Annotated in this window: 57 protein-coding genes and 1 tRNA gene (2 of these 58 running past the window's edge); 25 read left to right on the forward strand and 33 right to left on the reverse strand. The window is 65.1% G+C overall.

Translation table 11 applies throughout. The features are described from left to right. The 3 genes from KA712_09565 to KA712_09575 all read right to left on the reverse strand — a co-directional run. A protein-coding gene (locus KA712_09565) for an FHA domain-containing protein (GenBank protein ID MCG5053193.1) crosses the window boundary here: on the reverse strand, positions 1 to 24 show its start. 1581 nt of this gene lie to the left of the window's left edge; 24 of the gene's 1605 nt are visible here — the first part of the coding sequence; the start codon lies at positions 22 to 24; its stop codon lies off the left edge, out of view. A gap of 75 nt (positions 25 to 99) precedes the next feature. Next, positions 100 to 534: a hypothetical protein gene (locus KA712_09570; protein MCG5053194.1), complete on the reverse strand. Its 435-nt coding sequence runs from the start codon at positions 532 to 534 to the stop codon at positions 100 to 102. Positions 535 to 537: 3 nt separating this feature from the next. Further along, complete coding sequence (locus tag KA712_09575; GenBank protein MCG5053195.1) at positions 538 to 1497, reverse strand: flippase-like domain-containing protein; 960 nt, start codon at positions 1495 to 1497, stop codon at positions 538 to 540. A 115-nt stretch (positions 1498 to 1612) separates the two neighbouring features. Here KA712_09575 and KA712_09580 point away from each other — a divergent pair. Beyond that, positions 1613 to 1696: transfer RNA gene (locus KA712_09580), tRNA-Leu, on the forward strand. 93 nt (positions 1697 to 1789) lie between these two features. On the opposite strand, the gene KA712_09585 is transcribed toward KA712_09580, so the two are convergent. Continuing rightward, positions 1790 to 2398, reverse strand: a complete 609-nt coding sequence (locus KA712_09585) for a Uma2 family endonuclease (protein ID MCG5053196.1) — start codon at positions 2396 to 2398, stop codon at positions 1790 to 1792. Between the two features lie 137 nt (positions 2399 to 2535). Here KA712_09585 and KA712_09590 point away from each other — a divergent pair, with 137 nt between their 5' ends. After that, entirely contained in the window at positions 2536 to 4923 is a 2388-nt protein-coding gene (locus KA712_09590; protein ID MCG5053197.1) for an RHS repeat-associated core domain-containing protein, read from the forward strand. Between the two features lie 1548 nt (positions 4924 to 6471). On the opposite strand, the gene KA712_09595 is transcribed toward KA712_09590, so the two are convergent. Beyond that, positions 6472 to 6627, reverse strand: a complete 156-nt coding sequence (locus tag KA712_09595) for a transposase domain-containing protein (GenBank protein MCG5053198.1) — start codon at positions 6625 to 6627, stop codon at positions 6472 to 6474. Between the two features lie 162 nt (positions 6628 to 6789). Here KA712_09595 and KA712_09600 point away from each other — a divergent pair, with 162 nt between their 5' ends. Genes KA712_09600 through KA712_09610 form a run of 3 tightly spaced genes read left to right on the forward strand, consistent with a single transcriptional unit; the run spans position 6790 to position 8764 of the window. Then, positions 6790 to 7965: a hypothetical protein gene (locus KA712_09600; GenBank protein ID MCG5053199.1), complete on the forward strand. Its 1176-nt coding sequence runs from the start codon at positions 6790 to 6792 to the stop codon at positions 7963 to 7965. Continuing rightward, on the forward strand, positions 7962 to 8255 hold the full coding sequence (locus KA712_09605; GenBank protein ID MCG5053200.1) for a transposase: 294 nt from the start codon (positions 7962 to 7964) through the stop codon (positions 8253 to 8255). Before KA712_09600 ends, KA712_09605 begins: the two co-directional genes overlap by 4 nt. Before the next feature lie 14 nt (positions 8256 to 8269). Then, a complete protein-coding gene (locus tag KA712_09610) occupies positions 8270 to 8764 on the forward strand; it encodes an IS3 family transposase (protein MCG5053201.1) in 495 nt (164 codons plus the stop codon). Between the two features lie 121 nt (positions 8765 to 8885). Here the strand turns inward: KA712_09610 and KA712_09615 are convergent, their stop codons facing one another. The 4 genes from KA712_09615 to KA712_09630 all read right to left on the reverse strand — a co-directional run bounded on the left by KA712_09615 (position 8886) and on the right by KA712_09630 (position 11869). After that, entirely contained in the window at positions 8886 to 9191 is a 306-nt protein-coding gene (locus KA712_09615) for a hypothetical protein (protein ID MCG5053202.1), read from the reverse strand. Between the two features lie 2 nt (positions 9192 to 9193). Beyond that, the gene (locus tag KA712_09620; GenBank protein MCG5053203.1) at positions 9194 to 9994 is read right to left on the reverse strand and encodes an AAA family ATPase; all 801 of its coding nucleotides are present in this window, start codon (positions 9992 to 9994) and stop codon (positions 9194 to 9196) included. Next, positions 9991 to 11352: a DDE-type integrase/transposase/recombinase gene (locus tag KA712_09625; protein MCG5053204.1), complete on the reverse strand. Its 1362-nt coding sequence runs from the start codon at positions 11350 to 11352 to the stop codon at positions 9991 to 9993. The genes KA712_09620 and KA712_09625 overlap by 4 nt, the downstream gene beginning before the upstream one ends. Positions 11353 to 11413: 61 nt before the next feature. Then, positions 11414 to 11869: a hypothetical protein gene (locus KA712_09630; GenBank protein ID MCG5053205.1), complete on the reverse strand. Its 456-nt coding sequence runs from the start codon at positions 11867 to 11869 to the stop codon at positions 11414 to 11416. Between the two features lie 391 nt (positions 11870 to 12260). On the opposite strand from KA712_09630, the gene KA712_09635 reads away from it, so the two are divergent. The 5 genes from KA712_09635 to KA712_09655 all read left to right on the forward strand — a co-directional run bounded on the left by KA712_09635 (position 12261) and on the right by KA712_09655 (position 17152). Next, positions 12261 to 12458, forward strand: a complete 198-nt coding sequence (locus tag KA712_09635) for a DDE-type integrase/transposase/recombinase (GenBank protein ID MCG5053206.1) — start codon at positions 12261 to 12263, stop codon at positions 12456 to 12458. Further along, positions 12455 to 13384 carry a hypothetical protein gene (locus KA712_09640; GenBank protein MCG5053207.1) on the forward strand — a complete coding sequence of 310 codons (930 nt, stop codon included), beginning with the start codon at positions 12455 to 12457 and terminating at the stop codon, positions 13382 to 13384. Before KA712_09635 ends, KA712_09640 begins: the two co-directional genes overlap by 4 nt. A 777-nt stretch (positions 13385 to 14161) precedes the next feature. Further along, positions 14162 to 15121 carry a hypothetical protein gene (locus tag KA712_09645; GenBank protein ID MCG5053208.1) on the forward strand — a complete coding sequence of 320 codons (960 nt, stop codon included), beginning with the start codon at positions 14162 to 14164 and terminating at the stop codon, positions 15119 to 15121. 103 nt (positions 15122 to 15224) lie between these two features. Then, complete coding sequence (locus KA712_09650; protein ID MCG5053209.1) at positions 15225 to 15440, forward strand: hypothetical protein; 216 nt, start codon at positions 15225 to 15227, stop codon at positions 15438 to 15440. Between the two features lie 506 nt (positions 15441 to 15946). Beyond that, the gene (locus KA712_09655; protein ID MCG5053210.1) at positions 15947 to 17152 is read left to right on the forward strand and encodes a hypothetical protein; all 1206 of its coding nucleotides are present in this window, start codon (positions 15947 to 15949) and stop codon (positions 17150 to 17152) included. Between the two features lie 65 nt (positions 17153 to 17217). Here KA712_09655 and KA712_09660 read toward each other — a convergent pair whose 3' ends face one another. Further along, positions 17218 to 17547: an RNA-binding protein gene (locus KA712_09660; GenBank protein MCG5053211.1), complete on the reverse strand. Its 330-nt coding sequence runs from the start codon at positions 17545 to 17547 to the stop codon at positions 17218 to 17220. A gap of 494 nt (positions 17548 to 18041) precedes the next feature. Between KA712_09660 and nhaD the strand changes: the two genes are divergently transcribed. Then, a complete protein-coding gene (gene nhaD / locus KA712_09665) occupies positions 18042 to 19460 on the forward strand; it encodes a sodium:proton antiporter NhaD (protein MCG5053212.1) in 1419 nt (472 codons plus the stop codon). A 54-nt stretch (positions 19461 to 19514) separates the two neighbouring features. On the opposite strand, the gene KA712_09670 is transcribed toward nhaD, so the two are convergent. Next, on the reverse strand, positions 19515 to 20558 hold the full coding sequence (locus tag KA712_09670) for an OmpA family protein (protein ID MCG5053213.1): 1044 nt from the start codon (positions 20556 to 20558) through the stop codon (positions 19515 to 19517). Here KA712_09670 and KA712_09675 point away from each other — a divergent pair. From KA712_09675 to KA712_09685, 3 genes are all read left to right on the forward strand, one after another. Beyond that, positions 20557 to 20859, forward strand: coding sequence for a hypothetical protein (locus KA712_09675; protein ID MCG5053214.1), 303 nt, complete (start codon positions 20557 to 20559; stop codon positions 20857 to 20859). The two genes, KA712_09670 and KA712_09675, sit on opposite strands and share 2 nt — an antisense overlap. A 100-nt stretch (positions 20860 to 20959) precedes the next feature. Continuing rightward, positions 20960 to 22048, forward strand: a complete 1089-nt coding sequence (locus tag KA712_09680; protein ID MCG5053215.1) for a calcium/sodium antiporter — start codon at positions 20960 to 20962, stop codon at positions 22046 to 22048. Positions 22049 to 22107: 59 nt separating this feature from the next. Beyond that, positions 22108 to 23166 carry a 3-deoxy-7-phosphoheptulonate synthase gene (locus tag KA712_09685; protein MCG5053216.1) on the forward strand — a complete coding sequence of 353 codons (1059 nt, stop codon included), beginning with the start codon at positions 22108 to 22110 and terminating at the stop codon, positions 23164 to 23166. 5 nt (positions 23167 to 23171) lie between these two features. On the opposite strand, the gene KA712_09690 is transcribed toward KA712_09685, so the two are convergent. The 3 genes from KA712_09690 to KA712_09700 all read right to left on the reverse strand — a co-directional run bounded on the left by KA712_09690 (position 23172) and on the right by KA712_09700 (position 25541). Further along, complete coding sequence (locus tag KA712_09690) at positions 23172 to 23927, reverse strand: NTP transferase domain-containing protein (GenBank protein MCG5053217.1); 756 nt, start codon at positions 23925 to 23927, stop codon at positions 23172 to 23174. After that, positions 23928 to 24650, reverse strand: coding sequence for an HAD hydrolase-like protein (locus tag KA712_09695; protein ID MCG5053218.1), 723 nt, complete (start codon positions 24648 to 24650; stop codon positions 23928 to 23930). Positions 24651 to 24830: 180 nt separating this feature from the next. Further along, positions 24831 to 25541, reverse strand: coding sequence for a metal-dependent hydrolase (locus KA712_09700; protein ID MCG5053219.1), 711 nt, complete (start codon positions 25539 to 25541; stop codon positions 24831 to 24833). Between the two features lie 221 nt (positions 25542 to 25762). On the opposite strand from KA712_09700, the gene KA712_09705 reads away from it, so the two are divergent. Continuing rightward, on the forward strand, positions 25763 to 28207 hold the full coding sequence (locus tag KA712_09705; protein MCG5053220.1) for an MMPL family transporter: 2445 nt from the start codon (positions 25763 to 25765) through the stop codon (positions 28205 to 28207). A gap of 12 nt (positions 28208 to 28219) precedes the next feature. Here KA712_09705 and murQ read toward each other — a convergent pair whose 3' ends face one another. From murQ to KA712_09745, 8 genes are all read right to left on the reverse strand, one after another. Continuing rightward, positions 28220 to 29170 (reverse strand): N-acetylmuramic acid 6-phosphate etherase, encoded by a 951-nt coding sequence (gene murQ / locus KA712_09710; protein MCG5053221.1) that lies wholly within the window; start codon positions 29168 to 29170, stop codon positions 28220 to 28222. 59 nt (positions 29171 to 29229) lie between these two features. Next, a complete protein-coding gene (gene dapB / locus KA712_09715; protein MCG5053222.1) occupies positions 29230 to 30033 on the reverse strand; it encodes a 4-hydroxy-tetrahydrodipicolinate reductase in 804 nt (267 codons plus the stop codon). A 46-nt stretch (positions 30034 to 30079) separates the two neighbouring features. Then, positions 30080 to 30952 (reverse strand): 4-hydroxy-tetrahydrodipicolinate synthase, encoded by an 873-nt coding sequence (gene dapA / locus KA712_09720; protein MCG5053223.1) that lies wholly within the window; start codon positions 30950 to 30952, stop codon positions 30080 to 30082. A gap of 72 nt (positions 30953 to 31024) precedes the next feature. Next, on the reverse strand, positions 31025 to 31534 hold the full coding sequence (locus KA712_09725) for a hypothetical protein (GenBank protein MCG5053224.1): 510 nt from the start codon (positions 31532 to 31534) through the stop codon (positions 31025 to 31027). Next, positions 31531 to 32535, reverse strand: a complete 1005-nt coding sequence (locus tag KA712_09730) for a bifunctional riboflavin kinase/FAD synthetase (GenBank protein ID MCG5053225.1) — start codon at positions 32533 to 32535, stop codon at positions 31531 to 31533. The genes KA712_09725 and KA712_09730 overlap by 4 nt, the downstream gene beginning before the upstream one ends. Positions 32536 to 32586: 51 nt before the next feature. Continuing rightward, the gene (locus tag KA712_09735) at positions 32587 to 32829 is read right to left on the reverse strand and encodes a hypothetical protein (protein ID MCG5053226.1); all 243 of its coding nucleotides are present in this window, start codon (positions 32827 to 32829) and stop codon (positions 32587 to 32589) included. Position 32830: 1 nt separating this feature from the next. Next, positions 32831 to 33085, reverse strand: coding sequence for a hypothetical protein (locus KA712_09740; GenBank protein ID MCG5053227.1), 255 nt, complete (start codon positions 33083 to 33085; stop codon positions 32831 to 32833). A 50-nt stretch (positions 33086 to 33135) separates the two neighbouring features. Next, positions 33136 to 34929, reverse strand: a complete 1794-nt coding sequence (locus KA712_09745) for a serine/threonine protein kinase (GenBank protein ID MCG5053228.1) — start codon at positions 34927 to 34929, stop codon at positions 33136 to 33138. Between the two features lie 287 nt (positions 34930 to 35216). On the opposite strand from KA712_09745, the gene KA712_09750 reads away from it, so the two are divergent. From KA712_09750 to KA712_09760, 3 genes are all read left to right on the forward strand, one after another. Beyond that, the gene (locus tag KA712_09750; protein ID MCG5053229.1) at positions 35217 to 36548 is read left to right on the forward strand and encodes a hypothetical protein; all 1332 of its coding nucleotides are present in this window, start codon (positions 35217 to 35219) and stop codon (positions 36546 to 36548) included. Positions 36549 to 36624: 76 nt separating this feature from the next. Then, on the forward strand, positions 36625 to 37467 hold the full coding sequence (locus KA712_09755; GenBank protein MCG5053230.1) for an NAD-dependent protein deacetylase: 843 nt from the start codon (positions 36625 to 36627) through the stop codon (positions 37465 to 37467). 145 nt (positions 37468 to 37612) lie between these two features. After that, positions 37613 to 38914: a hypothetical protein gene (locus KA712_09760; protein MCG5053231.1), complete on the forward strand. Its 1302-nt coding sequence runs from the start codon at positions 37613 to 37615 to the stop codon at positions 38912 to 38914. A gap of 12 nt (positions 38915 to 38926) precedes the next feature. On the opposite strand, the gene KA712_09765 is transcribed toward KA712_09760, so the two are convergent. The 4 genes from KA712_09765 to KA712_09780 all read right to left on the reverse strand — a co-directional run bounded on the left by KA712_09765 (position 38927) and on the right by KA712_09780 (position 43796). Continuing rightward, positions 38927 to 40012 carry a hypothetical protein gene (locus tag KA712_09765; protein MCG5053232.1) on the reverse strand — a complete coding sequence of 362 codons (1086 nt, stop codon included), beginning with the start codon at positions 40010 to 40012 and terminating at the stop codon, positions 38927 to 38929. Between the two features lie 55 nt (positions 40013 to 40067). Continuing rightward, positions 40068 to 41645 (reverse strand): SpoIIE family protein phosphatase, encoded by a 1578-nt coding sequence (locus tag KA712_09770; GenBank protein MCG5053233.1) that lies wholly within the window; start codon positions 41643 to 41645, stop codon positions 40068 to 40070. A 115-nt stretch (positions 41646 to 41760) separates the two neighbouring features. Further along, a complete protein-coding gene (pelF, locus tag KA712_09775; protein MCG5053234.1) occupies positions 41761 to 42858 on the reverse strand; it encodes a GT4 family glycosyltransferase PelF in 1098 nt (365 codons plus the stop codon). Further along, complete coding sequence (locus KA712_09780) at positions 42858 to 43796, reverse strand: glycosyltransferase family 2 protein (protein MCG5053235.1); 939 nt, start codon at positions 43794 to 43796, stop codon at positions 42858 to 42860. Before KA712_09780 ends, pelF begins: the two co-directional genes overlap by 1 nt. Positions 43797 to 43899: 103 nt before the next feature. On the opposite strand from KA712_09780, the gene KA712_09785 reads away from it, so the two are divergent. From KA712_09785 to KA712_09795, 3 genes are read left to right on the forward strand one after another with little or no spacing between them, the layout of a single operon-like run. Beyond that, complete coding sequence (locus tag KA712_09785) at positions 43900 to 44910, forward strand: hypothetical protein (protein MCG5053236.1); 1011 nt, start codon at positions 43900 to 43902, stop codon at positions 44908 to 44910. Between the two features lie 42 nt (positions 44911 to 44952). After that, positions 44953 to 46305: a hypothetical protein gene (locus KA712_09790; GenBank protein ID MCG5053237.1), complete on the forward strand. Its 1353-nt coding sequence runs from the start codon at positions 44953 to 44955 to the stop codon at positions 46303 to 46305. Then, entirely contained in the window at positions 46298 to 47020 is a 723-nt protein-coding gene (locus KA712_09795) for a CpsD/CapB family tyrosine-protein kinase (GenBank protein ID MCG5053238.1), read from the forward strand. The genes KA712_09790 and KA712_09795 overlap by 8 nt, the downstream gene beginning before the upstream one ends. Positions 47021 to 47043: 23 nt before the next feature. Here KA712_09795 and KA712_09800 read toward each other — a convergent pair whose 3' ends face one another. Genes KA712_09800 through KA712_09810 form a run of 3 tightly spaced genes read right to left on the reverse strand, consistent with a single transcriptional unit; the run spans position 47044 to position 49035 of the window. Beyond that, positions 47044 to 48216 (reverse strand): hypothetical protein, encoded by a 1173-nt coding sequence (locus KA712_09800; GenBank protein MCG5053239.1) that lies wholly within the window; start codon positions 48214 to 48216, stop codon positions 47044 to 47046. Between the two features lie 58 nt (positions 48217 to 48274). After that, positions 48275 to 48565, reverse strand: coding sequence for an STAS domain-containing protein (locus tag KA712_09805; GenBank protein MCG5053240.1), 291 nt, complete (start codon positions 48563 to 48565; stop codon positions 48275 to 48277). A gap of 8 nt (positions 48566 to 48573) precedes the next feature. Next, a complete protein-coding gene (locus tag KA712_09810) occupies positions 48574 to 49035 on the reverse strand; it encodes an ATP-binding protein (protein ID MCG5053241.1) in 462 nt (153 codons plus the stop codon). A gap of 64 nt (positions 49036 to 49099) precedes the next feature. On the opposite strand from KA712_09810, the gene KA712_09815 reads away from it, so the two are divergent. Together KA712_09815 and KA712_09820 are read left to right on the forward strand one after the other, a co-directional pair. Then, positions 49100 to 49822, forward strand: coding sequence for a sugar transferase (locus tag KA712_09815; protein ID MCG5053242.1), 723 nt, complete (start codon positions 49100 to 49102; stop codon positions 49820 to 49822). Positions 49823 to 49882: 60 nt separating this feature from the next. After that, positions 49883 to 51010: a glycosyltransferase family 2 protein gene (locus KA712_09820; protein ID MCG5053243.1), complete on the forward strand. Its 1128-nt coding sequence runs from the start codon at positions 49883 to 49885 to the stop codon at positions 51008 to 51010. Between the two features lie 26 nt (positions 51011 to 51036). Here KA712_09820 and KA712_09825 read toward each other — a convergent pair whose 3' ends face one another. Genes KA712_09825 through KA712_09835 form a run of 3 tightly spaced genes read right to left on the reverse strand, consistent with a single transcriptional unit; the run spans position 51037 to position 55128 of the window. Further along, positions 51037 to 52032 (reverse strand): hypothetical protein, encoded by a 996-nt coding sequence (locus KA712_09825; protein MCG5053244.1) that lies wholly within the window; start codon positions 52030 to 52032, stop codon positions 51037 to 51039. Positions 52033 to 52066: 34 nt separating this feature from the next. Then, positions 52067 to 53725, reverse strand: coding sequence for an MBOAT family protein (locus KA712_09830; protein MCG5053245.1), 1659 nt, complete (start codon positions 53723 to 53725; stop codon positions 52067 to 52069). A 41-nt stretch (positions 53726 to 53766) separates the two neighbouring features. After that, positions 53767 to 55128: an O-antigen ligase family protein gene (locus tag KA712_09835; GenBank protein ID MCG5053246.1), complete on the reverse strand. Its 1362-nt coding sequence runs from the start codon at positions 55126 to 55128 to the stop codon at positions 53767 to 53769. 82 nt (positions 55129 to 55210) lie between these two features. Here KA712_09835 and KA712_09840 point away from each other — a divergent pair, with 82 nt between their 5' ends. Then, the gene (locus tag KA712_09840; GenBank protein ID MCG5053247.1) at positions 55211 to 55870 is read left to right on the forward strand and encodes a polysaccharide biosynthesis/export family protein; all 660 of its coding nucleotides are present in this window, start codon (positions 55211 to 55213) and stop codon (positions 55868 to 55870) included. 218 nt (positions 55871 to 56088) lie between these two features. Here the strand turns inward: KA712_09840 and KA712_09845 are convergent, their stop codons facing one another. Next, entirely contained in the window at positions 56089 to 56346 is a 258-nt protein-coding gene (locus KA712_09845) for a hypothetical protein (protein ID MCG5053248.1), read from the reverse strand. An 88-nt stretch (positions 56347 to 56434) separates the two neighbouring features. Here KA712_09845 and KA712_09850 point away from each other — a divergent pair, with 88 nt between their 5' ends. After that, positions 56435 to 56533, forward strand: partial view of a glycosyltransferase gene (locus KA712_09850; GenBank protein ID MCG5053249.1) — the beginning only. The gene runs 591 nt beyond the window's last position; only the first 99 of its 690 coding nucleotides appear in the window; it begins with the start codon at positions 56435 to 56437; its stop codon lies beyond the right edge, outside the window.

A 56533-nucleotide genomic window follows, 5' to 3' on the forward strand; every position in this document is an offset into this window, starting at 1 on the left:
CGCGATGACAATCAGCTTGGGCATCACACGTACGTCGGGGGCAGTGTAACACGTGAGGCGCCGGTCTCGGAGCCGACGGACGTTCGTGGGTTTGCGGGGTTACCAGTCGACCCGGGCCGCGTCCGTTTCCACGAAGATGTGGTTGTCCTGGGGGTACCGTTTGTCCAGGCCGAGCAACACGAAATCAGACGAAAAGCGCAGGTCGAGGGCGACCATCTTGGGGTTCATGTCCACCTTCAGCTGCAGGTTCGGGTCCGCCACCCCGGCCACGCCCAGGGCGCTGCGCAGGCCTTTGAGGAGGGCTTCGGTGTCCTTCGTGAGGCGCTTCTTCTCGTGATTGAGATTCAGGCGGTAGAACTGAACCAGGTACTCCTGCATCGCGCTTTTGGCACGAGACTTCAAGCTCAGCACCGGCCAGTAGCAGATGCCCAGGTAAACGAGGCCTCCGATGAGTGCAAACACGGCGACGGACACCGGGTTGACGAGGGAGGGCTTTTTGTAGTGGACCTGGGCACGGGGCGCGGGGCGTCGCATGGCTCAATCCAGGGCTTCGGACGAGGGGGGGGGCGCGGGCCGGGTGAGCACCTGGCTCAACTGGCTGCGGAGGCAAAAAAGCCCGATCGCCATTTGCACGCCCGTTGCCAGTGCCCAGCCGGTCAAGCTGGCCGCGAACACGGTGGCTTCAGCCTGCGCGCCCGTTCCCGCCGCGTAGGGCCGAAACATGGCCACCATCACCGCCTGTGCGGTGCCAAGCCCCTGCCCGGGAAGAGGAACGGCTGCCACCAGGAACGAGATCGGCAGAAACACGAGCGCCTGAAGCGGTGGCACCTTCACCCCGAAGGCGTAGAGGTAAAGGTAGGCAAAAACCAGCAACGAAAGGATGTGGGGCACCCGGGCGGCCAGCGCCTTGAGGTGCCCGGTGATGCCCGCCGCAAAGAGCACCTCGAACATCTGGCGCTTCGCCAGAAAGCGGGGTTTGGTCACCACGAGCACCACGTAAACCAGGAGGCCTGCGTACCCTGCGAAGGCCAGCCCGCGTGAGGTGGCCAGTGTGGCGGAGGCCGCTGGGGGCACGTTGGTCACGGCCAGCAGACCGGCGGACGACATGAACAACAAAAGCAGCAGGTTCGTGCCCATGATGAGGAGGACCGTGGCCGCGGTCCGGAGGAGCGGAACGGACTTCGTTTTGTGGAGGAAGTAGGCGAAGGCGCCTTGCCCCACGGCATAGTTCACCATCGCCAGAATGTAGGAGGCGCCCCGCACGGTCAGGGCTTCCCGGTAGGTCAGGGGGGCCGCGAACCACGAAAACGTCTTCCACGCCGCGAAGGCATCGGCGGCATAAACCAGGATGACGGCGAGGGCGATGACGGGGATTGTCCAGGGGGCGGCCTGCGCGAGGGCCCGCCCCACGTCAGCCACGGGGATGCGGGTGAAGAGAAAAGCCAGGATGGCGAGCGCCACGACCCAAGCGAGGAGGCGCACGAGGCGGTGTTTCATCGGGGGCGATGTTCGCACAGGGGTGCCGCCTCGTGCCGAAAAGTGTTTCGGGCTGAATCTCCCCCGCCCGCCGCTTGACCGAAGCGAAACTCTCCCCTAATGTTCCGGTCCCGTCGCGGTCGTGGCGGAATTGGTAGACGCGCTAGATTCAGGTTCTAGTGAGGGAAACCTTGTGAGAGTTCGAGTCTCTCCGACCGCACGAAACTCCTCTGAGCACCCGGGGCCAGGTGCCCAGCGGCCCGAGGTCCCCCGGACCAGGGTAGCCAGGCGTCGCGGCCGCGGGCTTACCCGGTTAGCCCGCTTGAAGGTGCGCGCGGTAGTCGCGCATCGCTTGGCTGGTTGACGGCCGATCGAGAAACGACGCCAACTGCGTCACGTCAATGCCCACGAGGTTCAAGCTGGCCTTCACTTCCTGGTACGTGTCGTCGTGCAGGACATGAATGCTGATGATCCCGCGCTGCCAGAACCAGACTTCTTGGCCCCCCAGCTTGCGGTAGATTTCGAGCTTGTTCAAACCGCCGGACGTCCACACCACTTCAATGGCAAGGTCTGGGCGGCTGGTCTGTGGCTTGTCGCCGAACACGTAGCATTCATCCGGCTCCACCCCGCGGCGCTCGTCTTTGTTCTCGAGCGTCCACGAACCCAGAGCCCGAAACTCGATGTTCTTTTCGAGGCACCACACTTCCACGAGACACCCGATGAGTGACTTGATTTCCTCGTGTGTGCGTGAAGGGCTCACGATTTCGATGGTTCCTTCCAGAAACGAGATGCGAGGTGCGGACTTTTCCCCTCGCATTTCGAGGTGCCGCTGATAATCGGCCCACGTCGCGTTGGGCAACAACAACACCGTGTCCTCGATGGAGGGCTCGGTGTGCTCCGCGATTCGCTTCGCAAGTCCCATAGCGTCAATCGTAGCATATCGCTACGAATCGAGCCGCCCGCGGACGTACGCGGTGGTCCCGGGCCCTCTCCCGGCGGCAGGCGGGCACCGCGCCGAACGGCGTCGGCCAGCTTCACTGGAGCGCCTCACCCGACGGCGTGGTGAAGGCGTTCGGGTACGATAGGCTGGGGCGCGCAGTGGTGGAATCGACGGTTCGGAACGGGGTGGAGCACGTGTTCAAACGGTCGTTCGACGACGCGGGACGTTTGGACGTGTTGACGTATCCCGAGGCGCGGCTCGCAGGGCAAAGTGCGGGTCAGGGGGCTACGACGCGCGTGCAATACGTTTACAACGAGATCAATGGGTCTCTGTCGCGGGTGCGGAACGCTGACAACCCCACCCAGGTATTTTGGGAGGCTTTGGCGCGTGACGACTCGAACCGCATCACGTCGGAGCGCTTCGGTCAGCTGGTGGAGACCACGAGGACGTGGAACCAGAGGCGTGGGTGGATCGATGGCATTACGACGAAGTTGGGCAGTTCGATACTGCAGCAGGCCAGCTACGTGCGAACACCGGGTGGCTTCGTGAAGGAGAGGCGGGAGGGTGTGGCGAGCGGTGGGGCCTTTACGGAGACGTTTGGGTACGATGCTCTGAACCGGCTCGAGACGTGGTGCGTGCGCGACGTTTCGGGTGGGAGTGCGAACTGCAGCCAAGCGGCGTTCGGTGTAAAGTACGAGTTCTCAGACAACGGCAATTTGACGGGCCGAAAGACATTCATGAATGGTGCGGCAAACAGTCCGGTTGAGGACATTCGCTACGCGTACCCTTCGGCGGGGGCTCCGCGCCCGCACGCAGTGAGGACGCGGCGATGGGAGGTGGGCAACGGGAGCGACGCGGAGTTTAAGTACGACGGGGCGGGGCGGCAGTGGGAGCGGCCAGGCCAGGTGGTGACGTACAACGCATTTGACCTTCCGGAGAAGATCGTATCGGGAGGAGCGACGACAACGTATCTGTACGATGCGGAGGGAGGTCGGTACGAAAAGAAGACTGTATTTGGTCCCACGTTGACGCGAAGGACGACGTATGTGGGTGGGCTATACGAGGTTCGGCAGGACGTGGGAACGTCCGCGGGGAACAACGAAGAGACGCATGTCTACTACGTCGGGTTGGGGAACACGGTGATCGCTCAGCTGGAGCGACGGAGTTCAGATCTGAGCCGGCTGGAGGTGGAGTATCTGCACAACGACCACCTGGGAACGGTGTCATTTTCGACGAGTGAAGCGGGTGTAATGAGCCCGAAGACGTACACGGATCCGTACGGAAACCGGTTCAACCCGCAGCAGGCGCCTCGACTTGATGGAGCGGCTGTGCCAGGGATTGCTGGGGTCACGCGCGGGTTTACCGGGCACGAGATGGAGGTGGACGACCTGGGGGTGATCAACATGCAGGGGCGAATCTTCGACCCCGTAAATGGGCGATTCAACTCGGCTGACCCGTTGGTACAGGCACCGCAGTACAGCCAAAGCTACAACCGGTACATGTACGTGATGGGGAATCCGGTAGGAGCTACGGATCCTACGGGGTATTCGTCGAGCTACGCTAATCAGCAGATCTACGTTGAACCGCAGTGGGTTTCAGAGATGAGGCTGATCGATGCAAGAGCGCGCGCCGAAGAGGCCTTTTGGATGTCGCAGGGGCCAGCAGGTGCGCATGACATCGATACCTTCAGCCTGGGCATGGAGATGACGGCCTACACCAGCTCCGGTGATAGGGGCACGATGTCTGCGAAGTTTGAACTTGCAAGAATTCACGTTGAGTCCAGCGGCGAGTTCGGGAGGAGCATGGGTGGCTCGTTGGGCAAGACGACGGCCGCAGTCATCGAAAAGGCATTGAAGGAGCAAGCCGCAAGCAACGCCGGCCAGGGGGCCTCGAAGGACAGGAACGGACTGTCAACCGCCGGCGCGATAGCCGACAACGGGGGAGGAAAGAAGAACACGGCAACGGACGCGCCGAGGTATGGAGACAGAGCAGGTGAGAACCCGCACCGAGGAAAGGAGGGGAGTGCAGGTGGCGGGGTATCCGGCAACGCTTACGGGCCCCAAACGACATTTGGTCACAACGGAGCCTACCGTACTACGAAGGACGCCATGGAAGCAGCCCACTCCCTCCTTGAAAAGCAGGGGACAACTAACGCGTTGGGCGAAACACGAGAGTATGGTGTTGCGGTCTTCATCCAGAAGGAGCATCCCGGCTGGTATTTCATTGGGTCTCTGGTTGAGGGCCATAGCGGCGCCTCCGTGGATTGGGATCGAGTAAGTCAGGCAGCACCGCACAACTCGTTCACCGTGACGCTCTCTCATACGCATCCAATCGGTACTGGTTGGAGCCAAGAGGACAGAGATACTCTGAACGACATGGCAAGACGACCCCACCAGGTTCCCCTGGCACCATGGGATGCGCCCGGAACTCTTCGGGGTAGAGCCATTACCCAGGCCGGTTTGGTCCGGTTTCCAGGTGCGTCGCTATTCGTGGATCTTCCGTTTTGACCTGGCGAGCGCACCTAACCTTACCAGCGTATTTGCGCGAATCGATGCAGTTGGAGAACCCGGAGAAACTTATGCCCGACGGACAGATGCTTCCAGCAATCCTTGTACTTGGGGTTGCATGCTCCCTCTCCGCAAGCAGGCCGATCCCAACGAGGGTAGGTGTGCCTTCAAACCTGCGCGGGGAGCGAATGTCTGCGAATTCAAGTCACGAGCTTGATGAGCTGTCCATTTCTGGAGGCGCGTTTCAGCTGCTACGTGTTGTGTATGAGCACCGCGTCAGGGGCGAGGTCGAAGCCAACTTTCCACTCTCCAACTACAGGATTCAGGTGTCTCGGGAGACGCCCGCAGCGCGCTTTGTCCACATTGCCCTTGTTCCCGCTCTGGCCTCAGGGGAGTCGGCAGGTAGTGCTCCGATCCACTCAACGTCTTTGGGAAAAGAAGAATGCTATATCGTGGACTCAGTGAGACTAGCGGTGCTTGAATCCTCCAACCACTGTGGTACCGGATGGTCGAAGAGAGATCCCAGAAGGTCTTGTTGTGAGGATTCTTCTGACGTCCGTTTCAAGAATGATCACCATCAGTTGCTTTTTGGTGGCGACAACCATTGACGGTTTCTGACAGCCTGAAGTGGTCCCGCCTTAGCGGGTTAGGGCGCAGGTCAGCTGATGGACGGGGGCCGGAAAACGCGCACGTCTGGCGATGTGAAGTGGGCATGCGAAGCCGGGGGCCCCCCGTGGCATCAATACCCGAGACGCCAGATTGACAAGAACTGAAGTACATTGTGGGCGAGAGTAGTCAAGAAGAAGTGCCAATACCAGGAAGCATCGACAACGAAGTGATCGCGCTGCCTGAAAACGACGGGCCGCAGCGGCGAAAGTTCAGCGCAGGGGAGAATCTTCGCTAATGATGGCCGACACGAGGTTCTTAAGGTGGACCGAACTGTCCCTCCTTCTCGTGTTAGTTCAGTTGTCGTGCTCAGGTTCTGGGCCAGAACCGCGGAAGGACTTGAGTGTGCCTCTGCGGGTCATCGGAAAGGACGGGAGGGAGATTGACCTTCGGATTCAAAGCTTGAAGAACGTGCCAGCTACTGTGAAGCTCAGCGGCGAACACCTAAAGTCGATGGTGGTCGTTCAAGGGTATCGCGACCGCCAAGAAGGCCTGTCTGTAAAGGAAAAGAATCCGCTAAACTTCACGTGCGAGGTGACTTGGCATCACGCGAGGAGTGCTCGCCACGTAGAAGTCGTCATGATCCCACGTTTTGAGGAAGGAAAAGGTTGGGAGACTTTAACGTTTCAAGGAACGTCTGTCGGGCCCACCGCCTGCTATCTCGTGGACATCAGACAGTGGTCGGTCGTCAAGGCCTCTCGGCCTTGTGATGCGACGACCCTGATCAAGGAGCTGAAGGAGTAGCGCTGTAAGCCCGTTACGCCCAGCCTGGTGGCGGTCAAGTGCGCGGCCAGTAAGCTCCACCGGGGTTGCTCTGTTCGCCAGGCCAGAGGCGCACAGCAGCCCGCCCACGCAAGCTACGCCCCCCGGGACCGGTGGCCCTCACCCCCCAGAGCGTGCTTGGCCTGCCCAAGCGTCTGTCGTGAGTTCGCTGAGCCTGCTGACGGGCCAGCCGCCGCGGATCCTCCCGAGCACGTCGATGAGGTAGTCGCGGGTATCGATGCCCAGATTCCGGCACGACAGGATCAGCGTGTACACCGCTGCTAGAGCACAACGACCATAACCTACGACAGTCTGGGCCGGCGGACTTCACTCAGCGATCCGGATGCGGGTGAGACGAAGACGTTCTACAATGGCCTTGGCGAGGTTCGTCGAGAGGAGGATGCTCTCGGCGGAGTCACGACGTTTGAACAGGACCTTATGGGTCGAACGACAGAGCAACGCGTGGAAGAGCTTGCGGATCCAAACACCGGCAGGCCGGCGGGGGTACACTCGACGGCATTTCGATGGGACACCGCGCCGAACGGCGTCGGCCAGCTTCACTGGAGCGCCTCACCCGACGGCGTGGTGAAGGCGTTCGGGTACGATAGGCTGGGGCGCGCAGTGGTGGAATCGACGGTTCGGAACGGGGTGGAGCACGTGTTCAAGCGGTCGTTCGACGATGCGGGACGTTTGGACGTGTTGACGTATCCCGAGGCGCGGCTTGCAGGGCGTGTGGGTCAGGGGGCTACGACGCGCGTGCAATACGTTTACAACGAGATCAATGGGTCTCTGTCGCGGGTGCGGAACGCTGACAACCCCACCCAGGTATTTTGGGAGGCTTTGGCGCGTGACGACTCGAACCGCATCACGTTGGAGCGCTTCGGTCAGCTGGTTGAGACCACGAGGACGTGGAACCAGAGGCGTGGGTGGATCGATGGCATTACGACGAAGTTGGGCAGTTCGATACTGCAGCAGGCCAGCTACGTGCGAACACCGGGTGGCTTCGTGAAGGAGAGGCGGGACGGTGTGGCGAGCGGTGGGGCCTTTACGGAGACGTTTGGGTACGATGCTCTGAACCGGCTCGAGACGTGGTGCGTGCGCGACGTTGCGGGTGGGAGTGCGAACTGCAGTCAAGCGGCGTTCGGTGTAAAGTACGAGTTCTCAGACAACGGCAATTTGACGGGCCGAAAGACATTCATGAATGGTGCGGCAAACAGTCCGGTTGAGGACATTCGCTACGCGTACCCTTCGGCGGGGGCTCCGCGCCCGCACGCAGTGAGGACGCGGCGATGGGAGGTGGGCAACGGGAGCGACGCGGAGTTTAAGTACGACGGGGCGGGGCGGCAGTGGGAGCGGCCAGGCCAGGTGGTGACGTACAACGCATTTGACCTTCCGGAGAAGATCGTATCGGGAGGAGCGACGACAACGTATCTGTACGATGCGGAGGGAGGTCGGTACGAAAAGAAGACTGTATTTGGTCCCACGTTGACGCGAAGGACGACGTATGTGGGTGGGCTATACGAGGTTCGGCAGGACGTGGGAAGTGGACCCCAAAAACTGGACCACGGGGTAAGGTGTGATTCGCCTCGAAACGAGAGGAATCTACCCCCATGAAACGGAAACGACAAAAGCATACGGCCGCGTTCAAGGCAAAAGTAGCGCTGGAAGCGATACGGGAACAAACCACAATCGCGGAAATCGCGCGGGTCTACAAGCTGAACCCGAATCTGGTGCACAAATGGAAAGCCGAGGCCATCGAGCGAATGGCAGTAGTGTTTGAGCAAGGTCGTGCGAGCGACGACGAGGCGCTGGGCGCCGAACGCGAGACCGAGCTTCTACGCAAGGTTGGTCAGCTGACGTTGGAGAACGATTTTTTAGCACGCGGGCTCGCGCGAATCCGGTGAAGGAGAAATGCGCCATGGTCGAGCCCAAAGAGAAAATCTCCATCCGAAGGCAATGCGAACTGCTCGACTTGCCCAGGTCGACGTTTTACTTCGAGGGAATGGAAGCCCCAGAAGAGGACCTGAAACTGTGCACCGAGCTTGATCGGTTGCATCTAGAATTTCCAGCGGCGGGGAGTCGGCAGTTGTCTCGGCTTTTGCGCAACCGTGGCAAGCGGGTGAACAGAAAGCGCGTACAACGGCTGATGAGGGCCATGGGCTTGGAGGCACTTGCCCCGAAGCCGTGTACGACGATGGCAAGCCCCGAGCATGAGAAATTTCCGTATCTGCTGAGAAACTTGAATATCGTGCGGCCGAACCAGGTGTGGGCTTCGGACATTACGTACATCCCCACGGCGATGGGGCATTGCTATCTGGTTGCCGTGATGGATTGGTATTCGCGGCGCGTTCTATCGTGGCGTGTTGTCTCTCACGCTATCTCACCTCGAGTTTCTCAGCGAAGATCACCCTGACAGGGGGTTGATTTCTCAGATTGGAGGGTGGGTGCGTGCCGGGTTGGATAAGGGCACAAATGGAGAAGCCCCGGCGCGGTTGAGGCGAAGCCGGGGCTGATTTGGGGATTCTTCTCGGGGTTCAGAAGGGCAGGTCGAGCTGGTCGCAGGCGTTGTCGATGGCCACGTGCCTGTATTCCCTGATCGCGGTGCGCAAGTCGACACAGCGAAAGAGAAGGAGGTACGCCGAGCGCGCTTGCGGTGAGAGCGGCTCACCAAAGGCCAGCCCGCCCAGGGTTAGGTCTGGATGCGCTGCGTGTAGCTGTTGGGCAGCAGCTGCGAGCGTGGCGTCCAGGGCGGCAAGGACGCCGATCGCGGGCGCGACACAAAGCTCGTCGAGCCCGGGCTGGATGATGGGACCAGCCTCCAATGGAATCGTAGTGCCCATGGTCACCCGACCTCCGGCAAAGCTGCCTGGACGTGCTCGACAGTCACGGATTTGGCCCGTGCGAGAGCTGCGGCCATGAGGGCGTGGTGAGCAAGGAGGTTCACTTTTCGTGGCAGACCTCCTGTGGCCTGGAAGGTTGCCTCGAGGGCTGCGGGATCAAAGAGCGGCAGCTCGGTCCCCGCGAGGCGAAGCCGGTGAGCAAAGTATCCGGACAGCTCCTCACGGGAAAGACCTGCGAAGTGATAGCGCATGACGATGCGCTGGCTGAGCGCCTCGTAGACAGCCATGCCCAGTCGACGACGCAGCTCAGATTGTCCCACCAGCAGCAGGCAAAGCCGATTCTCTGCGTCCATTTGGTAGTTGGTCAGGAGCCTGAGGTCTTCGAGCACGTCAGGCCTGAGATGATGGGCCTCATCGACGATGAGGATGGGGCGACACCGTGCCTCGGTGGTCAGGCGTGTGACCTCGGTTCGGATCTGCCGATACACGGCGGCACGGTTGCGCTCGGTGGGCAGGCCCATTTCCCAGGCGATGGCTTTGTAGACGTCCATGACGTTGCCGGTCGAGTGGGCGACGTAGACCACCTTGTGTAGCCCCGTGTGCAGTCCCGAGACTACCTTGCGACAGGCAGTGGTCTTCCCGCTGCCGCTGTCGCCCGTGACGAGGCCGATGCCCCTCATCTCGATGAGGTGATTGAGGCGGACCGACAGCTCCTGACTTGCAGATGAGACAAAGAGGTCATCAGGCTCGACCTCCTTGCCGAAGGGATGGCGGTTCAGGCCGAAGTGCTTGCGGTACATCATCGCTCTCCTTGGTCGTGGTGCTCGACGACGTCGAAGTCGCGCAGGCGAAGTCCTTCTGGCGGATTCGGTGCAACGCGGTCGGCACGCAGGACGGAGCGCACCTCGTTGTCGCGTTTGACGAAGCAGTTGGCATACGCATCGACGGGTTTGGCCAGGCCGACTTTGCGCCCCTTGACCCAGAGCTCGACGGGCTTGCCGACCCGGCTCGGGTCGAAGCGCAAAGAGACGGTTTCGCCGACGAGCGAAGCGTCCACCTCATAGACGACGCCCCGCAAGCTGACGGTCCTGTCTTTGTGTACCTTGCGCTTTTCCTCGAAGAGAAAGAGCGCACTGAAGTCTGCGCCGATGTCCGGCAGCCGCACCTCGTCGCAAGCGCGAGCCCAGCGCTCGAGCGGGGTCTCGCCATCAAGGCCTCTGTGAGGGGCCTGGTGGTACTCCCCCTCGACCCAGGTCCAGAGCTTGCGGTTGAGGGCTTCGAGGCTCGCAGTGTCTCCTTCGGCGAGGGTGCCAAGGCATTGCCGGCGCACCTCGCGGTGCCAGCGCTCCTGCTTGCCCTTGCCCTGGGGCTGGTAGGGGCGTGCATGGATGAGAGTCACGCCCAGCCTGGCACAGACGAGGGACAGATGATGCGACCGATATGCTGCCCCGTTGTCGACGTAAAGCCGCAGGGGAAGTCCACGCCGTCGCAGCGCTTGCTCGAAGACGGGCATGAAACAAGAGACGTTTTCGCCGAGCGCGAAGGCAGCGTACGGGACGACTCGGGTGGCGTCGTCCATGAATGAGATGAGATACGTCTTTTGGCGGCGCTTGCCTCCGATCAGCACGGACGGTCCGTGCATCACGTCGCTCATCCACATCTCCCCCGCCTTCGCGAAGGCGAAGCGACGGCGGTCGTTGCTCGTTGGCGTCTCGGGCTTGCGAGCCATCAAGCCTGCACGAGAGAGCACCCGATGCACCGTGGCTGGCGCCAGCTCCAGGTCCTGTGGTACCTCGCCCGAGGCTCGCACGGCATCGATGACCATGCGCACAGACAGTGCGGGCCTGTCTTCCTTGACCATGCACAGAAGGTCCACGATGGACTGTGGGATCTTGCGTGCCTGCCCCTCGTCACTGCGCGCCTTGGGCATCAGGGCATCGAAGCCGCCGTGGCGATAGGCCTTGAGCCAGTCTCTGATGGTTTCGGCAGCGATACGGCTCCTGCGTGAGCCGGGGATGTCGTAGGTGCGGTCCGCCTTCTTTGCGATTTGCTCGCCCAGGCCTCGCTTGCCTTTGGGCCAGTGCAATAGGTCGGCAATCACACCATAGCGAAAGAGCGCGACGGCCTTGCGTCGCTCGTTGTCGTCGGCTTGGGTGTCCATGTTTTCTCCTCGGCGCCCGTGGTTTTGGCGGTGAGCGCCTATGCCTCGACCACTACAGGCGTTAGGGCGGCGGGTCTGGCCCCGTTTCGTGTTCGCGAGGTGTCCACAGTCTGCTGGCGGCTCGACTGCGGGGGCCGAATCCGACTGGCGCGGGCAAGGCGCCAAGCTGCTTCTCGGATTCGGCTCGTACGTGCCGCAGTACCGGAGTGCCCAGACGCTGGCGGACCTCAGCGAGCGTGGGCTCGCAGTTGCCGAGCAGCGCGGGCGTCGAGGTCACCAGCACCAGCAGGGCCGCCCGGGTGGCGCTGTAGCGGCGGCGCACCCATCGCACCGCCCCGGGCAGTTCGATGTCTGGCCGCAGCCGATCGGCGGCTGCCTCTATCGACGGCGCGGCCTCCACCGCGGTCACCACGGCCTCGACCTCCTCCAGGGAGCCACTGAGCCGAGACGCCAAGCAGTCGGGCAACAGGCTGAAGGTCCGATGTGCCGTCGGGCAGTAGTACCGGGCCACCCGCATCCCAGCTGGCTCCACCCGGGCGTAGGTCCCGAGGCTGCGAAAGCCACATTTGCTACCAGATCCGTGCGCCGGACACCGCTCGAGCCTTGCCTGTTGCCAGCCTTCCTGCTTAACGTATTGCTCGCTGGTCAGTACTGTCGCTTGGCGCAACTGCACGACCGGCCAAGGGCTCGCACGGTTGCCTCCGTGGCGGGCCCAACCTTTTTCTGGGGTCCCAAGGGCGGGCGTTATGCCTGCCGGCCGGTAGCCTCACCCAGATCCCCGTTTCCCGCAAAAAGCCACCTCACCCTTGTCCCGCTTTCCGCCCCCTCATCACGAAAACCACCAGGGACCCAGTGCGGGAATTCCTTCCTGGGGGTTTACGGATTTACGTGAGACCTAACAGTGGCGCGTGTCCAATTCCATGGACAGCACTTTCTGCATCGAGGCGCTGCGGGAAGCGATGGGAAAGTTCGGAACACCGTCCATTTTCAACACCGACCAGGGGTCGCAGTTCACGGACAAGGCGTTCACGTCCGTGTTGCTCAACGCTGGGGTCAAGGTCAGCATGGACCTTCTCGGCGCGAGAGGTAGTATCGTTGAGCGATGACGTCTGGGCTGTTTCGACGTGGTGGTCGCGCGGGGCTATTGGCCGTACTTGTCCTCTCAGGATGCCAAGGCGGCGACCCCGCAGTCTCTCGAGATGGAGGGATCGAAGGACCGAAAGATGGAGCGAATCCCTCGCGAACAGATGCTTTCATTCAGTGCAGTGCGACTGCAGCCAATTCATCTCCTTTGGCTTTTGGGTTTTCTCAAGGAGTTGAGTTAGCGAGGCTGGCGGCTGGCTCACAGGTTGTTTCAGAAAATGGCCACGAGTTCATCTTCATTGATGGAAAATGCAGATACTGGGTAGCTTCGCGCAGCGTTCATGGCCCACTTGGCGAAACACGAACCGGCGTCCTCAGTCCACCCGAGGTCCAGTCAATTGAAATACGCCTGAAACTCAACACTTGGTCAGCGCTGGAGGGGGTGCATAAGCCCGAGGTTCAGGTGAACGACGCATCTCCATTGCGGCTTGCGGTCAACGGGTTGTCTGTCCTCTGCACTGACTCTTGCTCTTCTGGCCAACCACAGGTTGTGGCCATATTCAAGGAGGCTCGCGTATTGCTTAAAGAGCTCTTCGATAAAGGAACAGCACTGGACGGCCCCGTCAGGATTGCCGTTGTGCCGCTCGATGGAACCTTCGTCAGTTGGAATTCCGGGCCGGCACCCTGGCCTTTAAGTAAGCCTCTCGAATCTTTCGTTTCCCCTAGTGAAGCGCTGCCACGCGGAAAAGGGCATTTGGTAGAGGGAGCTGATGCGCAAGCCTTACGTCGGTTGCGCGACATGCAACGCGCGGAAACGTTCGCTCCCTTGAAAGACGTCGGAAGCTCAATACCCATCGGGAGCAATTCATCTAGTGTTTTGCATGCACTTTATTTGCGAGATGCACTACCGATAGAGGATGAAATGGGACTCGTCCCACTGATCGAGTAGCCGATTCGTTGAAGGAACAGCACGAGGGCGTTTGTCTGGGAGGTTCCCGGTAACTGTTCAGGCCACCGAAAAAGTTTGATCTTCCGATCACTTAGCAGCCCGTGGTTAAAGTACTTCTGACGAGTGCGGCTCGCGCTAGGTACCCGGGGCCGCCGGCAGCGAGGCCCAGGACGCGAGGCGGCTAACGTTAGTTGACAGAATATTCTGGGTGTAGATCCGGCACTGACGCGATTTCTCGCGAAAATTCGTCTACACGGGAATTCGAAGGAGTCGGGAGGGGTTGAGGTTGCATGACGAAACTGAGGATGGTCAACGGGGGCGGTAAGGGCACGAATCAACGGCGGGAGCCGATGTGGATGGCGAAACTGCGGGCGCTCCTGGAAGATGAGGGAATGCGTCGCCGTGGGACCAAGGAAACATTCGAGCACTTCGAGGAGCGTCTGCATCAGGAGCTACAGGAGGTGGAACGCGAGCTTCTGAAGGACGATTTGACCCGCGCCGACGTCGATGTGCCCATGATCGAAGTCCGTGGGACGACGTTCCGAAGAGTTTTGCACGCTGAGGAAACATACATGACCGCTGCGGGCCCCGTGAAGGTCATGCGGACGCTGTACAAGGACCGAACGGATGACAGAGAACGAGCCATCGTTCCCATGGAGCTCAATACGGGCATCGTGGGCGGCTTCTGGAGCCCGCTAGCAGCTCGGCAAGGGGCCTGGGTCGTGTCCCAAAGTGACCCCACAGACAGGGGAGGAGCTGTTCAAGCGAGTCGGAAACATGGCGCCATCGAAGAGCAGCCTGGACCGATTGCCGAAGGTTCTCGCCCAGCACTGGAACGACGACAAACGAGTGTTCGAGCAGACCCTTCGTGATGCTATGCAGGTCCCGCCAGCAGCCGTAACGGTTATGGCAAGCCTTGATGGAGTGATGGCTCCGATGAAAGACGGCCAGGGGGCCGACAAACGTGCCGAGACGGCGTCCCGAGGACAGCTGACGAGGGGGCCAGCTGGATATCAAGAGGTCGGTTGCGCGACGCTTTCCTTCTACGACAAGGCTGGGGGGCTCCTGGCAGCGGTGCGAACGGCACGCATGCCTGAGCCTCACAAAAGATCTCTCAAGGCGGCTCTCAAAGCGGAGTTGGATGCTGCGCTTGCGCAACGACCTGACCTGCGATTGGTCAAGGCCGCAGACGGGGCCAACGACAACTGGATATACCTTCATGATGCTCTGCCCCCTGGCGAGGAGGTCGTCGACTTCTTCCACGCGGCCGAACATCTCAACAAGGCTGTGGCCGCCGCGTATGGAGACGGCACCGTGGAAGCAAGGCGCAGGTATGCAGACCTCCGCCATGTTCTTCGAGAAGATCCAGACGGGGTGGGTAAAGTCATACGATCTCTGGCGCATCTTAAAGCCAAGCATCCGAGAAGCAGTACGATCGCAACTGAACTGGCCTACTTCAGGAAACGACGAAAGCGCATGCGCTATGCGGAGCTAGCGGAGCAAGGCTTGCCAATCGGCACTGGCATCACCGAGGCCGCATGCAAAACCCTGGTCACTCAGCGCCTGAAGCAAAGTGGCATGCGCTGGGGCCACGAGGGCGGGCAAGCAATCCTCAACCTTCGCGGGTGGGCACAGAGCGAACGGTTCGACCACGCCTGGGCATTGTTGGCTGCCACGTTCCAGGCTCAAATCACCGTCGTCAATGACGTCATTTCCATCCAATCAGCGACCCGCTGAATTCTCCCAGAAATGCCGTCAGTCTCAGACCTACACCCAAAACATTGACTTCCGCGGTACCCGTTGCGAGTTGGGCGAGGGCGCAGCGAATAAGCTGCGGACCTTGTTGGGTTCGGCCAAACGCGCGGACGATCCGAACGCGTTTACGGGTTTAGCGGTTCGCGTGAAAGCCGTTGAACAGGTGAATGGCAACGAGCGTGTGTTCGCTCTCGTAGAAAACGAGGGAGCCGCGCGACTCGGTGGCGAAGTGAAGATTCTCGATGCGGGAGCACTCCTCGAGGTCAAAGGTCTGATCGAACACAATTGCCGCCGTTTGTAAGCGGGCTATGCCTCGACGGAGGGGTGCAATTCCCATCGTTGCTAGGAAGGCCGCGGGAATAACCACCGGCCGATAACGCTGGACAAGCGGGCTCGAGACCGGGCAATGCATGGTTGTGAAGACTAACGCAAGAAGGCACCTGTCGCGCCACCTTGACAACGCAACCCGCACGTCATCCGCTGGGAGCACACGTCGCAGCTACGGTGACGGCGCGCATCCATGAAACCGTACGACAACCCTCGAGCGGCCCCAGGCCGAGCAAGCCTTGGCCGCCGTTTCCCCCCGCCGCCCGGCCGCGGCGGCTCATGGGATCTCCCAAGCGGGTGGCAAGGGCTCGGGCACGAGGTGCGCGCCGAAGAACGCCGGGACCTGGTTCACCTTGTCCAGGCGCAACGTGGGCCTGCCCGCCTCCAGCTCACGCACGAAGCGCAAGCCCGTCCCACCCGCTTGGCCAGATACTTCCTCCCCAGGGAACCCGCCTTCGTGTTGTACTGACCACCCCTCACATGAGCGCTCTCCCCAGACTGATCTGCGTCCTCTCTTCCCTGTTCGTGATGTATATGCCGGGCACCACCCGGGCCGAAGAGGTCGGCTCGCCCGACGACCGCTCGGCGCTTGACCCCAGCGCGAGGGTGCCACGCGAGCGGCTGTCCCCCGACGACTGGGAACGCGCGTACGACGCTGCCCGTTTGCTCTTGCGTGATGGGCAGTTCGCGGTGGCCAGCTACTCGTTCACGAGCCTTGCGGCTGCAGCCCCGGACGTGGCGCGCAAACGTCTGGCCCTGGAGCAGTCGTGGCTGGCCACGTATTGGTGGAAGCACGACCTCACCTTGCAGACGGGCAGGGCAGACCCAAACCCTCGCACCCGTGTTCGCGATGACCGACGCACCACCGACGAACTTGCCGTTCTCTATACGTCGTCTGTGATTTACGGACTGGGGACGGGCATCACGCTCGCTGTCCACACCGAACCCGCTTCGGCCGCTGCCGGTATCCTACCGACACTGGGCTTTGCGGGGGCCGCGGCCTTGCTGGTGCGCCAGCTCGATCGGGGCCCTGGGCTTCGTTACGGCGCCGCCCAGGCGATCTCCTCGGGCCTGTTCGTGGGGTTCGAGGAGGGACTTGCGTGGATCCTGTGGAAGCAGGCCAAAAGCGCGCCCTTCGATGACCTCGAAGGCAAGACCGTGGCCACGATTCTTTGGGGTACCAGCACCCTGGGGGCCGTGGCTGGGGGCCTCGTGGGGCAGCTCCATGGCACCACGCCCGGCCGCGCCGCGCTCATGGGCTCGGGGGCTCTGTGGTCGGGCTCGGTTGCAGGGTTCGCCACGGCGGCGATCACGGACGGAGGTGACGCGTCCCTTTTGGCCGCCGCGATCGCGCTGAACGCAGGCGCGCTTGGCGGCGTGTTGTTGGGCGATCGGCTGAATCCCAGCATCGCGCGGGTGCGCTTCATCGACCTGGGAGGCCTGTGCGGTGGCTTGTTTCTGGGAGGGCTTTACCTTGCCTTCGCAGGCGAGGGCGCTTCGGCCTCGGGCGGTTTTGGCGCCCTTGCTCTGGGCGTGGGGGGCGGCCTGCTGGGAGCCGCCTTGCTCACCAGCGACATGGAGCCCGACGAGCGCAACCGGCAGCTGGACACCACCTCGTGGGTCCCCACCGTCGCGCCCGTGCAGGATGGCCACGGTGCCGTGTTGGGGATGGCTGGGGCGCTTTAGCCCCCCGAAAACGAAAACGGCCCGAGGCGGATGCCCCGAGCCGTCCGTTCAATCCGTGGTCTAGGCTACCAGCGACTTCCGCCTTGCCCGCCGCGGTCACTGCGTTCGCGGCCGCCCCCGCCGCCGCCGCCCCGCGCTCCGCCCCCGCCGCGATCGAGCGCCTCGCTCACGCGCAGGGTCCGGCCGCGGAGGTCGCGTCCGTTCAGGTTCTGGATCGCGCTGGCGCTCTCGCCCTCGGATCCCATCTCCACGAAGGCGAAGCCGCGTGGGTTGTTGGTGTACCGGTCGAGAGGGACCGACACCGAACGCACGTCGCCACATTCTGCGAACACGTTGCGCAGCTCGTCCTCACCAACCTCGAACGACAGATTTCCAACAAACAGCTTATTTCCCATATCTCATCCTCATCTCTTGCCCCTTCGGGCCCTACCATCCCTTGCGGGAGGGCTTCCTGTTTCAAACCGGAAAAATCCGGTGTTCGCGGACCCGGTTTGTTTCTTCCCCTTCCCCCAACCCACTGCCCGCTGTCCGGTGCCTGAACGAGCCAAGGTTGAGACCAGGGCGAAATACGAGGCCAAGAAACAGAAACGAAGCAAGGCGACGAGGAGTCGCAGACCGTTCGCGCCAGGGATACTAGCGGCTCGGCATGGCAACGTCCATCACGCGGCAGGCGTGAGCTCTGCGCCGTCGAGGCGGGCGGGGACCCCAGGTCGACTCGCAGCGGCACCAGGAAGACGAACAGGTGGTTGCCCGTGGGGCGCCCCGACGTAAGGTGGGGGTGAATTCTGACCTCCGGGGGTGTTGACGCTTTCCTTACCCCCCTGATTCCCTATACTCGGGCCGCGCGTTGCGATTGTTTCCCCTTGTCTCGTGGGATTGAACACAGATCATGAGCGGCATCTTCGGAACTGTTCCTCACCTTGACCTCGGCCTCCCGGGCCTCGCCGCCAACAGCCTGGCCGGCCTGGCGTCGGCGGGCGGCGCTGATTTGACCCATCACTGGGCGGGCTACGTGGCCGTGGGCGTGTTCGTGCTTGCCTACCTGCTGGTCATGGGCGAGGAGCTCACGAAGCTCAAAAAGTCCGGGCCCGTCATCCTGGCCGCGGGCTTCATCTGGGCGCTGATGGCCTTCGTCGAGCGCGGCACGGACAACGCGCATCACGTCGAAGAAGCCGTTCGCCACGCCGTGCTGGAGTACAGCGAGATCTTGCTCTTCCTGCTCACCGCGATGGCCTACATCAACGCGATGACCGACCGAGGCCTCTTCGAAGGCCTGCGCGTTTGGCTCATTCAGCGGCGCTTCACCTACCGCAAGCTCTTCTGGCTCACGGGCGTGACCGCGTTTTTCATGTCGGCGATCTTCGACAACCTCACCACGGCCTTGGTTCTGGGTGCGGTGGTCTGCTCCGTCGGGCGCGACAACAAGCGCTTCATTCAGATCGGGTGCATCAACATCGTGGTGGCGGCCAATGCGGGGGGCGCGTTTTCGCCGTTTGGCGATATCACCACCTTGATGGTTTGGCAGAAAGGCGTGTTGGCGTTTGGCGAGTTCTTCCGCCTCTTCGTTCCCTCCGTGGTGAACGCGCTGGTTCCGGCGATCCTCATGGGGTTGGCCGTTCCCAAGGGACTGCCAAGTTCCGACGAAGTGACGACCACGCTCAAGCCCGGTGCCTGGCGGGTTCTCGGCCTCTTCTTCATCACGATCGCCACGGCGGTGTCGTTCCACAGCGTGCTCGGCATTCCCCCTTTCCTGGGAATGGTGACGGGCCTCGGCTTCCTGCAGGTCTTCGGCTACTACTTGCAACGGCAGGGCCGCAAGGCGCAGCTCAACGCGAGCCCGAGCGAATCACAGCTGGGTGACATCGTGGCGTTCGACCCCTTCCGCTTCATCGAGCGGGCCGAATGGGACACCTTGCTGTTCTTCTACGGCGTGATCCTCTGCGTGGCGGGCCTCGGATACGTGGGCTACCTGTCGATGGTGTCGCACCTCCTTTACGAAGGCTGGAGCCCCACCCTCGCCAACACCGTCTTGGGCCTGCTCTCCGCCGTCATCGACAACATTCCCATCATGGCCGCTGTGCTGCAGATGCAGCCAGCGATGAGCGACGGTCAATGGCTACTCATCACGTTGACGGCCGGTGTGGGCGGAAGTCTGCTGTCCGTGGGCTCGGCGGCTGGCGTGGGCCTCATGGGACAGTCCCAGCACAACTACACGTTTTTAAAGCACCTGGTCTGGAGCCCCGCCATCGCGCTCGGCTACTTCGCCAGCATCTGGTGCCACCTCTGGATCAACAGCGCGATGTTCTAAACGCGACCACGGGGGCCCGCCTTACCCGAGGCGGGCGCCCTTGCCACCAGCGCCCTAGCGAGCCGCTTTCCGGTCCACCTTGACGATGGGGGTGAGCAGCACCTCGATGCGCCGGTTGCGCGCCAGGTTCTTGCTGCGGGGGCGGTACTGCGAGTAGGCCGCGGCCGAGACCCGCGTGGGGTCGAGCCCAACTTCTTCCACGAGGTAACGGACCACGTTGACCGCGCGGGCTGACGAGAGCTCCCAGTTGGTGGGGAAGTCGCTGCGCTTGACGGGGCGGTTGTCGGTGTGGCCGCCAATGATGATTTGTTTGTCTTCGACGCCCTTCAGGATCTTCCCCACGCGGGCCAGCACACGGTACCCACCCAAGGAAAGCTCGGCCTTTCCGCTGGGAAACATCACATCGTCGACCAGACTCACGGACACTTCCTTGCCCGCCGACTCGATCTCGCCGTCTTTCTCGGTGAGCTGCTCTTTGAGGTCGGCAATCAGCTTCTGGTCTGCGGAGGTCGCCGTGTCCTTGGCCGCGATCTCGGCCTCGAGCGTTGCGAATTTTCGGGCCTCTTCGGCCGCACGGCTCTCTGCGGCCGCCACGCGGGCCTGTGCAGCGTCGACAGCGTCCTGCTGCTGACTCTGCAAGGCCAGCAGGCGCTCGCGCTCCTTGTTGGCCAGGGCGGCCCCGCCGATGAGAGCGGCGAATCCCAGGGTTGCCAGCAGCCAACCAAGGCGGCCCCGGCGCCGGACACGCTCGAGCCTTCCGGCCGGCAGGGTCTCCGTGGCGTAGGGGTCTTCACCCTGGCTCTTCGAGCGGGCCGCCGCACGGCCCAGAAGGCTGTCGGGGCTTGGCGCATGGCTGGGTCCCGAAGCGGGACCGGGAGCCGCCCAGTCTTGGCTCGGGCTCCCTCCGTAAGGGGGGGCATACGGTGACGGGGCGGGGAACTCCGGGGGCGCGTAGAGGGGCGCGTCGGGGCTCGTATGCACCGCGGGCGCCATGACGGGGGGGGCGCTGATGGTGGTCGGTGGGGCCTCGAAGGAGGGCGCGAACGATCCCGGCGTGCCCGGCGCGGTGGGGTGCGGCTCCGGGGTGGGGGGAAACATGTTTATCTCGTCCCAGGGCGCCGGCGCGACGGGGCCAAAGTCCGTGGGAAACGGCCCTGCCGCAGAAGTCTCCGTCACGGGGAGAGCGCGAGGCGGGGTGTATCCAGGTGCCGCCGGGGGAGGCGACCAGCGGGGGCGGGACGCTGCGGCCACCCGCCTCGTTGCCGCGGGCGGGGGCGGGGGCGGCGTTGGCCGGGAGGGGGGCAACGAAGACAAATCCGGCCCACCCGGCCGGGCTGGAGGCGCCTTGGGAAAGCCGGGCGAAGACATGGCCCACAACGTACCACAGCGCTTCGGGTGAAGGTACCCGGCGCTGGGTCGTGGGGACACCTTGACCCTTGCACCCCTTCGAAGGGTGCCGTAAAGGCTGCGTTGGCTCACAGTCTGCGGCAACAACACGCGTGACTCTCTCTTCCCCCGTTCTTTTGGTCCTTGGGTTGGTGCTACTGGCGGGCGGCGCGGATGTGCTCATCCGTGGCGCTGCGCGGCTGGGCTTGTCTTTGGGGCTATCGCCGCTGGTCGTGGGGCTCACCGTGGTGGCGGTGGGCACGAGCGCCCCTGAACTCGGTGTGTCCGTGTTCTCGGCGTGGGCGGGTCAGGGCGACTTGGCCGTGGGGAACGTGGTGGGGAGCAACATCGGCAATCTGCTTCTCATCCTCGGGCTGTCGGCGCTGCTTCGCCCGTTGGTGGTGGACCCGGCCGTGTTGCGCTGGGACTTTCCCTTTCTGGTGGGCGTATCGGCGCTCTTGTTCGCGCTGGCGTGGGACGGGGCTCTTTCTTCGGTCGACGGCCTCGTGTGTCTTCTGCTCGGCTGCGTGTACACCTGGCGCTCGATTCAGGTGGGCCGCCGCCAGGGCACCGAAACACCTGAGGGTGTGCCCCGATCGGTGGGGCGACCCCGCTTTGCCACCGTCGCGCGGGACTTGGCCTTGATCGGCGTGGGCCTCGGCATGCTGGTTCTCGGGTCACGCTGGCTCGTGGATGCCGCCGTGCACATGGCGCGGGCGCTGGGCGTCAGCGAGTTGGTGATTGGCCTCACCGTGGTGGCGATCGGGACGTCGCTCCCGGAGCTTTTCACGTCGATCGTGGCCACGATGCGAGGGCAAAGGGAGATCGTGGTGGGGAATGTGGTGGGCAGCAACATCGCCAACATCCTCCTCGTCCTGGGCGCAACGGCCGTGGTGGCACGCGGTCCCGTGCGCGTCGCGCCCGGCGCGTTGGCGTTGGATGTGCCCGTGATGCTGTTCGCAACGGTGTGTTGCTATCCCCTGCTGCTCACGGGCGGGGCGGTGAGCCGAAAAGAAGGGGCCTTGCTGATGAGCGGCTACTTCGTCTACGTGGTGCACCTGGCCCTGACGGCGGCGCGGCATGCGTGGGCCCCGGGGTTTGCCCGCGTGGCTCTCTTTGCGTTCGTGCCGGTGGCCTGCCTCGTGGCCGTGGGAGCCAGCGTGAGTGCCTGGCGGGCCGGACGGTTCCGCGCGCGGACCTGAACCCGCCGCACGCAGGCGGCGCGGGCCGCAGCTGGCTGCTATTTTCGGCCGTTCGACCCATGCGCCCCACCAAAGACCTTCACGTCAAAGAGTGCAAACCCCTGGCGACGCCGGCTCAAATCGTCGCGGAAATCCCGATGACGGATGCGGCGGCGGAGACCGTGGCCACGGCGCGGGAGGAGATGAGGCAGCTCATCCATGGTCAGGATCGCCGTCTCCTCGTGGTGGTGGGGCCCTGCAGCATCCACGACGTCGCGATGGCCGAAGCGTACGCGGCCTTCATCGCCGAGGCCCGCCGGACCTACGGCGCGTCGTTGCTGGTCCTGATGCGCGTCTATTTCGAGAAACCGCGGACCACGACGGGATGGAAGGGGCTCATCAACGATCCCCACCTCGACGGCACATACGACGTGGAGACCGGCCTACGGAGGGGGCGCAAGCTCCTGGTGCAGCTGGCGGAAGCGGGCATTCCGGCGGCGTCGGAGGTGCTCGATCCCATCTCGCCGCAGTACCTGGCGGAGGCCATCTCCTGGGCCGCGATCGGTGCGCGGACGGTGGAGAGCCAGACCCATCGCGAGATGGCTTCCGGGCTCTCGATGCCCATCGGGCTCAAAAACGGAACGGACGGTAGCCTGCAGACCGCGCTCAACGCGATGAAGTCGGCGGCGCAGCCGCATCGTTTCCTGGGCGTCGACGTCGAGGGGCGTGTGGCCGTGGTGGCCACGACGGGCAATCAGGACACGCACCTCGTGCTGCGCGGCGGTTTGGCCGGGCCCAACTACGAAGAGCCCTACGTGCTCGCGGCCGCAGACGAGCTGCGAAAGGCGGGCTTGCCGTCGCGAGTGATGATCGACTGTAGCCACGACAACAGCTCGAAGGACTTCGCGCGGCAGCCCGTGGTGCTCGACGACATCGCCGCTCAGCTTCGCCGTCACGATCACATCCTGGGCGTCATGATCGAGTCGAACTTGGTGGCAGGGAAACAGGCCTTCCCGCCGCCTGCGGGCACGAGCCTGCGCTACGGCCAGAGCATCACGGATGGGTGCGTGGATCTCGAGGCGACCCGTCGCATGCTGGATGCGCTCGCAGACGCGCTCGCGGGCCGTCCGGCGGCTTGAGCCCCTCAGGCCCGCAGACCGTCGAAGGCGCCGCCGCCCAGGGCGCCTTCGGCCTGGTGGCGTTCCTCGGGCGTGTCCACCTCGAGCCAGCCATGGCCGCTGATGTCGCGGCAATGGGGGGGTAAGGATGTGCGCGCCAGGCGCGCCAGCACGCGTTCGACGTGGATGTCCTCCCCATCTTCGCGGATCGCCTCGTCCACGGCGGCCAGATAACGCGCCTTCGCCTCGGCCGGCACGCGGGTCATGCCCACGTAGCCGCAATCGAACTGGGAGAGGGGCTTGGCGATCTCCTGGATGCGGCCCTCTGCATCGCGCAGCACCTTCATGTCGTCCGCGCCGAGCGTGCGGTCGGTGTCGATGAAGCCCGTGACATCCGTGACGGGCGCCGCCACCAGGGGCGCAATCGTCGGCCGGTAGATGTGGTCCACGTTGAGGATCAGGAAATCGCCCACGAGGTGAGGCCGGGCGGCCTGGAACGACAAAATATTGCCGCGTCGGAACGCTGCGTTTTGCACGAGCTCGATGGGCAGATCGGCTGCGGGGCCCTTCCGAAGCGCTTCGAGCGTGTCGGCCACTTGCTCGAACTCGAAACCTCCCACCACGATGATCCGCCGCGGTGCCAGGAGCCGCGCGAAGCCCAGTCCGTAGGCCAGGAGCGGCTTTCCCGCCACGGGGATGAGGGCTTTGGGAAGATGGCGCGTGAGCTCACCGAGACGGCTGCCAAGCCCGGCCGCCATCAGGACCACGTCGAGGCTGGCCACTTAGAGTCCCGCAGCGGAGGCCATCGGCCAGAACAGGTCCGGAATGTGGGCGAACTGGTCCACCACCGGGTGCTTCGGGAACTTGAGCACGAAGCGCTCGCGCGAGAAGGTCCCGGCCACGCCGATGAAGCGGAGCTCCTCCTGGTCGGCGATGTCACCGTCGTGAAGAGAGTCACCCACGAACATGAGGTCCTCGCGGCGGACGCCAAAGTGCTTCATGGCAAGCTCGACGTGCGTGCGGCCCTTGGCCAAGCCGTTGCCGTAGCCCAGCGCCATGTCGAAAGGAAACCGGTTGTGGGCGACGAACGTGTTCACGTTCTCGGTGCCGTTGTTGGACGAGACCACCACGGCCACGCCCCGGCTGCGGAGTTCCTCGAGCGCCCAGCGCGTTTCGGTCGTCAGGCGCGCGGTGTTGCAGCGGGCGGGCTTCGCCGCCTCGAAGCGGTCGGACGCGGCTTGGTTGCGGCCATCGCCCGGGCAAATGGCGTCGAGCTGACGAATGAAGGGAAGGCCGCAGGTGGTGAGGTACATGTCCCGCGCCAGCTTGCGGTCCATGCCGTAGACCTCTTCGAGAACGTCCGTGGCCAAGTCCGCCAGGATCGGCATCGTGTCGATCAAGGTGCCGTCGAGGTCGCAGAGCAGCACTTTGGGTGCGGCCAGCCGGGGCGCGAGCCGGGAAGCGCGGCGTGTCGAAAGGGGGGCGGTGGCGGGTTGAACGTCCATGTCGCGCCCGCTTAAAGCAAGACGCGATCCAGACACGAAGAATTCACGCAACTGGTGAATTCCGCAGCTGTTTGGGCGAGAGCTGCCCCGAGGGACGTCGCCGGAAGTGTCGAAGTTTCACCGGTGTAGGTGGTGAAGATCGAACACCCTCTCCGGTGTGAGCGGATCAGGCGAGAGGCCCTACCGGTCGGGTCCAGGACGCGGGTCGGGTTCAAGCGCTGCGGCAGCGGACCCGGCCGGCGAGGCTCGGGCCCGAGGTGCCCAGGTTTTTGCCACCAGCTCCGAGTGCGCGAGCCAGATCTGCCCCAAGACCAGGCAGAACGCTGTGGCGATCAGAAAGACCTGAACGCGGGCGAAAACGGGATGGCGGCTCTTCAGGAAGGAGCGCAGCGGTCCCTTCCACAAGGCCAAAAGCATCAAGGGAAGGAAGTAGAGCGCTTCGACCAGGCTCACCTCGAGCCCTCGCGCTGACAGGTACGCAAGCCCCGATGGGGCCACGGGAATCGGGCGGAGGGGCAGGGTGATGCGCTCGGGCAGGAGCGGCCACAAGAGCGCGATGCCGCGGCTGTCCGTGGTCGCAGCGTCCAAAACCCCGTGGCTGGCCACCACCAGGAAGCTCAGGACCGCCACACGTACGGGATACCGGCCCCGCCGGAATATCCAGTACGCGAGAGCGGCGACGAGGCCCGCAAACACCCAGGTATGCGTAAAGCCGCGATGCCCCAGCAACCCGTGGTCGGGTTGCCCCAGCGCCACGGGCAGGATGTCGAGGTCCGGGAGCAGCGAGAGCCCCGCATAGGCCGACATCGTGCGCATCAGATCTCGGCTGTCGCGGGCCCCGTGCAGGCGACCCGCCAGCATTCCCACGGCGACGTGCCCGATGCTGGCCACAGCTTAGTTTAGCAAGGAGCGGTGGCACAAGCCTGCGGCGTCCGGGCTCGCAGGGCGCGGCGTCGGTGCCACGTCCGTGCCAGATCGGCGCACAGATCTCCACACGGCGTCCCGGGTCCGTGGCGAAACGAACAGAATCTTTTCCAAGTTTCCGTTGGACTTCCCATCTCTGCTACGCTGCGGGCTCTCGCGCTTTGTCTTCCGCTTCCGAAATATCCCCCGTGGCCCGACGTTACGCGGCGTGGGTTGGCCGCCACCCGGTGGCGATTCTGGTGGTCGGCGCGCTCTTGTTCGCCTTGGGCGGGGGGCTTGCCTCCCGGCTCAAGTTGAAGACGGCATTCCACGAGCTTCTGCCCAGTGACGACCCCGGGGTGGTGGCGCTGTTGCGAACCCAGGCCCGTATGGGCGATCTGAGCCTGCTGGCGGTGGGCATTCGTTCTCCCGACAAAGACGCGAACTTGAAGTACGCGGCGGCTCTGACGGCCGCGCTGCGTGAGTTGCCGCGCGAGATCTCCGAGCTGGCCACGTACAACGTCCTCGATCTGAAGGCGTTCTTCGAGAGGAACCAGTGGCTCTATTTATCGGTGGACGATCTCGAGCAGATTCGAGATCGGCTGCGGCGGGAGATTGGCGCTCGGAAAAACCCGCTGTTCATCGATCTCGGAGGAGACGACGAGGACGAGGACGAACGGGCGCTCTCCCAGCGCATCGAGAAGCGACGGACGGGCTTGGCCGACAAGTTTCCGGACGGCTACTTCATGAGCCAGGACGGAAAGTACGTGTGGGTCGTGGCCCTGCCTCCTGGGGGTATGTTCGTGGAGCGTGCGGGCGAAGCTCTCCTGGCCGAAGCCAGGGCCATCATTGCGCGGCTCGATCCCAAGGGTTACCACCCGGAGATGACGGTGGAGCCAGGCGGCCCCATCGTGACCGCCATCGCCAGCCGCCGGGCTGTCGAGCGGGACATCGTCTGGGTCACCGTGACCTGCTTGTCCATCGTGGCGCTTTCGATTGGGCTCTACTTTCGGCGTGTGCGCTCCGTGCCTCTCATCGGTGCCCCTGCGGCGTTGGGCACCGTGCTGGCCTTCGGTGTGGCCCAGCAGGCGTTCGGTTACTTGAACGCGTCCACGGCCTTTTTGGGGTCGATCATCCTGGGCAACGGCATCAACTACGGCATCGTGCTGTTGTCGCGCTACGAGGAGGCGCGCACCGACGGCCTGGGATATCGCGAGGCCTTGGCTGCTGCGATGGCCGGCGTGGTCAAGGGCACGCTGACCGCGGCTGTGTGTGCTTCGGCGGCGTATCTGAGCCTGATGCTGACGAGCTTCCGTGGGTTTTCGCAGTTTGGGGTCATGGGCGGGGTAGGTGTGCTCTTTTGCTGGGTGGCCAATTTCACGATGTTGCCCGCGATGCTCGTGCTTTTGGACCGGAGGGCCTCTCGGCTCGGGCGTCAAGTGGCGCCCTGGTCGATGGCGCCCGTGGGGCGGCTTCTGCACCGGCACGCCACGGCTATCCTGCTGGGCTCGGTGATCCTCACGGGTGTGTTGGCCCTCGGCACCACACATTTTCTCGACGCTCCCTTCGAGTACAACTTCCGCAAGCTGGCTGCCAACGTCGACCAGTCCGACGATCAGCGGCAGTTTTCGCGCAGCCTCGACGACCTCTTCGGAAGGTGGCCGCAGCCCACCATCGTTTTGGCCGACGACATTTCCGAAGTGGAGTCACTGCGAACTGCACTGCGCGCGCAAGACGAGCAGGTCAACCCGCAACGCAAGGTGATCGGGCAGGTCGTCACGATCTACGACATGCTGCCGGGGCCTCCCGAGGTGCAGGAAGAAAAGCTCGCCCTGGTGTCCCAGATCCACAAGTTGGCCAACGATCCGGCGCTCGACGTGTTAACCGAGGCCGAGCGCAAGAAGCTCTCGGCGGTGAACCCGCCCGATGACCTCGCAGTGCTGAAGCCCGGTGATCTGCCGCCCCTCGCGCGGCGTCCCTTCACTGAGGCCGATGGCACCCTCGGGCGGGTGGTGCTGCTTTACCCCGTCGAGCAGGGCTTTTCAGTTTGGAACGGACGTGACCTCCTCGAGATGGCGGCCGTCTCGCAGAAGGTCACGATCCCGAGCGGTGAAGGTGGTGAAACGAAGACCATCGAAACGGCGGGTCACGCGGTGGTCTTTGGTGCCATGATTCGCTCCATCCTGAAAGATGGGCCGGTGGCAACGGGGGTCTCTTTGCTGGCGGTGGTCTTCCTGGTGGTGCTCATCATGCGCCCCCTGTCAGCTGCCCTGTCCGCCGTGCTTTCGCTAATTCTGGGTGTGATCTGGATGGTGGGGGCTGCGGGGTGGGCCGGCGTGGCCATCACCTTCCTCAACTTCATTGCGTTGCCCATCACGTTCGGCGTGGGGGCCGAGTACGCGCTCAACGTCATGGCAAGGTACCGGCAAGACCGAGACGTCGAGGCGGCCGTGGCTTCGACCGGAGGCGCCGTGGCCCTTTGCTCCTGGACCACCATTGTGGGGTACGGCTCGCTCCTGGCGGCCCGGAATCAGGCCCTGCGAGGCTTTGGTGTGATGGCGATCCTGGGCGAGGTGGCCTGCCTGGCCACAGCCATCCTGGCGCTTCCCTCACTCATCTTGTTCCTCAAGAAGCGCAAGCTCCCGATGGCCTGAGGGCCAACGGCGTCAGTCCCCGGCGCGTACGTCCAGGTCGCCCACGATGGCTCTCAGCGAGCCCCGGTGCAAAACCAGGAGCTCTTTCGCGCGCACGGCGTTGACGTGGGCATGGTGCATGACGAGCGCTACCTTGGCGCGCCCCCCTGCCTTTTTGATGAGCGCGAGCGCTTCCTCTTCGCCAAGGCCCGTCAGCCGACGCACGATGCGCGTGGCGCGGGCCCACAGCTTTGCGTTCGTGGGGCGCACGTCCACCATCAGCCCGCCATACGTTTTGCCCAGCAGCACGAAGGCCGTGGTGGACAGGGCGTTCAGCGTGATCTTCGTGGCCGTGCCCGCCTTGAGGCGGGTGGAGCCCGAGATGACCTCGGGTCCCGTGGCCAGCTCGATCACGACGTCTGCGATCGGAGAGCCGTCCTCGTAGGTCACCGTGCGGCCGCAGGTGATGAAGATCGTGGCGGCCCGTCGGCTGTGGGCGTATTCCAGCGCGGCCCTCACGAAGGGCGTGACGCCCGAGGCAGCGATGCAACAGACCACGTCCTGCGGGCCCACGGCGATGCGGCGCATGCGCTGCTCCGCTTCCCGGGTGTCGTCTTCCGCGCCTTCGACGGACTTGACCAGGGCGCGGCTTCCGCCGGCCACCACGGCCTCGACGAGCGAGGGCGGGATGCCGAAGGTGGGAACACACTCCGCCGCGTCCAGGTTGCCGAGGCGTCCCGAGGTGCCGGCGCCGACGTAGACCAGCCGCCCCCCCTTGACCAGGGTGTCGGCGATGAGACGGGCGCCCTGCGCGATCACGTCCGCGCGCGCCCTCACCGCCTTGACGGCGTTGGCCTCCTCTTCCGCCATGAGCTTGACGACCTCCAGGGCCGGCAGGGTGTCGAGCAGCTCTGAACGCGGGTTGTCGGCCTCGGTCGGCAAGGCCGCGTAATCGGGAGCTTTGGGCGCACGGCCTCGGGGCATGGCGTTGCCGTTCTTTGTACCCGCACGTGCGGGCGAGGATCAATCGAGAGTGGGCGTCTTCAGCGTAGTCCCAGCACGTCGCGCATGTCGTAGAGCCCCGGCGTTTTTCCGGCAAGCCACAGCGCCGCGCGTACGGCGCCCCGGGCGAACGCGTCTCGAGACGACGCTCGGTGGGTGATCTCGATGCGCTCGTCGGGCCCGAAGAAGAACACGGTGTGGTCGCCGACCACGTCGCCACCCCTCAGCGTCTGGATGCCGATCTCCCCCGGTGGGCGCGGCCCCACGTCGCCATGGCGGCTGTAGCAGGCGACGGCATCGAGCGCGACGCCGCGGCCCTCGGCGGCGGCCTCGGCCAGGCGCAAAGCGGTACCCGAAGGGGCGTCGCGCTTCATCTTGTGATGGGCTTCGACGATGTCGATGTCGAAGCCGGTGCCCAGGGTGCGGGCGGCGTCACTCACGAGCTTGAGCAAGGTGTTGACCCCCACGGACATGTTGGGCGCCAAGACGATGGGCATGCGCTGCGCGTAGGTGCCCACTTCGGCCTTCTGTGCCTCGGAAAGGCCCGTGGTGCCAATGACGATGCCTGCCCCCGCGGCTGCGGCTGCGGCGATGTTGGCCAGGGTGGCGCTGGGTGACGTGAAGTCGATCCAGACGTCGGTGCTTCCCGGGGCGGGGGCTTTGGTGTCGACCGCGACGCCCAGGGGGGCAAGCCCCGCCAGCGTTCCGGCGTCGGCGCCCGAGGCGTCGGCGCCAGGGCGTTCGATGGCGGCAGCCAACCGGGCGTGGTCCGTTTGGCTGATGATGCGAATGATGGCGCGGCCCATGCGGCCAGAGGCGCCCAGAACGGCGATGCGCGTGCTCATGTGTCGACGTGAAGGAGAGGTTGTAGGTCCCGCCAAGCGTGAGCGTTTAGAGCAGCCCGGCTTGGGAGAGCTGCTGCGCGAGCTTGTCGCGGAACTTGGCCGAGAGCGGATAGAGCGGCGGCCGAATCTCCTCGGTCATGCGCCCCATCATGGCGAGCGCCGCCTTCACCGGAATCGGGTTCGACTCGACGAACAGCCCCTGCGAGAGGGCGAAGAGCTTGTAGTGCAACGCACGGGCTTCGTTCCACTGGCCCGCTACGGCGGCATCCCACATGGCCGACATGTCTTTGGGGGCAATGTTCGACAGGACCGAGATACACCCCTTGCCGCCGAGCGCGTAGAGCGCGAACGCCGTGGCATCGTCTCCCGACAACACGGCCAGGCGGTCGCCGATACGGGCGATGATCTCCGCGGCGCGGGCCGCCGAGCCCGTGGCCTCCTTGACCGCGACGACCTTGTCGAGTGCGCACAGGCGCTCGAGGGTCTCGGGCAGCAGATCGCAGGCGGTGCGCCCGGGCACGTTATACAGAACCGTGGGAAGCGGCACGGCCTCGATGATCGTCTTGAAGTGGTGAAAGAGCCCGTCTTGCGTGGGCTTGTTGTAGTACGGCGTGACCTGCAGCATGCCGTCGGCGCCGGCGTCCTGGGCGGCCTTCGACAACTCGATGGCTTCCTTCGTCGAGTTCGCGCCGGTGCCGGCGACCACGGGGACACGCTTTTTCGCTTCCGCGACGACGATCTTGATGACACGCAGGTGCTCTTCCACGTCGAGCGTGGCCGACTCACCCGTAGTGCCACAGGGCACCAAACCATCGATGCCGTTGTCGATCTGATCGTTGACGAGACGGCGCAAGGCCTCCTCGTCCACGCGATCGTTGCGGAACGGCGTAACCAGGGCGGTAAAGACTCCGGAAAACATCGGGCGGGGACAGTACCACGTTTGTTCTCCACCGCCCATAAGGCGGATGGGGAAGGGCGGCGAGGGGCGTGCCTAGGGCGCCACCGGCAGAGCCGAGCGCGCCAGGGGGACGAACACGCCCTCGGACAGGAGCCCCACGGCTGCGACCGCACTGTGCAGCCCGGGCACTGGAAGGGTCATGCGACCGGACGAGGCGGGCAGGCTCAGCTGCCGCTTGACGCGCTCGATGCCCTCGGGACCTCGCACCAACAACAAGACCTCGAGCACCGGAGGCGTGCGTGTGGCCGGAAGCGCCCAGGCGACGATCGCGGCGCTTTCGCCGTGGGCATCTTGCCCCGTGACTGCCACCACGCCGGGCACGCCCGGGAGGGGGACTTCGTGCGGAAGTGTGGGCCCTCCGCCGTCTTCTTGCCAAGCCTCTTCCAGCTCGGCGAGCTTGCTTTGCCAACGCCGCGCGGCCGCGTGGTGGGGATGAGCATTGAGCAGGTTGCGGTAGATGGAGAGCGCGGCGCCGAAGCGGCCCTGGCGGGCACAAAGTTCGGCCATCGTTTCCGTCTCGAAGGGCTCGGTGGCTGCGGTCATGGGTTCCCAAGGGATGAGGGGGGCAGGAGGCGGTCTCGCGCCTGGGTCACGTCGGCCGCGATCTGACGAACGAGCGCCTCGACATTGTCGAAGCGCAGCTCGTCTCGCAGCCGGGCAACGAAGGATAGACGCAAGCGTTTGCCGTAGAGGTCACCACTGTAATCGATGAGGTGGGCTTCGATCGAGAGGGCGCCCTGCACGTTGAACGTGGGGTTCGTTCCCACGCTCACGGCTGCAGGCCACGCGGGCGCTTCCCCCGACGGGAAGACCTCGGCGGCGGCAGACGAGACGGGGGGCGCTTCCGTGGCCCAGGCCGCATAGATCCCGGCGCGCGGCAGGAGCTCCGTGTCGGCCGCGACGTTGGCGGTGGGATAGCCGAGGTTGCGCCCGCGGGCGGCGCCATGGACCACCTGGCCCTCGAGGGCGTAGGGGCGACCCAGAAGCAGAGCCGCGCCCTCCACCCGTCCCTCGAGCACGAACTCCCGCACCTTGGTGGACGAGCACACGATGCCTTCGACGGTCACGGGCTCGAGCACGTCCACACCGATGCCGACCTGGCTGGCCCAGGCGACGAGTTTTGAGGCGTTGCCTTGGCGGCCCTTGCCAAACGCAAAGTCGTAACCCACGACCACGTGACTGACGCCCAGCTCGGCGTGCAGGTGGTCGAAGACGAACGCTTCGGGGGTGGTGTGGGCGAACGCGGCATCGAAGGTCTGCACCAGCGCAAAACCGGCGCCCGCGCTGGCGAGGGTCTCGAGCCGAGCCGCGAGCGGCATGATCATGGGCGGTGCCAGCTGGGGGGCGAAGTGACGGGCCGGGTGCGGGTCGAACGTGAGCACGCCGCAGGCGCGTCCGGACGTCCGGGCGGCCACGTCGTGCGCCCGCGCGAGCAGCGCCTGGTGCCCGCGATGGACGCCGTCGAAGTTGCCGATCGCGACGACCGCACCGCCGGGGCGCGCCGGATCCGCCGTGAAGGCGTCGCGGCCCCAGTAGATTCGCATGGCCACGGCATATCGGTTGCCGGGAAGGCCGTCAAGCGGCCCCCGGGCGCACTATCCGCCGCGCACCAAGACGATGCGCTTGATGGATAGGGCGATCACCACGAGCGCACAGAGCACCACGGCCCGCAGCACGCGCACCTTGCGGACGCGGCGCTTGAGCACTTCGTAGTAGGCCAACGCCTCGGACTCGGGGAGCTTGCGCAGAATGATTTCTTCACGGCGCACACGCACCCGTTCACTGACCTCGGTACCGAGCGCCAACACGAGCACCGCCAGCAACATTGACCCGAACACCTCAGGGGGCTCCCTGGACGCGGGGCGGTGGGAGTACGCCGAAGGCATAAACGGCCAGACCCAGGGCGACCGTGCAGACGAGAGCCGTGACGAGATAGAGAGTTCGCTGGGCGTCGTGGCGATCCCGTTCATGTTCGGCGATCGCCTGGCGCACAGGCATGTTGCGGACGCGGGCGAGCTTGCGCCGCTCGGTCCAAAACTGGCTCACCGAGTAGGCGGCGGCCGCGGCAGCCAGGATCAGGCGGAGGCCTCGCATGATGGTGGCGTTGAGACTACTTCAGCGCTGGCCGAGCGGCGAGCGCTGCCTCAGGGCGTTCCCAGCGCTTCGGGCTCCAGGGCGCCTTCGGGGGCCGGTCCCTCTGCCGCGCCGCGGGGTGCGTTCTCGGCCGCGCCTTCGTGGGGCGGCGGCTCGTTATCGGGCAAGGGTGGGGGTTCGGCGACGACAGGCTCGGGGGCAGGCGCGACGGGCTCCCGGGTGCGTTCAGGCAAGGACAGCTCGTCGAGCCCTTCGACCGGCGGCGGCGGCAGCTCGCGACGGGAGCTTCGGGAAGGAGGCAGGCTCCTCGAGGGATCCTCGGAAGGCAAAGCCGCGGTGTTGGACGGTAGCTCCGTGACGTCGGCTGCGCCCTCGAAGGCCTCGTCTGCCGGCACTTCGTCGACGGACTCGGTTTTCGGGGGCGGCGCGCGCAGTTGCGGCTCCGCGCGTTCGGCTCGGGCGCTCGCGGGGGGGCGGGGGGGCGGCTGCACGGGCGGTGGGGGCGTCGCCTCGTCCTCCGCGGGAGGTGGGGGGAGCGGAGTCACCTCGGCCGCGCGGGTTCCCCAGGCGGCCCGCCACAGCCCGAAGCCCGCCGCGCCCAAAGCACAGAGTACCACCACCACCAAGAGGCCCGTCCAGCGCGAAGGCTGGGTCGATCGGATGGCGCGCGGCGCTTCTTCTTCGAGCCAGGAGGGCCCGATGCGCAAGTCAGCCACGGTAGGTTCGGCGCCGACCAAGCGTGCCACGTTCTCCCTCCGTGACCCGGCCTCGTGCAGCAGGGTCGGCTCGTCGTGCCTTGCCGCTTCTTCGCCCAGCACCAGGGCTTCTCCGGTAATTTCGCCGCCCGGGATTGCCGATTCGGGAACGGCCCCTGGGCCCTGCCGCCCGATGGGGGGCTCCCCGTCGCGGCGGGCAAGCTCGAGCAGCCACTGCTTGAGCTCCGTCTGGCCCGGAGAGGCAAAGGTGTTGCGCAGGGCCCCCTCGACATCGGCGAGCATGTCGTCGGCGGAGCCGAAGCGCTGGTCCCGATCGAAGCACATGGCCCGCTCGAGGATCGCCACGAGGGCGGGGTGAAGGTCCGGCGCCCGTGCGAGGGGAGGGGTGAACTCGCCCTGTTGGACCCGCAGCAGCACCTCGAGATCCGACGCCCCCTCGAAGGGCCGTTGCCCGAGCACGAGCAGGTAAAGCAGCGTGCCCAGGGAGTAGAGGTCCGAACGCGCATCGAGCGTTTGCCCCAGAGCTTGCTCGGGGGACATGAACGCGATCTTTCCCTTCACCACACCCGTCTCTGTGTTGTCCCGTTTCCGGCGAGCCTTTGCGATGCCGAAGTCGGCCAGCTTGACTTCGCCTTGTTCGCTGATGAGCACGTTCTGCGGGCTCACATCGCGATGAACGATGCCGAGCGGCTTGCCCTCGACGCTCGACTTGGCGTGGGCATATCCCAGCGCGCGGCAGACCTGGGCGGTCACGTACAGCGCGAGCTCGGGAGGGAAGGGCAATCCCACCCGTTCGGCTCGTCGCAAGAGCCGCCCGAGATCCCAGCCGTCGACCAGTTCGAGCACCAGGAAATACCGCCCTCCAGCCTGGCCGAGATCGAGCACCTGGACGATGTTGTTGTGAGACAGGCCCATCGAAATGTGGGCTTCGTCGATGAGCATGTTGCGAAACTGCTCGTCGGCGTAGAGGGCCGCGTGAATGCGCTTGAGGACGACGGGCTTCTCGAATCCTTGCGAGCCATGTTGTTTGGCCAAAAAGATCTCGGCCATCCCGCCTTCGGCGAGCTTTCGCACCACGGTGTAGCGTCCGTGCTGCGTGGCTTGCGGGGTGGCCCGAATCAGACTCACGGGCACCGCGCCTGTTGAAACGGGCTAAACATGAATGCTCATGTAGGGAAAGGGAAGCGTATGGCGAGCCGGTGAATTGTGCAATCACTTAGCGCGAGAGTTGCTTTCGCATATTTTTCCGCGTGACCTGTCCGAAACCTGGGGCCGACGGCCGAACGGCCGGCAGAGAGCTGCGGGCTCATAGTGGCAGAGGTGGCCCCTCGAGGCTCATCGGGGTGCATGTCGCAGGTCAGGAAACTTCGCACGAAGACTCGACAGGCGAGCGTGATTGGCGTTCGATGGCGGCAATGGACGTCACGCTCCCCGTTCGACGGGAAGCCTCTCGCTTGGCCGATCGCGCCGCCGCCTGCTCCCTGCCGGTGTTGGCGTGGGTGGCCCCGCTTGGCCTCGCCCAGCTGCGCGCAGTGCCCTTCTTCGGAGCCGTCTCGGGGGTGAATGCCGCATTGAGCGTCTCGGAGCCCGTTGATTTTGCGGCTGTGGCGCTCGGCCGCGTGGCCACTCTATTTCCCGTAGGCGATCTCACGATGCGCTTGTCACTGCTGGGGGCTGTCGTGGGGGCGCTCGCCGTATACCTTTGGACCCGTGTGGGCTTGGAACTTGCGGCCTGGCTGCGCCCGCCGCCCCGGGCGCGGCTAGGCCCCGACGACGCCGTTCACGAGCCTGTGGCGGTGTTGGGGGCTGTTGCCGCCGTGACCCTCTGCGGTCCTGTCTTGACTCACTACACGACGGCGTCAGCCGCACAGGCGCTTTCGCTGGGCTTCGTCGCCGCGTGGGCCTGGGCCGTGACGTTGCTGCTGAGAGACCCGGCCGACGCGCGAGCGGCCTTGGCGGCATCTTTTCTCGCGGGCGTGACGGCCGTGAGCGCTCCCACCGTGGCGCCCTTGCTCTTGCCTCCCGGCTTGGTCTTTTGGGTGTGGGGTCTCAAGCGCCGCGCGCGCTGGGCCTTGCTAGGGCCTCTCGCCTTTGCCCTCGGGACCGCTCCGGGTCTGGGGGGGGCAGCGGTTGGCTTCGGCGACACGGCCCGGTGGGCCGGCTGGTTCGACCTGATTTCGCTCGGAGTCTTCCGGCGGGCCGCGGGGCAGGTGGGATTCGAGGTGTGGTGGCAAACGGCGGTTTCGTTGGCCGATGGGCTGGGCGTCGTGGCCGTGTTGTTGGCGCTTCTGGGTCTTGGTGTCCTCGCCCTGCGCCTACCGAGCTGGGGGGGCCTGGTGCTGTATGGCACGTGGGCGGGGGTGTTGAGCGCGGCGGGTGCCGGTGTCGCGCGCGAAGCACGCCTCGCGGATTTTCTTGGGTTCGTCATGCCGGCGCTCGCAGCCGGCATCCTGCATTTCTCGGCGAAGCTCGGTCGAGCCCGCCTGCCTGCGGCGTTGGCTCTTTCCCTCATGTGTCTGGTGGCGCCCGTCATGTCCGGGGGCCTCGCGCGTTTTGGGCCCGACGGCCGTCTGCCCTTGCATCTTTTGTCTCGCGCCGAGTGGCGTCTACCGCCGCGCAGCGCGGTCGACCCGGGTTCGGATGAGCTGCGGCTCGTGTTTCGCTACGGAGCCGCGCTGGGTGTGCGTCCCGATCTCGTCATCCGCCCCGGTGCCGTGGCGCGTGACGCACCCGCAAGCGCGCCCTGACGTTGCATCGGGTCCGAGCTTCCGCGCATCTGATGGCACGATGACCGGACCGCCACCCTACCGCCTGCCGTCTCCGATGCCGTCGTCGTTTTCGGACGACGGGGGCCCGGTATCGGAGCTCGTCCGGTTCTTTCGCCATGGCAAGGTGGCAGTGTTGACAGGTGCGGGCTGCAGCACCGAGTCGGGTATTCCCGACTATCGCGGCCCCACCACCGGTCGGATGCCTCGCCAGCCGATCCAGCACGCGGCCTTCCTGCGCAACGCCCTCGTGCGCCGGCGCTACTGGGCACGAAGTTTTTGGGGGTGGCCGAAGTTCGCTGCCGCCCGGCCCAACGCGGCTCATGCGGCGCTCGCGACCCTGGAGCGGCGGGGCTGGCTTTCGGGGCTGATCACCCAGAACGTGGATGGACTTCACCACCAGGCCGGAAGCCACCGCGTGGTCGAACTACACGGGGCGTTGTCGCGGGTGGTCTGCCTGTCTTGCCAATCGGAAATGGCGAGGTCGGACCTGCAGGTCGAGCTTGCGGCGCTCAACGCAGACCTTGCAGGCGAAGCCGAGCTGGCGCCGGATGGTGACGCGGAGGTTTCGGCCTCCTGGCTCGAGCGCTTCCAGTCGCCGGTCTGTGGGTGCGGGGGAGACCTCATGCCAGCGGTCGTGTTCTTCGGCGGGCACGTTCCGCCCTCCGTGCTTTCCGAAGCGTGGGGCGTCTTGGAGCAGGCCGAGGCGCTGTTGGTGGTGGGCTCGTCCTTGGCTGTCTTTTCAGGTTACCGCTTCGTGAAGCGTGCGGCCGAGCAAGGAAAGCCGGTGGCCATCTTGAACCGTGGCGAAACCCGGGGTGATGCCCTGGCCGCGCTTCGCATCGAGGGATCCGCGGGCCCCGTCCTGAGCGCCCTGGCGCGCCGGTTGGACAGGGCCTAGCGCGGCGCCACGGGGCAACCGGTCGCGCCCGTGGTAATCTTTCGTTACATTCATGCGGGCGAAGGAACGGGGCCGCACAAGTTCATCATGCGGGGCGGGGCGGCTGGGACAGGCCGTCGGCCTCTGGGTGGTTGTGTGGGCCGGCGTGTCGGCCTGTGGCGTCGGTACGGACGGCGAGCTGGGCGAGCCGTGGGACGCGGCCCCTGACCTCAGCTTGGACGGCGAGCCCGGGGCGTTGCCACGCTTCGACGCGCCCGTCACGGTGGGGCCGCCCGAGCCCCCTATCCCGGAGCCAGGCGACGTGCCGCTCGAGCCGACCTTCGACGCAGCGGTCCGGGACACGAGCTCTGTGTCGCCCCCCGACATTTCGCCCCCCGTTCCCGTTCCGGATGCGGGAACACCGGATGCCGCTCTTCCGCCACCCCCGCCCCCGCCGCCACCCCCACCGCCGCCGCCTCCTCCTCCGGATGCGGCCCCACCCCCACCGCCGCCGCCTCCTCCTCCGGATGCGGCCCCGCCCCCACCGCCGCCGCCTCCTCCTCCTGATGCGGCCCCGCCTCCCATGCCGGATGCCGCGCAGCCCGATGCGGGTGTGCCGCCCGATGCGCCGGTTGCGATCGATACGGACGCGCCACCCGAGGGCTGGTACACGGTCTCGGAGGCCTCGCGGTCCGTCGAGATGGCTCCCGTGAAGTGGCAGTACGCTTACGGGTACCTCCACGGGGGCGACCCGAACATCGACCTCGGGTGGGGCTGGGGATGGGGCATACGTAACTTCGTCGACAACGAAACCGGCGAAGACCACTCGGGTGGCTTCGACGCCGTCTACAAGAACTACAAGTGGGACAAGACGCCCGTCGTCGTCGGCACCCCTGTGGATCGGGGCCAGTTCGTGGACATTCCGGTGACGACGGGGCTTTCGAAAAAGATCGATCGCCTCTACTACGGCTTCGCCGGACTCGAGATCGAGTATCTCGAAAACACCTCGGAGTGGACCGAGGATTTCATCCATGTCGCGGGCGCCGAAAACGACTTGGTCTTCGTCATGTACGGCATGGATGACGTGGTCGGCATGACCGAGGGCCGGAGGTTGTGGAAGGAGTCAGAGCGTATCTCCGTCGAGACGTACGGTCGGCCGAAGGCGAACTACGGCGACACCTTCATCGAGGCCAACGGCGCGACGGTCGATGATTGTTCCTACCAGGGCCACTTCATCTACGGATTGATCAATCGGACGACGGGGCGCGGGATCGCCGGTGTTTACCCGACGTCGTTCACGGTCCAGGATTTTCGGATCTGGTGGACCGAAGTGAACCGGATCGAGATTGAATTCGCGCCCAACGGCAAGATTGGGAAACGGTGGCTGTTCCGGGTAGATGGCGGCCGCGATCAAGTCGTCTCTTTGGGCAAAGCGCTCGTGGACGCGGGACGCTTCCCGGGGAACTGAGACGCGCCGATCTCAGGGACGCTTTCGGCGCTGCCAAGCGAACGCGGCGCCCGCGCCGCCCGCCACGAGCAGGAGGCCCCCGGCGACCCACACCGTGCGTGAACGCGACGTGGGCAGGACGGCGGTCTCCGACACGACCGCTCGCAGGACCGGTTTGGACGTGGACTGGCCCTCGGCGGGGTCCGCGGGGTGCGGCGGGAGCGACTCGTGGGTCGCCGGCCCCGGGTCGGTGGCCTGAAGCGCCGACCCGTATAACGAGGAAGCCTTCGCCGCGGCGAGGCGCGGGGGCGCGGGGCGAAAGGGGGTGGGGGGCTGTGTTTCGCTACGGGGGCCTGCATCGGTAGGCGCAATGAATGGGGCGCTGCCTGCGAGCCGGCTCACCGCGGGGCGGACCTCGCCCGGCGGCGGTGCGCTGGCGTCAGGGACTCCTTGAGCAAGGGGATCTCGAACGCCCGCGTCAGGTTTTGGGCGCCCGGGACGATCTTTCCGGCGGGTCGGCTCCGCCTCCGGCGCGGCGTTCGACGGTCGCAACGGGGCGCCTGCGTCGGGCGGGGGCGTGGGCCTACTCTCCGCGGGCTTGCCGGCTGCTCCGGCAAGGGCGCTGGGGTTCGCTCGCGTCTCGCTTTCGTTCGGGACAGGCGGAGCCTCGTGTGCCGGCCCGTCGGACGAGGCCCCGCGGAGGTGCGGAGGCGCCGCCCGCCCGGTCTGGTTGCGCTCGAGGATGTTGCGAGCCTGTGTGATGTAATGGATCGCAAGCCGGGGGTTGTTGGCCTCGGTTTCTATCTGGCCCAGCAGGACGAGCGCTTCGGTTTCTTTGGTCAGGGTTCTGGCTTCCCTGTACAGGTTGCGCGCCGTGAGCGCTTCCTGTCGCGCCTGCACGAAGCGACGCTTTTCGAGCGCCGCGTTTGCCCGAGCGAGGGCCGCATCTCCGTCGCGCTCGGTGCTCGCATCCGCGGCAGCCGGGGCGGTGGCTTCGTCTTGCGCCTGGGCGCGCCCCTCGCACGCAACCCCAAGTGCATGCCCCCAAACCACCCTCACCGCCAGGCACGACACGATCGACACCCTCTGGGATCGCGTGGCCTTGGTACCCCTGTGCATGAGGGATCAGTCTAGCGCGGTCCTCGAAGACGCGAAGCTGCGGTCGCCGACGCCTTCAGCACCGCTTGAGCACGAGCACCGTGCGATCGTCGCCTTCCAGTCCCCCGCGGGGTGCAGACGCTTCGAGCAAACGGGCAAGCAGTGTCTCGGCGCTCAGGCTGGGGGCGCTCCGCAGGAGGGACTCCTCCATCACGCGATCGCCCTCTCGCCCGAAGGCCTCCACCACGCCATCCGTGCAGGACACCAGCGTATCGCCTGGGTGAAGGCGCACGATTGAGGAGTCGTAGAGGGAGTTCTCCAACATGCCGAGCCCCGTTCCGCCCGAGGTGAGGCGCTCGATGCGCCCGCTGGCGCGCACGAGCCAGGGCGGGATGTGGCCGGCGTTCACGTACGTGAGGCGCCCGGTAGGGGGCGTCAGGCGTGCCAGCACGGCCGTGGCGTAGCGATCGTCTGGGAGGTTCTCGAGAAAGCTTTGATTGATGGCCGCAGCTGCGCTGCCCAAAGAATCTTCCTGCCAGTGCGTTCGCACGGCGGCCCGCAGGGCCATCATCAACATCGCGGCTCCGGCGCCCTTGCCGCTCACGTCCCCCACGGCCAACCGAACGGCGTCGGGGTCCGTCGAGAGGTCGAAGTAGTCGCCGCCCACGCTCAGGCTGGGTAGGCACTGCCCCGCCACGTCGTAGCCCGGGATCTGGGGGGCGCTGGCGGGCATCAGCCTCTGTTGCACCAAGGCGGCCAATCCCAGGTCCGAACGCAGACGCCGATGCGCCACATCGACTTCGCGCGCCCGCGCCGCTTCGATCTGGGCCGCAAGGAGGTGTGCCCATAGCCCCAGCACGCTCTCGTCGGCGTACCCGTAAGGACCGAGCGCGCCCAGCGAGCGGGCGGCATAGGCGAACCCCAGCATGCGCTCACCCCCACTGCGCAGAGGAATACAAACGGCGGAGGCGGGCCCGCTGTCTGTTTCCACGAGCCGGGCCACCACGGCGCCGTCGGCGGCGATGACCTGGTGGATGAGCTCAACGGGAGGAACCACGTGCGAAGAGCCTTCGCCGCGGTTTACGCTGGCTCTCGCGATGACTGTCGGGGGGCGCCCTTCGAGCAAGGCAATGCCCGCGGCATCGGCCCGCGCCAGGTCAGCGAAGAGGTGGCTGCCGCGCTCGAGCACCTCGGCGAGGCTCTCGCAGCTTGCGAGTGCGCGCGCAGCCCTGCCCAGCCGTTCCAGGCCGGCCCCGGCGGCACCCTCGAGCAAGCCAAGCCCGGGGTTCGTGATCTCGCGGGCCAGGGTGAGCCCGCGTTGCCCTTCGGACGTGGGCTGTGAGAGAAATCCCGCGGTCTCTGAGTCGGGCAGTGCGTCCACGAAGGTGAGGCGGCTCTCGCCCGCCCGCAGCACGTCACCGTCCTGCAAGCGGCGCGCACCCAGCACGGGTGTGTCGTTGACGAACGTGCCGTTCCGGCTGCCCCGGTCGACGATGTAATAGCCGTCGGCCCGGCGCTCGATTTCGGCGTGACAGCGCGAGAGGATCGGGTCCGGCAAAGCGAAATCGCTTTCGGGCGCACGCCCGATCGTGGCGCGCTCCTGGAGGAGAACCGCCCTCGTGTCGTCGTTTGTGTAGATGATCAGCCCCGGCATGTTTCCGTCGCCGGCTCAGGATAATGCTATTTTTGTGAATGTGTAGTAACGAAGGATACATTACGCGAAAAAGCTTGGTGACAGACCGCCGCATGTGCGGTGCGTTGTGTGGCCCTCAGGAGGCTACCGCCGCTTCGTAAAGAGACTGGTACTCGCGCGTCATGAAACCCAAGTCAAAGTGCGCGCGGGCTCTGGCAAGACCCGCAGCGGCCATACCTTCTCTCATTTCCCGGTCCTTTAGCAAGGCCGTAAGCGCCTCGGCGAGGGCCGCGGGGTTTTCCGGGGGGACCAAGCGACCCGTTCGACCCGGGATGACGGCTTCGGCGAGCGCTCCCACATCCGTGGCCACCACCGGGAGCCCGGAGGCCATCGCTTCGAGCACGGTGAGCGGGAGACCTTCGCTTTTCGAGCTCAGCACGAACACATCGAAGGCCGGCAGCAGGTCGGCCACGTCGCGCCGCCCTCCGGCGAACACCACGCGCGCGCCGATGCCCAGGTGCTGCGCCTTGTCTTCCAGTTCGCGCCGCAGAGGTCCATCACCCACGAGCACGAGGCGGGCATGGGGCACCTCCGTGCGTGCAAAAGCCTCGAGCAAGCAGGCCTGATCTTTGACAGGTACCAAACGCCCCACCGTGCCCACCACCAGGTCTTGGGGCTCGAGCCCCAAGCGCTCCCGTGGTCCCCGGCGATCCGAGCCAGGCGTGAAGGCGTTCGTGTCGATGCCGTTCATGATGGTCCGCACGCGGGAGGAATCGATCCCCTGGGCCACCAGTTTGCGCTTCACGCGTTCGGCATCGGCCACCACGGTGTGCGTGAGCCACGGCAAAGACAGGGCGCGTTCGGCCAGCTTGAGGCCTTTTTGGTGAGGGAACAGGTTGCTGTGTTCCGTGTGCACCAGGGGGCGTCGGGCCACGGCTGCCGCAAGGCCGCCATAGAGCCAGGGCCCGACGTTGTGGGAATGAATCACGTCGATGCGACGGCGGCGCACCAGAGCGGCCAGCCGGACCGGCAAGAGCGGGTCGCGGCCGGCGCGACGGTCGAGCACGTGGGTCGGAAGGCCCAACGCCCGGAACTCTGGGCCCAAAGTGCCATCAGTCGTCAGACTGGCAATCTCGAGTGCGAAGCGGCGTGTGTCGATGCGCCGCGCGAGGTTGAGGACCAAGGCCTCGGCCCCACCGATCTCGAGTGTGTTCATCACCTGCAGGACGCGCATCACCGTAGCCTCGCCCGCAGCTGCTTGAGCCGCGCCAAAGTGTTTGCGCCAAGCGCACTCGCCACCAAGTACATCCACGCCTTTCGGTGCGCAGGTTTCAGTTTCACGCACGCAAGAAGAGGGCCTCTTGCTTCAGTCGTGCGACCGAGGTGAATCAACTCTTCGGCCCAATCGAGGTAAACCTGGGCCAAGCGGTCCGTCCACTCCGCTTCAATGGCGGGGTGCTGGCTGCAAAAACGTTGCCGGGCGAGCTCCAAAACGCGCTTTTCACCGCTGTACGATCGGCCGACGTTCCGGCTGATCCCCGAGGCGTGGGTTCGGTAGCGGATCTCCGGCGTTTCCAGCGCGTGGATTTCGTAACGCGCGGCCACCCGCAGCCACAGGTCGTAGTCCTCGACGGCAAAGAGGGCGGGGTCTTCGTCGAAGCTCCCGACCTCCTGCAAGCAGGCCCTCCGCACGAGCACCGACGAGGTGGGGATCACGTTACGCCAGAAGAGCCGATGAAACGCCTGCCCGGAGACCCCGGGAAAGCGGCTGCGCCCCACCACGTCCCCGGTCTCGTCGATCTTGAGAACGGGGCCATAGACCAAGCCCACCGCGGGGCGCTCGGCCATCACCCGCAACTGCTGGGCGAGCTTCGTGGGTTCCCAGACGTCATCGGCGTCGAGGAAGGCCACGAACGGTGCCTGCGTGGAGCGAATGCCCGCGTTGCGGGCGCGCGCGGGTCCTCCGTTGGCCTGCTTCATCAGGCGCACCGGGTGATCGGCAAAGGGCCGAAGCGTCTCGTCGAAGGGACTCTTCGAGCCATCGTCCACCACCACCGCTTCCCAGCGTGTCTCCGTTTGCGCCACCAACGACGCCAGCGCCTCGGTCAGGAACCGCGGGTTCGGGTCGTACGCCGGTATCACCACACTCACCTCGGGGGCCCCTGTTGTCATCACCTGCCATTTCATGCGGCAGGGGCTGCCGTTTGGCAAATCCCTGTAGGTCGCTCCCGTCGTCTGCCGGACAGCGAGGGATTTTTGCGGGATACTCTCTGCCGTGGCTTACCAGCTACCGACCTTGCCTCTCCGAGAACCGGATCTGGGCACCTTGCGCGATGAGCTTCAGGCCCTGTGGCGCGCGGGCCGGCGGCGTCCGTTTTTGGTGCTGCTGTGTGCGCTGTTCGGCGCAGGTGTGGTGGGCCTCCAGAGCGCGCGCCGTTCGCCCCTGCCCGTGGGGCGGGTGATGGTGCGCATCGAGGAGCAGTGGTCGGAGGGCTCATCGAACCGGCGGTTGTCGCGCCAGGAACTCGAAAGCTACGTTCACGACGTGGCGTTTTCGGCCACACATCTCACCGAAATGTTTGTCGAGCGGCTTCTCGATGGTCCTCCGCCTCGTGACCTGGATCCGCACGAGGTTGCGACGGGCATTCGCGAAGACCTCACCCTCGAGGTGGTTCACGACCAGATCCTGTCGTTGTTCTCCGCCAAGGAGCGCCGGCGTGCGGCGTTCGTCCAGGTCAGCTTCCGGGCGGGAAGCGCAGAATCCGCGTTGCGGGTGACGGATGCCCTGGCGGACCTGCTCGTGGAAAAGGCGATGCTGGCCGAAAGCGAAAGCTCACGGGCGCATGCCTTTGCGGCCCGGGAGGCCTCGAGCCGTGCTGAGGAAGAGCTCACGCGCGCCCGCGCCCGGGTGACCACGCAGCTCTCTCTCATCGAAAGGCCGAGTAAACTTGCGGAGTTCGTGGGAGTTGCCCTGTCCGTCGAGCGCCACCGCGCCGCGCGCGCCAAGTCTGAAGAGGAAGAAGCGTTCATGCGCTTTCGGGCCCAAGCGGAAATGCCGTTGGTGTCCCTGACGCGGGGTGAAGTGCGGGTCGAGCGCCCGGTCTCTCGGCAGCGCACGTTCCTGACCGTGGCTGGCATCGGCTTTGCGTCTCTGCTGCCCATCGCATGGCTTCTCGTGGGCGCCTTTTCCAGCCGTATCGAAGACGCAGACGATTTGTCCCGGCTCGGGCTTTCTTCGCTGGGGGCCATTCGCGGGGCCGAGGGCCCGCGACGCCGCATGCAGTGATGTATATTCGGTCCCGCCTTGGCTTCGTCTGAAAGGGTCTTCATGCCGGCTTCGATCCCCGCCTCCTTTTTTCTTTTCAGAGCCGTGCGGCACTTCTGGCCCTGGATCCTGGTGGTGGCCGCGTTGGGCTCAGCGGCCGCCGTCGTGGCCGGACGATACACGCCCCCCGTTTACAGGTCGGAAGCCATCTTGCTCATGCAGCAATACCCCGGGGCACCCGACGCTCGTCAGGCCGGAGGGCGCCTGAAGGACATGTTGATGGCCAGCGAACGGCTGTCCAAGGTTCTCGAAGACGCTCGGCTCTTCACCCATCTACGCACCGGGCAGGAACGCGTGGAAGAGATGCGGAAAAAGACCGTCTTTCGAGCCCACCCCGGAGCCACGTTCTCGATTTCTGTGTTGGCCAACACACCCGAGCAGGCCCAGCAGGCCACGCGCGACCTGGCCGATGGCCTCATCGAAGACGATGGGCGGCTGCGAGGCCTCGAAGCCCAGCGGAACCGCATCTTCCTGCAGGGTGAGAAAAAACGTCTGCAGGCCGAGGTCAAGAACCGTGAAGACGAACTGCAAGCCTTCCTGCGTGAGCATCCCGAGGTCGCGCTCCAGCCGGAGATCGAACTCGTTACCACGGATGATGGCACCCGCGCGCTCGAGCAGGAACTCGAGCGGCTGCGCCAGGCTCAAGACCGGAGCTCGGGACTCGGCGGACTCGACTCCGACTCGGCCGCCTCGGCCGCGCGGCAGCGGGCCGAAATGGAGCTGTCGCGGGCGCGGCTCGAGCTGTCCGAAAAGCGTGACCTGCTGACCGAGGCTCACCCCGACGTGATCTTGGCTCGCCAAAGGCTCGACCGGGCAGAAGACGCCTACAAGCGGTCGATGGCGGCCGAGAGCGCTTCGCGAAAGGCTGCGCTGACGGCGGCGACGTCGCCCAACGCGGAAAGTGAGCGCTTGGCAAAACAGATCGATACCCTCGAGAGCAAGCTGGCCTCGGCCCGCACGGGGGGGCGCGGGAACGCGCGCGGCCGTCGCAACAAAGAGTTGGCCCCTTTGCAGGTGCAGTACCAGAGCCTGCGCCACATCACCGAAGACGTGCGTGAGCGCTTGAGTCGCCTGGAAGAGCAGCAGTTCCAAGCCGAGATGTTGGAAAAGATGCAGACCGGTGAGGGGATTGGCCTCCTCACCATCCTGGACCCGGCCTACCGTCCGGCAGCCCCGGAGGTCAATCGCGGCCTCAGGGTGGCCATGGCGGGGATAGGCGCCAGCGTGGTGCTAGGAGCCTTTGTGGCGTTTTTGCGCGCGTTAATCAGCGACAAGGTCCGGGATCGCCGCGATGTCGAGTGGCTTGCGGGAGCCTCGGTTTTGGCGGTCATTCCGAAGGGAGGAACTCGTGGCTGAAGCAAGGAGCCCCAAGAACTTGGCGGAGGCCATGCAAGGGGCGAGCGCTCACGGCGCCACGGACGTTGAGGTCGTGGTCATGCCAGCCCCCGCGACCACCGACCCACGCCTCGTGGTGGCCGAGGCCCCACAGTCGCAGGCCGCGGGCTCATTCCGGGCCCTGCGGCAACGGGTGGTCGATTCCCCCGAGCGACGTACCTTCCTGGTCACCAGCACCGGACCGGGCGAAGGCAAGTCCGTCACCGCGGCCAACCTGGCGTTGGCCCTGTCGGAACTGGGACGTGCCCGCGTGGTGTTGGTGGATGCCCATCCGGCCGCCCCGATGGTGGCAACGTTGTTCAAGGTGCCAGAGCCGCCCACCTGGACCGTGACCTTGCAGGCGCGCCGCGGAGCCGACGTTGCGCCGCCGTGGGAGGTGGTGAGACAAGGCGATGCGGACGTGCACCTGCTCACGGCCTGCCGGGAGCCCGCCGTGCCGGCGCCTTTGGCCTCGGACTACGCCCATCTCCTCGCGCTGTTGCGGCGGGCCTTCGACTTCGTGGTCGTGGACGGGCCGGCTCTCTCCGCGCGCCCCGATGCGGCGGTGCTGGCCGAGAACGTCGACGGGGTCATCGTGGTGGCGTCGGCAGGTCGGACCCGGGCACGGGCCCTCCGGCAGGCGCTCGAGCAGATCCCCGCGCACCGCCTGCTGGGTACGGTGGTCCTCGAGCGCTGACCCGCGACTGCGGCCCGTTGCCCTCAAACCGCGCCGGCTGCTGGCGGGGGAGGCATGATGAGGTCTCGAAACAGACCCGGGTCTCCGGCTTGCCCCTGCATGGCGGCCATGGCGATGTTGTACATTTCGCGCGCGGTGACGTAGTGCAACTTCCAGTGCACGCCGTCGTTGTACGTGCGCGCCAGCTCTTCGTGCAGGGCGCGGCCGGGTGGGCCCAGCAAACATCCTGCCTGCGCTTCTTGCGCGCCGTGAGTGTGCACCTTCACGAACACCCATTCCGGGCGCCCCGCGACGTGGATGTTTTGGTTCACCCAGGAACGAAGGCGCCACGGGGTGGGGGGATCGTGGGCCGTCACATTGGCGTTTTCGATACGAGGCAGGGGGCGGCGGACACTTCGTAGCGTGAGAGCCAAAGGGCCTTCGACAATGAGCAAGCGATCGTCGTGCCAGCGCCCCACCTTGGCTTCCTCCCCTCGGTCGAAGGCACGTCTGCGACTGAGGTCACCCACTGGCCAGTAAATCTGATTGACGATGGCTGCCTGGCTTTCGTCCGGGGCGGCGGGAAAGGTGTAGTCGGCGTAGCACCCGGTCTCGAAGAGCACCTCGAGCTCGTTGTCCACGCCGCACCAACGACCGTCCGCCCGCGCGTTGGCTAGACACCAGTTGCCGTGGATGAAGGCGTATCGGACCTTGTCCTGCGTGCGGCTGAGATGCCCATGTGAGGCGAACCGCCCCAGGCCCTCTTCGAGCTTGGCCTTGAGGCTCGCGGCCGTGTCGCCATCGTGGTGGATGTGAACCTCCACCTCGCCCAACCCCTGGCGGGCAAGGTCGGCGAGCACGTCGAGGTGGCGCCCGTCGTACTCTTCGGTGGGAAAGAAAAACGAATGCCGAGGGGCATGGCCGTCGGCATCCCTGAAATCCTGGCAGAGGGCCGGGTAGCCTCTACGCCACGTCTCCACGCGCGCGTCGGCGACCGCAGCGCCGGGCGACTTCCAGCGCGGCTCGTAATGGTCGCAGAACGCAAAGACAAGGTGGCGGGGGCCCGCCACGGGCGTACCTCGGTTCGCCAGGGGAGCAAGAAGGCGCCGTCCTCGCGCCCGCAGGTAAGCCGGCAGCCAGCGCTCGAGGTGCTTGCCCCGGATCTTCTTCACCAAGGGAAGTTCATTGAAGATTCCTGCGCCGTTGGCACCCTTCATGTCGCGCCCCTCACCACCTTCACCCACCCGCTCCGGACAACCTACCTACGTGAGCGCGTCACGCGCCCATCAGGATGCGATCCAGCTTCAAAAGCTTCAAGATCGCCAGGGGTTGATCCTTGACGCCCTTGACCTCGACCTTGCCGCCGTACGCCCGAACGCGCCTGAACAAAGACACCACGGCACCCACACCGCAGCTGTCGATGAGCCGGAGGCTCGACAGATCCACGTACACCTTCTTGTGGCCCTCCTGGACGATGCGGTCCATCGTCGGCCGCAAGTCCACGACCGTGAGAGCGTCCAGCTCTCCGGAAATGCGGACGATGACCGAGTCACCCTCGGTGGACATGGTGAACGTCATTTTTCGATATCTCTAGCGATCCGCTTGGACAACTTCAAGGTGTTAGGGGGGCCTGCCAGGTACTCGACGCGGTCCATGAGGGTGCGGATCAAATATACCCCGAGTCCCGATTCGGGAAGGTCTTCGAGCGTAGGGTCCTTGATGGCCTGCAAATCGAACGGCTGGCTATCGTCCTTGAGCTCCACGTGCAACACATCCCCCACCGAATAAAGCAACACCGACATTCTCCCGGGATCTCGCCCCTCGTACCCGTGAATCGCCACGTTGTTGAACGCCTCTCCGACCGCCGTGACCACTCCGATCCGTAGGTCTTCGAGATTCTGTTTCGAGGTGCCCGAACCAACGGCTAGCTTGCAGGCAGCGGACACGGTTCGCAACACCACCGACCGGTGTGCAAGGGTGGCCGGCACCTCCAGCAGGATGGGCAGCGTCTTTTGTGACACTTTGGGTTCCGTCATGAACCTGGGCCGAGCGCTGTGGGTTCCTCGTGCGTGTGTTAAGCTGCGGCAGGGGTGGTGATTCGTGAGATTGGGAGTCCGCCTGATTAAGCGCGTGTTCGACATCGCCTGTTCGGCGACAGGACTGGCCATTACTGTACCATTTTACCCCCTGATTGCAGGGGCCATCTACCTCGAAAGTCCTGGCCCGGTGTTTTACAAGCAGCGCCGGGTTCGTCGCCTCCTGGGGGGAGGTGCTGGTGGCAAGGACCTCGAGTTCGAGGACTTCGAGATCCTCAAGTTTCGCACCATGGTGCTGGACGCCGAAAAGAACGGCGCTCAGCTGGCCGCCAAGGCGGACAGGAGGGTCACCCGGGTCGGCCGCTTTCTGCGCAAGACCCGCATCGACGAGTTGCCACAACTGTGGAACGTGTGGAAAGGGGACATGAGCATGGTGGGGCCGCGCCCCGAGCGCCCCGAGATCTTGCAACAATTGGCGCTGGCGATCCCTTACTTCGAGGAGCGCACCCGGGGGGTCAAGCCAGGGCTTACGGGGTTGGCCCAGGTCTGTCTGGGCTACACCGGCGAGGCGGATCCGAAGAGCGAGATCGGCGCCTACCTCAAGGACCTGACCAACCCCTTTGGGATTCCCGAAGCCGAGGGCGCGTTGGCCGACGACATGCGGGTCAAGTTGCTCTACGATCTTGCCTACTGTGCCTCTCTCGAAGACCTCAAGAGTTTCGCGCGCACCGAGCTCGAGATCTTGCTCAAGACGCCTCTCGTCATGCTCAGGGGGAGTGGTCAATGAGGCTGGTTCCCTGGTGCCCGTGAGCGTGAGGGCGGCTGCCTGACGTCGGGAGGTGCTTGCGTGCTCGGGCTGGCGTTCGCGTGTCTGGGGCTCTTGGTCTACACCTACGTGGGGTATCCATTGCTCGTCGCCCTGGCCGCGCGGCTGTGGCCGGCGCCCCGGGTGACGGCATCAAGCGAGACACCTCTCGTTTCCGTATGCCTGCCGGTGTTCAACGCCGAGGGGTTCATCGACGCGAAGCTCGAGAGCCTCTTGGGGCTGGACTGGCCCGCGCAGGCGCTCGAGGTGCTGGTGTTCGATGACGGGTCTTCGGACGGTACGGCGGCGGCGCTTGCGGCCTGGGAACGGAAGGAGCCGCGCGTACGCCTGTTTCAAGGTGAGGGTCGAGCGGGCAAACCTTCGGCGTTGAACCGCCTTGCGGCCGAGGCCCGCGGCGAGGTGCTCTTCCTCACAGACGTGCGCCAACTTCTTCATCCGGCGGCGCTTCGTGCGCTCGTCCGGATCCTCCTGACGCCGGATGTGGGGATGGTGAGTGGCAACCTCGAGCTCCGGGGCGCAGCGGGCAGCGGTATGTACTGGCGTTATGAAAAGTGGATTCGAGCCAACGAAGCTCGTTTCCGCTCGCTGGTCGGCGTGTCAGGGGCCGTGGCGGCGGTACGCAAAGCCGACCTGCCCGCCTTGCCAGCGGACCTCATCCTCGACGACGTGTATACGCCCATGTGCTTGCGCCTCGCCGGTCGTCGCGTGGTCCTTGCCCAGGATGCCCTGGCTTACGACGAGGCCTTCGAGGACGACCGGGAATTCGCGCGCAAGGTGCGCACGTTGGCTGGTAATTTTCAGCTCTTTGCGAAGCTGCCACGCCTGCTCGTGCCCATCGTGAACCCCTCTTGGTTCGAGACGGTGTCACACAAGCTGGCGCGGTTGCTTTGTCCGGTGGGGCTCTTCGGTCTCCTTCTCGCCAGCGTGGCGTTGTCCGTCGTGCCGCCCGCCGAGGAGCCTCGGTTCGTCTCGTCGCAGGCGGCAGGCGTGGCGCTGCTCTTGGGCCAATCCGCGTTCTATGTGGGCGCTCTCGCGGGTCGCCGTGCGGGCAAGCTGGGTACCCTGTGCCGCACCTTCGTGGTGCTTCACATGGCCGTCGTGGTGGGGTTTTACCGTTTTCTGCGCGGGCGCCAGCGGGTGACCTGGTAAGCGCAGCCTCTGCGGCCGGACCCACCTCAGGGGGACGCCAACACGGGCGCCAGCCACTCGGCCAACGCCTTCGAGTAAACCCGGGCGCCTTCGGGCGTGAGATGAACATCGTCGGCGTAATGCCGGGGCGTAAGCCCGAGGGCCCGCGGATCCCGCGCGTCCACGAGGCGTGCGCCCGAGGCGGCCAAGAGTGCCGTCATTTCGGGGTAAAGCGGGTACGGCGGGCCCTCGAACGCCGCAGGGACCGGGTACGCCACGAACACCAGTTTCACGCCTTCCTCCCGCGCGACTGCCAGCAGGCGCGCGAGGGCGCGGGTCTTCCGGAGCGAGGCGCGCTCGTCTCCTGGGGCCGGGGCTTCGGGCGACAGGGGGTGGCTTCCGGGGTCATGTGCGCCGGTCGACTGTGGGGGGAGGGCCGCTTCGCGGGCCTGCTGTTGAAGCAAATTGGCCTGGTTCACGTCGCGGAGGAAAGCTTTGTATCCGGGCACGAAGGCGCCCAGAACCCTCTCCTTGAGGCGTCCACGTACGGCAATGGCTGCCGATAACGACGACAGCACGAATTCGGAGCGCTCGTCGAAGGTTCGAAGGTCGATGGTGAACACCGAAGGCCAGTCGGGAACGGACGTGAAGAAATGCGCGAGGCGGCCGATCTCGATGCGGTTCCCGTCAAGGAGGTCGTCTTCGTAGAACGTGATGACGGCCGTGTCTATGCTGTTGCCCCGGTCGTAGAAAGTGTCCTTCAAGAGGAAATGCCAGGTGTCCACGCGCGAAGCGTCTGCCACGAACTTTCCAGCGGAGACCTTGACACCGAGGGCGGTCAGACCGGGCACGAGCACGTCGAGGTCGACGCCCTCGTCGGTGGCCGAGTTGCCCACGAAGGCCACCCGGGGTGCCGGTGAAGAGGCCAGTGCGGCTGCGCGTTCGGGGTAGGCACGAAAGCGGCGCAAATCCTTCGAGGCCGATACCAGGACCGTGCGGGCCGCAAGCTCGAGGGCGAGCAGCGCGACCACGAGCGTACCCACCGCGTACCAGCGTGAACCCGTGGCGTCCCTTTGGCTAGAACTGGAAGTAGATGAACTCAACGGCTTTCTCCGCGTGGAAGAACAGAACCATGACCACCACGTACACGTACGCCAGCGCCCGCCCGGTCCAGGGCCATGCCCCCACTCTCTCGATACGCCGTTCACCTTCGATGAGCCGTTCGATGAAGAGGAGGGGAAAGGCCAAAAACGCCATCAAAGCGAGCGCCGACCCCACAAAGGGCGTGTAGTGGAAGTCCGTGAGGACCCTGCCGGCCATGTGGTAAGCCGCCTGGAAGTTGTCGGCCCGGAACAGCAACCATCCGACGCAGGTGAGATGGAACATACCCAGGATGCGCAGAGGACGGCGCCAGGTCGCCCCGAAGGCGCCCTCGGGTACCGTGTCTGGAATCTGGAGCACGCGGAAGAGGCACAAGACGATGCCATGGAAGAAACCCCAGGCCACGAAGGTCCAGCTGGCGCCGTGCCACAGTCCGCCGAGCAGCATCGTGATCATGAGGTTTCGGTACAGCTTTCTGTTTCCGCCGCGATTTCCTCCCAGGGGGATGTACAGATAGTCCCGCAGCCAGGTTGAGAGGCTGATGTGCCACCGCTTCCAGAAGTCACTTGGGCTTTGGGCCAAGTAGGGCTGGTTGAAGTTCACGACCAGCTCGTAACCAAAGAACTTCGATATCCCGCGGGCCATCGAGGAATAGCCGGAAAAGTCGCCGTAGATCTGGAGCGCAAACGCGTAGATTCCCACGAGGGTCTCGGGCCCGTGAAGGCCGCTGCCCTGGCCCGCGCCGTAGGGGAAGAAGATGGCATTCGCCACTTGCGCAAGGTTGTCTGCGATCACCACCTTCCGAAACAACCCCACGGCGATGAGCCAGGTTCCTTCTCGCATCATCTGCCGTGTCACCGTGCGAGGCTCCACCACCTGCGGCAACAGGGTGTGGGCGCGCATGATGGGCCCCGCGATCAGGTGAGGAAAGAAGCAGACGAAGAGGGCGAAGTCGCCGAAGTCGCGGGTGGGTTGGGCGTCCCCGCGGTAGATGTCGATGGTGTAGCTCATCGCCTGGAAGGTGTAGAAGCTGATCCCCGCAGGCAGCAGGATGCCGAGTGTGTGGAGCGATGTGGACATCCCCATGCGGTCGAGCAGGGTGGCGAAGCTGCCCACGAAAAAGTCGAAGTACTTGAAGAAACCCAGCAAGCCCAGGTTGGCGATCATGCTGATCACCAGGAACACCTTGCGACGCCTGACCTCCGGCAGACGCATCAGCGTGGGAAGCACGAATCCGTAGGCCAGGCTCAGCGCCACGAGGGAAAACGGGATCCACAGATCCGCCAGGCTCTGCGGCAAGGCCGCCCTGACGGCCGACGCGTTGTGGGTCTCCAGACCGCGTCTCAGGAGCTCGTAGTCGATGCCGCTACACAGGAGGAACCCCGCGCCGATGACCAGGGCGCCGAGGCGTCGCAGCGCTCTGCGCGACAGAGCCACGCCGGCAACCCCGAGCCCCCCGACGAAATCGATGATGGTCGAAAACAGGACGAGGAACAGAAACCGGTAGTCCCAAAAACCGTAGAAGACATAGCTCGCCCCCAACATGAGCCGGTTTTGTCCCCTGTGCGACAGTCGCCAATAGGGAACGAAAACCGCCAGGAAGAACAGCCAAAATCCGAGCGTGTTGTAATTCACGGCGCTTGACCCTCGCGCAGAATCCGATGGCCGGGCATGGCTTAAACTTTCGTGCGTAGGTACGCCTTGAGAAACACCAACAACACCCCGTCGATGGCCACCACCGCCAGGAGATCTTTGGCGGTGCTGGCCACGCGAAAGTCTGGCATCAGCTCACGCGCTCCCGCATAGAGGGCTCCCACCAACCCCAGGTAGATCCAAAAAATATTGTGATCCGAAAACGAAAGGAACATGGAAGATACCATGAGCCCGCACATGGCCGATAGCAGAGCCGTGGCCCACAGGCGGACCAGGGGAGGCGCGTTCGAGCGCCCGGAGAGCAGGGTCATGGGTACCTTGAATGCGAAATAGACCACGGCGCTCCAGAAGAACAGGCCCACGAGCCCCAATTCGCCCAGCGCGAGCATCATGGAATTGTGTGCCGTGCGTTCGTGAAACTCCGTGAACTGGCCTTTTCCCATGCCAAAGATCGGTGACTGCCGCGCCAGCTCGAACGCAACGTCCCAGGCCTCGTAGCGACTCATCGTGGATTCGTCGGCGCTGTCTCCCGAACGCCCCCCGAGCATCATGACGGGCCCCGCCACCAAGGCGGCGAGCACAAGGCCGAGCGCCTTCCAGCGGCGCAAAAAGTACACCCCCAGGACGGCCATGAATGCCAGCTGTCCGCTGCGCGATTGGGTGAAGATGGTGCAAAGCCCCGTTGCCGCCACCGAGAATGCGACCAGCAGGGCACGGGGTAAGGTCTTCCGCATCTCCAAGAGCGCGATGGCGAAGGGAACGCCGATGCTCACGATCACGGCCAGCTCGTTGGGATCTTGCATGATGCCGCGGTAACGAACGCGGTGAAGTACGCTGGTCGTGCCGGCGAGGCCGATGTGCTCACAGCGGTACTCGACCCCTGCCTCGAGGTTTCCTTCGTAACAATCCTCTCTTTCCTCGCAGCTGCGGCCATCGGGTACGAGTTGATCCGACGTGGGATCGTCGCTCTGCTTCACGCAGCCGAGGGGAGCGAAGGCCTGGTGCACGCCCACGAGGGTGATGGAGAGGCTCAAGCACAAGAGCACGGTGGCCATGATCCGGAGCGAGCGGAGGGTCTGGAGGCTTCCAGCCACCATCAAAAAGAGGCACAGGGAGACCATCGAGCCGAGCATCTCGCTGAGGATGTCCCAGGGCGCCTTTACAGCCAGCGTGACGAAGGCCCACCCGAAATAGGCGCCGGCCCAGGGCAAGAGGGGGTTGCTTTGCAGGCGCGCGAACCCGCGTCGTACGTCCAGTGCGCAGCCGATGGCTGCAAGGAGCAGGCCGATGTAGATCCAGGGGACCCGCCCGAGGATGGGAATGAACTCCTGGGGCCGGATGTAGACCAGGAAGAGGATGCCAACGAGGCCGGGTATGGCGAACATGAGAAACCAGACGTATCGTACCTTGATGCGGCGGGAAACAACCTCGTTCAGGGGCGTTCAGGCAAGTTCGAAGCGGGGGCAGATGCGGAAGCACCCGACATGCGGTGTTCCCTCGCGGGGCCTGGCCTCGGCCGTGGGCTCGAGACTTTTGCCCGTGAGTCTGGCCGTGAGTCTACTCGGCCTCGCGATTTCGGCATGTGCGGCCAAGCAATACACGTACAACTACGCGAAAGAACCTGACCCGCGAAGCCGGGAGTTCGTGGTGGGCGCGGCGGACCTGCTGCGCGTGAACGTGTGGGGCCAACAAGAGCTGAGCGTGGACATCGCGGTTCGGCCGGACGGCAAGATCACCTTGCCCCTGGTGGGTGACGTGGTAGCGGCCGGGCGTACGCCGTCCGAGATCCGCGACGAGGTTCAGTCGCGGTTGACGGCCTACGTGAAGAGTGAGTCGGCGAAGGTCACGGTCGGCGTGATCGAGATCCGGAGCTACCGGTTTACGGTGAGTGGCAACGTGGAAAAGCCGGGTCAGTACACGGCGCCCTCCTACTTGACGGTGATCGAGGCTCTCAGCATGGCAGGAGGACCGAACCGGTTCGCCCAGTCCGAGGAGGTCGTGATCCTGCGCGACTACGGTACGAAAAAGTATCGTAAGATCCCGATCAACTACGAAACGCTTCGTCTGGGCACCACGCCCGACATGAACATCGTCATCATGCCGAACGACAACATCGTGGTGCCCTGAGGCGCGGCGACGCGCAGCGTGCGGTCGGGTCCGAGGACGAGGGCGCCGTGCGAGTCTTGGTAGTCACGAAACTGTTTCCGAATGCGGTCGAGCCCCTGCTCGCGCCGTTCAACCGCTTGCAGCTTGCCGCATTGGGCGGGCTGGCAGAGGTCAGGGTGTTGGGAACGCTGCCCTGGTTTCCGGCAAACCGCGCGCTCGCGAAGCTGGCGGGTCGGCCTCTACCCGCCGCGCCGCCCGCCCGCGAGATCATTGACGGGCTCGAGGTATGGCATCCCCGCACGCTTTACATCCCGAAGGTGGGGCTGGCCGCCGCTCCGGCGCTGTACATGGCGAGCTTGCTCGGGCAGCGCTCCCTGGGTGCGCTGGCGCACGCCCGCTGGGCCGATGTCATCCTCGGGTGTTGGGCCTACCCGGATGGCGTGGCGGCCCTCGGCCTTGGCGCCTTGGCCAAGCGGCCCGTCGTCGTCAAGGTTCACGGGACCGACATCAACGATCTGGCGCACCGGCGTTCCGTGCGCCCCGTGCTCACCAGGGCGTTGCCCGCGGGCGCGGAGGGTCGTGGCCGTGTCCAAGGGCCTCGTGCGCGAGCTCGAGGCGCTCGGCGTGCCTTCCCCGCGTATCGCCCTCGTCCCCAACGGCGTGGACCGGTCTGTCTTCGCTCCC

This window comes from Myxococcales bacterium (assembly GCA_022184915.1).
GTDB lineage: Bacteria > Myxococcota_A > Polyangia > Fen-1088 > Fen-1088 > JAGTJU01.

Coding starts and splice junctions, on each gene's coding strand:
- KA712_09765 (MCG5053232.1), bottom strand. CDS start 40,012: ATGCACAGGGGTACCAAGGCCACGCGATCCCAGAGGGTGTCGATCGTG.
- KA712_09740 (MCG5053227.1), bottom strand. CDS start 33,085: ATGCGAGGCCTCCGCCTGATCCTGGCTGCCGCGGCCGCCGCCTACTCG.
- KA712_09610 (MCG5053201.1), top strand. CDS start 8,270: ATGGTCGAGCCCAAAGAGAAAATCTCCATCCGAAGGCAATGCGAACTG.
- KA712_09840 (MCG5053247.1), top strand. CDS start 55,211: ATGCGGAAGCACCCGACATGCGGTGTTCCCTCGCGGGGCCTGGCCTCG.
- dapA (MCG5053223.1), bottom strand. CDS start 30,952: ATGTTTTCCGGAGTCTTTACCGCCCTGGTTACGCCGTTCCGCAACGAT.
- KA712_09730 (MCG5053225.1), bottom strand. CDS start 32,535: ATGCGAATCTACTGGGGCCGCGACGCCTTCACGGCGGATCCGGCGCGC.
- KA712_09755 (MCG5053230.1), top strand. CDS start 36,625: ATGCCGTCGTCGTTTTCGGACGACGGGGGCCCGGTATCGGAGCTCGTC.
- murQ (MCG5053221.1), bottom strand. CDS start 29,170: ATGCCCCGAGGCCGTGCGCCCAAAGCTCCCGATTACGCGGCCTTGCCG.
- KA712_09625 (MCG5053204.1), bottom strand. CDS start 11,352: ATGGACACCCAAGCCGACGACAACGAGCGACGCAAGGCCGTCGCGCTC.
- KA712_09675 (MCG5053214.1), top strand. CDS start 20,557: ATGTTTATCTCGTCCCAGGGCGCCGGCGCGACGGGGCCAAAGTCCGTG.
- KA712_09770 (MCG5053233.1), bottom strand. CDS start 41,645: ATGCCGGGGCTGATCATCTACACAAACGACGACACGAGGGCGGTTCTC.
- KA712_09585 (MCG5053196.1), bottom strand. CDS start 2,398: ATGGGACTTGCGAAGCGAATCGCGGAGCACACCGAGCCCTCCATCGAG.
- KA712_09750 (MCG5053229.1), top strand. CDS start 35,217: ATGGACGTCACGCTCCCCGTTCGACGGGAAGCCTCTCGCTTGGCCGAT.
- KA712_09790 (MCG5053237.1), top strand. CDS start 44,953: ATGCCGGCTTCGATCCCCGCCTCCTTTTTTCTTTTCAGAGCCGTGCGG.
- KA712_09640 (MCG5053207.1), top strand. CDS start 12,455: ATGACGTCTGGGCTGTTTCGACGTGGTGGTCGCGCGGGGCTATTGGCC.
- KA712_09800 (MCG5053239.1), bottom strand. CDS start 48,216: ATGAAGGGTGCCAACGGCGCAGGAATCTTCAATGAACTTCCCTTGGTG.
- KA712_09670 (MCG5053213.1), bottom strand. CDS start 20,558: ATGTTTCCCCCCACCCCGGAGCCGCACCCCACCGCGCCGGGCACGCCG.
- KA712_09605 (MCG5053200.1), top strand. CDS start 7,962: ATGAAACGGAAACGACAAAAGCATACGGCCGCGTTCAAGGCAAAAGTA.
- KA712_09695 (MCG5053218.1), bottom strand. CDS start 24,650: ATGGACGTTCAACCCGCCACCGCCCCCCTTTCGACACGCCGCGCTTCC.
- pelF (MCG5053234.1), bottom strand. CDS start 42,858: ATGCGCGTCCTGCAGGTGATGAACACACTCGAGATCGGTGGGGCCGAG.
- dapB (MCG5053222.1), bottom strand. CDS start 30,033: ATGAGCACGCGCATCGCCGTTCTGGGCGCCTCTGGCCGCATGGGCCGC.
- KA712_09725 (MCG5053224.1), bottom strand. CDS start 31,534: ATGACCGCAGCCACCGAGCCCTTCGAGACGGAAACGATGGCCGAACTT.
- KA712_09660 (MCG5053211.1), bottom strand. CDS start 17,547: ATGGGAAATAAGCTGTTTGTTGGAAATCTGTCGTTCGAGGTTGGTGAG.
- KA712_09600 (MCG5053199.1), top strand. CDS start 6,790: ATGGGTCGAACGACAGAGCAACGCGTGGAAGAGCTTGCGGATCCAAAC.
- KA712_09630 (MCG5053205.1), bottom strand. CDS start 11,869: ATGCGGGTGGCCCGGTACTACTGCCCGACGGCACATCGGACCTTCAGC.
- KA712_09570 (MCG5053194.1), bottom strand. CDS start 534: ATGCGACGCCCCGCGCCCCGTGCCCAGGTCCACTACAAAAAGCCCTCC.
- KA712_09780 (MCG5053235.1), bottom strand. CDS start 43,796: ATGACAACAGGGGCCCCCGAGGTGAGTGTGGTGATACCGGCGTACGAC.
- KA712_09615 (MCG5053202.1), bottom strand. CDS start 9,191: ATGGGCACTACGATTCCATTGGAGGCTGGTCCCATCATCCAGCCCGGG.
- nhaD (MCG5053212.1), top strand. CDS start 18,042: ATGAGCGGCATCTTCGGAACTGTTCCTCACCTTGACCTCGGCCTCCCG.
- KA712_09835 (MCG5053246.1), bottom strand. CDS start 55,128: ATGTTCGCCATACCCGGCCTCGTTGGCATCCTCTTCCTGGTCTACATC.
- KA712_09620 (MCG5053203.1), bottom strand. CDS start 9,994: ATGATGTACCGCAAGCACTTCGGCCTGAACCGCCATCCCTTCGGCAAG.
- KA712_09655 (MCG5053210.1), top strand. CDS start 15,947: ATGAGCGCTCTCCCCAGACTGATCTGCGTCCTCTCTTCCCTGTTCGTG.
- KA712_09810 (MCG5053241.1), bottom strand. CDS start 49,035: ATGACGGAACCCAAAGTGTCACAAAAGACGCTGCCCATCCTGCTGGAG.
- KA712_09575 (MCG5053195.1), bottom strand. CDS start 1,497: ATGAAACACCGCCTCGTGCGCCTCCTCGCTTGGGTCGTGGCGCTCGCC.
- KA712_09645 (MCG5053208.1), top strand. CDS start 14,162: ATGGCGCCATCGAAGAGCAGCCTGGACCGATTGCCGAAGGTTCTCGCC.
- KA712_09805 (MCG5053240.1), bottom strand. CDS start 48,565: ATGTCCACCGAGGGTGACTCGGTCATCGTCCGCATTTCCGGAGAGCTG.
- KA712_09685 (MCG5053216.1), top strand. CDS start 22,108: ATGCGCCCCACCAAAGACCTTCACGTCAAAGAGTGCAAACCCCTGGCG.